The sequence below is a fragment of the uncultured Sphingomonas sp. genome (genome assembly GCF_913062585.1).
In the GTDB taxonomy this organism is placed as follows: domain Bacteria; phylum Pseudomonadota; class Alphaproteobacteria; order Sphingomonadales; family Sphingomonadaceae; genus Sphingomonas.
The window spans coordinates 1-57,671 of sequence record NZ_CAJXWX010000016.1 but is presented as its reverse complement, the minus strand read 5'-3'; the positions used below and the strand labels follow the sequence as shown (position 1 = coordinate 57,671).

Sequence of the window (57,671 nt, the reverse complement as noted above, 5' to 3'; positions counted from 1 at the left end):
GACCAGCCGCTTGATCGTCGCCAAGGGCACCCGCTCGGGCGCGATGGTCAGCATGACCTTGCCCTTGCGCGGGCGGGTCAGGACGGCGACCATCTCGTCGTCCAGGTCGCGGAAGCGCGCCGGATCGTGGATGCCCTTGCGCGCCGGATTGAGCACCGGCCCCTCGACATGGATGCCGACGATACCCGGCACCTTCGCCTCGATCGCCTCGTCGATCGCCTCGAGCGCGCGGGCGATCTTGTCGGGCGTCTCGCTGACGAGCGTCGGCAGCATCGCGGTGGTGCCATAGACGGCATGCGCCGCCGCCATGGTCGCGATGCCGTCCACGTCGAGACGATCGTTGAACAGCACGCCGCCGCCGCCATTGACCTGCGTGTCGATATAGCCGGGGACGACCCAGCCGCCGTTCAGGTCGATCGCATCGCCCGAACCCTCGACCGCGCCGATCGACGCGATGCGATCGCCGTCCACGACGATCTCCGCACCCGGCAGGACGCCGCCGGAGGTCGCGACATGGCCGTTGACGAAACGGAAACGGTTCATAGCGTGCGGGTCACTTTCTGCAGATGCGGCGGCGAGTCGGGGTCCATGCCACGGGCGAGCGCCAGCGCCTCGACCATGCGGTAGAAGCTAGCGAGCATCGAAATCGGCTCCAGCGCGGGGTGCCCGGCGACCATGGGCAGGCTACCGCCCTGCCCCGCGACGAACGGCTTGGCACCGCGCGCCTCGAACTGGTCGGCGACCGCCTTCACATCCTCGCCCGCCACGTCCGACGTGGCGAGGCCCAGCACCGAATAGCCGGGCTCGACGATGCGCATCGGGCCGTGGCGCACCTCGGCGGCGCTGAACGGCTCGGCCTGGATCGAGCAGGTTTCCTTCAGCTTCAGCGCGGCTTCCTGCGCCACGCCGTAGCCGTAACCGCGACCCAGCACGAACATCTGGCTGACCTCGCGCAGCCCCTCGACCGCCGGCGACCAGTCGAGGCCGAGCGCCTGCTCGACCTGTCCGGGCAGATCCGCGAGCGCCGCCTCCAGCGTCTCGTCCCCCGCCCAGGCGGCGGCGAGCTGCGCCAGACCCGCCAGCGCGGTCAGGCAGGACTTGGTCGCGGCGACGGCCTTTTCCGGCCCGGCCGACAGCGGCAGGAAGGTGTCCGCGCCGGTCGCCAGCGGCGACTCCTCGTCATTGACCAGCGCGACGATATGCGCGCCGCCCGCGCGATAGGCCTCGACCGTCGCCAGCAGGTCCGGGCTGCGCCCCGACTGCGAGATGGCGATGACCAGCGCGCCCTGCACCTTCATCGGCGTTTCGAAGATCGACGCGACCGAGGGTGCGGCCGACGACACCGGCACGCCGGTCTTCGTCTCCAGGATATATTTCCCATAGGTCGCGGCGTGGTCCGACGAGCCACGGGCGATGGTGACGATCACCGGCGGCGGGGCGGCACGCAGCCGCTCGGCCAGCGGCCGGACGGTCGGCGCGTTGCGCGCGAGCAGCCGGGCGATCGCCGCCGGCGCCTCCCCCGCTTCCGCTCCCATCAGGGTGCCGGTTCCCGCTTGACCGGCGGTCATCACTTCAGACATCGGTTAACTCCGCGACGAAATCATAGGCATCGCCGCGATAGAAGGACTGGGTATATTCCACCGCCCGTCCATCGCGTAGAAATCCGCGCCGTTCGATCAACAGGCCCGCATGGCCCGGATCGACATCCAGCATCTTGGCATGATCGGGGCCGAACGGCACCGCGCGCAGCCGCTGGAGCGCGCGCACCGGCCGATTGCCCGCACGTTCCAGTGCCGCATAAAGCGACCGGTCGACCGACTCGATCGACGGCAGCGCAAAGCCGGCGATGGTCGACACCTCGACCGCCATCGGCACTTCGTCGGCAAAGCGCACGCGCTGGAACCGATAGACCGGTGCGCCCGGCGACAGCCCCAGCGACATCGCCTCCTCGGGCGTGACGGTGCCCGGCGCGCGGCTGACCCACTGGCTGCTCGGCGTCCGGCCGCGCGCGATCATGTCCTCGGAGAAGGAGGACAGCTTGGAGAAGCTCTTTTCCACGCGCCCCGCGACGAAGGTGCCCGCCCCGCGCCGACGCGTCAGCAGCCCCTCTTCGACCAGGCCACCGATCGCCTTGCGCACGGTGATGCGCGACACGTCATATTCGATCGCCAGGTCGCGTTCGGCCGGGATCGCATCGTCCTCGGCCAGCACATTGTTGGTGATCGCATCGCGCAGCAGCTGCTGGAGCTGGAGGTACAATGGCGCGGGATTCCCCTTTCGGAAGGAACCGACCTGCGCCGAGAATGTCATGGCCGCGCCATCCCCCTTTGCCCGGGCGTCGCTCATGCCACGCCCCGCTTCGCACCAAGGCTTATCGCAGTGCAACCAAGCCGGCAATAGGTATTATATATGGCATACATTGGCTTTTATCCTTCCCCTATCGTCCGGCGGATCGCCGCGATCCGTTCGGCACTGGTGCGCCGCCGGGCGCCCACCGCAAAACCCATCGCGGCGATCCGCGAATCCCCCCAGTCCTCGCGAATGCTGGCCGAAGCGTGGACCGCTTCGACGCCGGTCCGCTCGATCAACTGCGCAACATTGTCCGGCGAAACGCCCGAACCCGCGATGATGGACAGGCGACCGCTGGCCGCGGCGACCATGTCCGCGATCACGTCCGCACCCTGCTCCGCCGTCGCTGCGCCGCCGGATGTCAGGATATGGTCATAGCCCAACGCCGCGACCGCCTCGACCGCCGCGACCGGCTCCGCCACCAGGTCGATCGCCCGGTGCAGCACGATCGCCATCCCCGCTGCCGCATCGCGCCAGCGCGCCAACTGGTCGAGGTCCAGCCGCGTACCATCGGCCATCGCGCCGACGACCACGCCCGCCACGCCCATCGCCGCCATCCGCCGGATCTCGTCGGTGGCCAGCGCGGCTTCGGTCGCATCGTAGCGGAAGTCGCCGTCGCGCGGCCGGACCATGGCATGGACGGGCACGCCGGACTCGACGGCCAAGGCGACCAGCGCCGCAGACGGGGTCAATCCCCCCAGGCCGAGCGCGCCGCACAATTCGATCCGGTCACCGCCACCTGCCACCACGGCTGCGACGCCATCCGCATCATCGACGCAAATCTCCAAAAGCGTCCTAGTACGTACCGGTGCCATGACCATCTTGAACCTCCCAGGCACAGCCGCCTCAAGCCCCGGGACCCATAGCATGACGCACCCCGACAAACGTGGCATTTAAGCACCACGTCGGGCAATGCGCCAGCCCAATGGTCCCATGAACCAATCGTCACATTTTTTCCGTTTACGGACCAATGACGTTTTGGTTACAAGTTGGCATCTCAGCATAAAATATAACGAGATAGCAAAAAGGGAGGACGCCACCATCTTCCCGACAGAAAAACGATCATCGCGCATAGGGTGGCGCGCAAAAGTTTTTTGGGGAATTTGAGTATGGTTAGCTTACGCGGCATGATCCTGACCGCCACCGCGCTGGCAGGCATTCCGGGCACCGCCTTCGCGCAGACGGCTACTCCGTCGACCAGCGCGCCGACGCAGACCGCGCCCGGTGCCGACCAGTCCGATACCAGCGGCGACGTCGTGGTCACCGGCATCCGCCAGAGCCTGCGCAACGCGATCAACGTCAAGCGCGAAGCCAATGCCGTGGTCGACGTCATCACCGCCGAGGACGTGGGCAAGTTCCCCGACCGCAACGTGGCAGAGTCGCTGTCGCACATTCCGGGCGTCAGCATCGACCGCCGCTTCGGCGAGGGTGAAAAGGTCGCCATCCTGGGCACCGACCCGGCGCTGAACCGGATGCTGCTCGACGGCCATGCACTTGCCTCGGCCGATTGGGGCGGCAACGACAACGACCCGTCGAGCCGTACCTTCAACTATTCGCTGCTCGCCCCCGAGCTGGTCGATCGGCTGGAAGTCTACAAGTCGCCCGAACCGCGCATCGAGGAAGGCAGCCTGGGCGGCACGGTGATCGTGCGCACCCGCCGCCCGCTCGACCTAGCGCCCAATTCGGTATTCGCCTCGGGCGGCTATTCGTACAATGACCGGTCGGACAAGGGCAATGTCCGCGCCTCGGGCCTATACAGCTGGCACAACCAGGCCGACAATTTCGGCATCCTGGTCGCCGCCACCTATGACCGCCAGAGTCTGACCCGCGCGGGCGTCGAGTTCTTCGGCTATGACAATGTCGCCCCGACGGCGCCCGGCACCGCCTGTCCGTACAGCAGCCCGTTCGTCAACTGCTCGAACGGCGCGTTGAGCCTGAAGAGCCCTAACGCGACGATCACCGGCGGCACCATCGCCGACCTGTACAAGGCGGTCTCGCCCTTCGGCATCAACTATGCCTATTTCCAGCAGACGCGTGAGCGCGCCAGCGTGTCGGGCACGATGCAATATCGTCCGGCCGACAATCTGACGCTGACCCTCAATGGGCTGCACATCGACGGCAATTACAATAATTACAGCCAGTCGATGTACACCATTCCGGGTGCGTGGACCGGCAATGTCCTGCAGTCGGCGAACATCAGCAACGGCGTGGTCAACTCGGCCAGCTTCGGCGCCGCGACCAACCAGTCGTCGCAGCTCGATACGCTGGTCCGCAAGACCAAGCTGAAGACCGACAATCTGAACTTCTTCGCCGACTGGGAAGGCGATGACGGCGCGAAGATCAGCTTCGCGGGCGGCTGGTCGCGCGCGACCGGCGGGCGCAACCCCGAATATCTGTTCAACGTGCAGACCAAGCTGCCGTTCAGCTATGCCTTCGGGCCGAAGTCGGCGACGGTGAACTATGGCGGCGATCCGACCAATCCGGCCAACTACTTCACCAACCCGAACAACAACCCCGCCACGATCGAGGGCCGTCCGGTCATCGTCAACGGGCAGCAGCTGAACGCCGCGCAGATCGGTGGCCTGGACTATAGCGTCACGACCGACCGCGACATTTTCGGTGGCTATGACGCGACCATCCCGGTCGCCTTCGGTCCCTTCACCCAAATCCTGCTGGGCAGCCGCGTGACCGACCACGTCAACCGGCTCGATGCGCGTGGCATCAACACCTATATGACGACGTCGATGACCGCCAACCAGCTGGGCGTGCCCACGCTGGTGACTCCGGGCGGCGTGTTCGACGGCACCGGTGGTTCGGGCAATGCGACCCAGTATCTGAACCTGCCCGACCAGGCGGTGATCGACATCCTGGGCAAGGCGATCAACAGCGCGCTGGTCAACAAGGTCGGCGCCTCCACTCGCGTGCGCGAGACGGTGATCGCGTCCTATATCCAGGCGAATTTCGACCAGGGCGGCGTGCGCGGCAATATCGGTGGTCGCCTGGTCTATACCCGCGACCAGTCGAACTATGCCGTGACGCAGAGCAATCTGGCCACCCCGGTGCCGGTGCCGACCCAGACGGTCACCGATTACCTGAAGTTCCTGCCCAGCGTGAACATCGCCTATTCGATCAGCCCGAAGGTGATCGTGCGCGGTGCCGTGGCGCGCGTGATCTCGCGCCCGCGCTACGAGGATCTGGCGGCCGGCCTGTCGCTCAACAACGTCACGCTGGATGGCGGCGGCGGCAACCCGAACCTGAAGCCCTACGAGTCGACCAACTATGAACTGACCGCGGAATGGTATCCGCGCGCGGGGACGTTGCTCGCGGTAGAACTGTTCCGTCGCGACATCTCGAACTACATCATCAACACGCGGACCAACGCGGTCTATTTCAACACGCTGCAGAACGCGCTGACGACCTATAACGTCAACCAGCCGATCAACGGCGGCAAGGCGACCGTCAACGGCGCGCTGGTGTCGGGTCAGGCCGAAATCTGGGGCGGCTTCGGTATCCAGGCGAACTACTCCTATCAGGACAGTTCGACCTCGTCGGTCGACACGACCGGTGCAGCACTCAACCTGCCCTATCTGTCGCGTCACACGGTCAACGTGATCCCCTATTTCGAAAAGGGCATCTTCCAGGCGCGCCTGAGCTACAATTACCGTTCGAGCTATTTCCGCACGATCGGTCGCCTGGGTTCGCGCGAGATGGTGGCGCCGTACAGCCAGCTCGATTTCTCGGCCGGTGTGAAGCTGACCGATGCGATCACGCTGAGCGTCAATGCGCAGAACCTGCTCGACGAAACCTATTACCAGTATAACGCGACGCCCGACCGTCCGACGGCCTTCTACAAGAACGGCCGGACCTATGCGGCTTCGGTCGCGGTGCGGTTCTAAGCCTTCTGCATCCCCTCCCGCAGGCGGGAGGGGACCGAGGGGAGGGCAAGGAGCCTCGCAGAGACTATCGCTTGGGGCATTCCCTCCCGCTTGCGGGAGGGGCGTGAATCCCACCAGGCTTTGCGAACGAGAGAGGCCCGTCGGTCCATCGGGATCGGCGGGCTTTTCTCGGCACTGACTTTAACGAGTCATTAAACTGCTGCGCACCTGTCACCGATCTGCGACGCGGGCGTAACAGATGACGGCTATGACATCCCCAACGCCCAAGCGTGGGGGAACGCCGATGCCGATCACCAGCATTCCGATCGATGGTTCGTTGCACGAAGACGCCGCCATCCTCGACTTCATCCCCCGTGCACCCGTGACGCCCGAGCCGGAAGGCAATGAGCGTCGGCGCTATCGCACCATCTGGATCTCGGACGTCCATCTCGGCACACGCGGCTGCAATGCCGAGATGCTGATCGACTTCCTCGACCATGTCGACAGCGAGACCATGTATCTGGTCGGCGACATGATCGACGGCTGGCGGCTGAAGAAGAAATTCTACTGGCCCGCCGCGCATAACGACGTGGTCTGGCGGCTGCTCAAGCGCGCCAAGCGCGGCACCCGTGTCGTCTATATCCCCGGCAATCACGACGAGATCTTCCGCCAGTTCACCGGCATGGATTTCGGCGGCATCGCCATCTGCCGCAAGGCGATCCACGAGACGGCGGATGGCCGCCGTCTGCTGATCCTGCATGGCGACGAGTTCGATGCGATCACCCTGGCGCATCGCTGGCTCGCCCATGTCGGCGACTTCGCCTATACCGCGCTGATGGAGGTCAACCGCTGGGTGAACATCGTTCGCCGCTGGATGAAGCGCCCCTATTGGTCGCTGTCCAAGCACGCCAAGGCCAAGGTCAAGAACGCCGTCGCCTTCATTTCGCATTTCGAGGACGTGGTCGCCCATGCGGCCGGCGCGCGCGGCGTCGACGGGGTCGTGTGCGGCCATATCCACACGGCGGAAATTCGCGAGATCGGTGGCGTTACCTATTATAACGACGGCGACTGGGTGGAGGGCTGCACCGCGCTGGTCGAACATTTCGACGGCACGATGGAAATCCTGCACTGGGCCGAGGAAATGGAAGCGCGGCGCCAGCGTCCGACCCCGGCCGCCCCGGCTCCGGCCACCATCGCCGCCTGACACGGGGAACCACTGGGATGCGGATCGCGATCGTCACCGACGCCTGGAGCCCTCAGGTAAACGGCGTAGTCCGCACACTGCAATCCGTATCGGCCGAGCTGCGCGCGATGGGGCATGAACTGTGCGTCGTGTCGCCGGATCGCTATGCCTCGCTCCCCTGCCCGACCTATCCCGAGATCCGGCTGGCCCTGCCCGGCCCCGGGGTGGTCGGACGCACGCTCGGCCATTTCCTGCCCGATGCAGTCCATATCGCGACCGAAGGGCCGCTGGGCCTGCTCGCACGGCGCTGGTGCATGGTGCAGGACCTGCCCTTCACCACCGCCTATCACACCCAGTTCCCCGAATATGTAGCGGCGCGGATCAAGGCGGTGAGCCCCGAATTCGTATGGCGCTATGTCCGCTGGTTCCATACGCCGTCCTCCGCAATCCTGGCCTCGACGCCCAGCGTCGCCGCGACGCTCGCCGCGCATGACCTGCCGCAAAGCCGCCATTGGGGTCGCGGCGTGGACACCGCGCTCTTCCGCCCCGATGGTCCGCGCGACGCCTTTGTCGACAGCCTGTCCGGCCCGGTGCAGCTTTATGCAGGCCGCGTTGCGGTGGAAAAGAACATCGCCGCCTTCCTGGCGACCGACATGCCCGGCGCCAAGGTGGTGGTCGGCGACGGCCCCGCACGAGCGGCGCTGGCGGCGGAATATCCGCACGTCCATTTCCTGGGCGCGAAGTTCGGCGAGGAACTGGCCGCCATCTACCGCGCGGCGGATGTCTTCGTCTTCCCCAGCCGGACCGACACCTTCGGGCTGGTGATGATCGAGGCGCTGGCCTGCGGCACGCCCGTCGCGGCGTTTCCGGTCACCGGCCCGCGCGATGTGTTGAGCCCCGAGGTCGGGGTGATGGACGAAACGCTGGACCAGGCGATCGCCGGCGCGCTGACCCTCGATCGCGCGACATGCGCCGCCTATGGCCAGGGCTTCACCTGGCGGGCGAGCGCCGAGCAGTTCCTGGCGGCGCTCGCCCCGATCGACCGGACGATGCGCGCGGCGGCATAAGCCATTCCTCCCCTGGAAGGGGAGGTGGCAGGGCGAAGCCGTGACGGAGGGGTGTCGCCCTCCCGATAGCGCCCCCTCCGACGCGCGCGCGCCTCTTCCGGGGGGAATGAGCATAGACGGGTCAACCTATGAAAGCCGTTTAACGGGTTGAACCACCCTTGCCGCGCATGTCATTCAAGGGACCTCGCGCGATTCGGCCTCCGTCTCGCTGATCCTCGGCCATGCCGCCTGACGCCATGGCCGCTCCAACCGCTGCACCCGAAAGGTCCCCGATTGGACATCGTCACGCTTAGCCTGTTCCTCCTGTTCGCCGTCGTGCTGAGCGGGGTCGTCTCGCGCCTGCTGCCCGCCGCCCTGCCCCGCCCGCTGGTCCAGATCGCGCTGGGCGCGGTGATCGGCGGGATCGCGCGGGTCCGGGTCGAGCTGGATCCGGAAATCTTCTTCCTGCTGTTCGTGCCGCCGCTCCTGTTCCTCGATGGCTGGCGCATCCCGAAGGACGAGCTGTTCCGCGATGCGGGCGCGGTACTGGGGCTGGCGCTGGGCCTCGTCTTCCTGACGGTGCTGGGCATGGGGCTGTTCATCCACTGGATGATCCCCGCCATCCCCTATGCGGTGGCCTTTGCGCTCGCCGCCGTCGTCTCGCCAACCGATCCGATCGCGGTGTCCGCCATCGCGCAAAAGGCCCCGATCCCCAAGCGCATGATGCACATATTGGAGGGGGAGTCGCTGCTCAACGACGCCTCGGGCCTGGTGTGCCTGCGCTTCGCCGTCGCCGCCGCGCTGACCGGCACCTTTTCGCTCACCCATGCCGGGCTGACCTTCCTGTGGATGGCGGTATCGGGCGTGGGGCTGGGCGTGGCCATCGCCTGGGGCACGGTGACGGCCAAGAACCGCTTCGCGCGGCAGTTTGGGGACGATAGCGGGTCGAACATCCTGGTCAGCCTGCTGATCCCCTTCGCCGCCTATCTGGTCGCCGAGCATATCGAAAGCTCGGGCGTGCTGGCGGCGGCGGCGGCGGGCATCGCCATGTCCTTCACGAACGTCTCGTCGGGCGTGAAGGCCGCGATCCGCATCCGTCGCCAGGCGGTGTGGGACATGCTGCAATTCACCCTGAACGGCATCATCTTCGTGCTGCTGGGCGAGCAATTGCCGCAGGTCTTTGCTGGCGCGCGCGACACGGTGATGCTGACCGGGCACGCGTCCCTGTGGTGGCTGGGGCTGTATGTGCTGGCCATCGTCGCGGGGCTGGCGGGCTTGCGTTTCGCCTGGACCTGGGTCGCGCTGCGCCTGACCCTGTTCCGCCAGCGGCATCTGCCCAACCCGACCAGCCCGCCGCGCCGCGTCATCACCGCCATGTCGGTTGCGGGGGCGCGCGGCGCGATCACGCTGGCGGGTGCGCTGACCCTGCCGCTGACCCTGGGCGACGGCACACCCTTTCCGGCGCGCGACCTCGTCATCTTCCTGGCCTGCGGCGTCATCCTGTCGTCGCTGGTGATCGCCAGCCTGACCCTGCCGCTCCTGCTGCACGGCCTGGCCCTGCCGACCGAGGACGGGGCAAGCGAACTCGACCGCACCCGCCTCGCGACCGCCAAGGCCGCGATCGCCGAGTTGGAGCGGCTCCAGCATGAAATGGCCGAAGGGCGCGACGATGCCGACCAATATGTCGAGATCGCCGCGCGGCTGATGGACGGCTATCGCAATCGGATCGACACGCTGGAGGGCGATGCCGATTCCGATGCCCGCCGGTTCGAAGAAGTGGAGCGCAAGATGCGCCTCGCCGCGATCCGCGCCGAGCGGCGCGTGGTCTTCGAGTTGCTGAACGCGCGGGCGATCGGGTCGGAAACGGCGCAGAAATTCGGTCGCGAGCTGGACCTGATCGACACCCGCCTGGCCACGCGGAGCTGAGCGCACCGGCATCTTTGAGCTTGCACGGATCGGCACATTATCGTGTCTTGCACACGGGGTTCGCATCATGGGGGTGGAATGCACGTAGAGGCCGGACATCATTGCCTGAATTGCCGGACCGCACTGGTCGGCGAATATTGCCACGCTTGCGGTCAATCGACCCATATCCACCGCACCCTGGGCGCATGGTGGCATGATTTCAGCCACGGCGTCCTGCATGTCGAGGGGCAGGTGTGGCGGACCATGGCGATGCTCGTCACCAGGCCCGGTGAGCTGACCCGCCGCTACATCGCGGGCGAGCGACGGCGTTTCCTTTCACCGCTGGCGCTCTATCTGTTCAGCGTCTTCCTGCTGTACGTCGCCTATTCGGTGTTGGGCGGCTTCGGCACCTTCCATCCCGCCGGCACGAAGGAAACCGCGACCGAGCTACGCGCCGAAATCGCCAAGACCGACCAGCGTATCGCAGTCATCGACCGGGCGCGCGCTGCCGCGGTCGCCGCCCGGCGCGACACCACCACGCTGGATCAAGAGCGGGCGCAACTGGTCGAGCAGAAGCGCGGCATGGACTTGACCGCCATGGCGCTGGGCGGCGGAGAGGAGACGGACGCCGGCCATGGCGAGCATCAGGAACGGGTCATCACCGGCTGGGCATCGCTCGACGCCAAGATCGCCCATGCCATTCGCGACCCCGAATTCCTCCTCTTCAAGATGGAGGCGAACGGTTATAAATTCTCCTGGGCGCTGATCCTGTTGTCGATGCCGTTCATGCGCCTGTTCTTCCTATGGAAGCGCGGACTGGCGATGTTCGACCATGCGGTGTTCGTCACCTATTCGCTCAGCTTCGTCAGCCTGCTGATGGTCGTGATGATCCTGTGGACCAGGCTGGCGCATCTGCCCGGCCTGGGGCTGTTGATGCTCGCCTTTCCGGTGCATCTGTTTCTACAGATACGCGGCGCCTATCGCCTGGGGCTGGTGTCGGGCCTGCTCATGACGCTGGTCGTCTCGGTCATGGCGGCGATGGTTTTGCTGATCTGGATCATCGGCTTGCTGGCGCTCGGCATGGCGCACTGAACCGTCAATCGGTTGCAGGGGCGATACCGGCCCCTTGCCGACCATAAAAGGAGTGGACGCCCCCCGCCTGCCTTGCCATGATACCAAAACATATCATGAGAATACCGGCACACGACAAGCCGGTGATCAGCGGGGTGAAGGATGGCGCAGAACAGCCTGACAAGAAGGGGGGTTTTGCCCATCCTTGCGGCGCGCGCCGCGTGCGTCACCGCCCGTGATACGCTTCCTTCCATCGGCTTCGCCCTGCCCGACCCGGCGTGCGCGGAGACGCAAGCTTCGGGGACATCGTCTTGAAACATCGTCTCGGCCTGATCCTGGCTGCGCTCGCCCTCCCCCTGCCCATGGCGGCCCCCGCGCTGGCCGCACCGAAGACGGTGGCGACGCTCGACCGCTGGCAGGTGCGGATCGACCCGCAGGATGCCGCCGCCGCGCGCGAACATCCGCAGGCGGCGACCTGGCTGGCCGCGACCGTACCGGGCAGCGTGCAGCAGGACCTGATCGCCGCGAAGATCGTCCCCGATCCCTATAAGGGCGCGAACGAGGCCCCGATCCAATGGGCGGGCCTGACCGGCTGGCAATATCGCACGACGCTGGACGTCACGCCGGAGATGCTCCGCCGCGATCATCTGGACCTGGTGTTCGACGGGCTCGACACCTTCGCGACGGTCAGCGTGAACGGCCAGCCGCTCCTGTCCGCCGACAACGCCCATCGCCGCTGGCGGGCCGATGCCAAGCCGCTGTTGAAGGCGGGCGCGAACGAGATCGTCGTGACCTTCGCCTCGCCGATCAAGACGCTCCAGCCAATGGTGCTGGCCGAGAAGCATCCGCTGCCCGGCGAATATGACTCCCCCTATGGCGATGAGCCCAAGGGCGTTCAGACCTCTCCCTATATCCGCAAGCCCAAATACCAATATGGCTGGGACTGGGCACCGCGCATCGTCGATATCGGCATCTGGCGCCCCGCCCGGCTGGAGGCATGGGACGCCGCGCGCATCGACAACCTCCGCATCGAGCAGGAGGCGCTGACCGATGCCGAGGCGCGCATCCTCGCCCGCGCCTCGGTCGTCGCGGACCGGGCGCAGACCGGCCGCATGGACGTGACCGTCACCGGCCCCGACGGCAAGCGCATCCGGGTCCGCCGCGACGTCGCGCTCCAGCCGGGGGAGAATGACGTGGTCGTCCCCGTGTCGATCGCCAAGCCCCAGCGCTGGCAGCCGGTCGGCTTCGGTGCGCATCCGCTCTACACCGTGAACGCGGCGCTGGCGGGTGCCGATACGGTCGAGAAGCGCACCGGCCTGCGCACCGTCGAGCTGGTGCGGAAAGACGGCAGCTTCGGGCTGAAGGTCAACGGCAACATCATCTTCGCCAAGGGCAGCAACGTCATCCCGTTCGACGCCTTCCCCGCACGCGTCGCCGCCACGACCGAGCGTCAGATGCTGGAAAAGGCGGTCGCGGCGAACATGAATATCGTCCGCATCTGGGGCGGCGGCTATTATCCCGAGCACAGCTTCTACGACGCCGCCGACGAACTGGGCCTGATGGTCTGGCAGGACTTCATGTTCGGCGGCGCCGTCACGCCGCCCGATGCGAAATTCCGCGACAATGTCCGTATCGAGGCCGAGGAACAGGTCGCGCGCCTGCAATCGCATCCCTCACTCGTCATCTGGGCGGGCAATAACGAGGTGCTGTCGGGCTGGGAAAACTGGTCGGATCGCAAGGCATTCAAGAAGGCGGTCGGTGCGGACGAGCAGGAACGGATCGGCACCGGCATGGCGGTGCTGTTCGACCGCGTACTGCGCGATGCGGTGGTGAAGAATTCGCCCGGCATCCCCTATTGGCCCGGCTCGCCTTCGACCGATTATGAAGGGCCGACCGACACCGACAAGAATGGCGACCGCCATTTCTGGGATGTCTGGTCGGGCTCCAAGCCGGTCGAGCGCTATACCGACAGCTGCCCGCGCTTCATGTCGGAATATGGCTTCCAGGCCTTCCCCGACCTGTCGACCATCGCGACCTTTGCCGATCCGGCGGATTTCCGCATCGACAGCCCGGTGATGAAGGCACACCAGAAGTTCCTGAGCGGCGAAGGCAATGACCGCATCACCTTCTACCTGAAGCAGAATCTGCGCGATCCGCGCGACTTTGCCGATCTGGTCTATCTGTCCCAGGCGATGCAGGCGCGCGCCATCGGCCTTGCCGCGCGACACCACCGTGCGTGTCGACCGGTGACTTTGGGTTCGCTCTATTGGCAGCTCAACGACAGCTGGCCCGCGATCAGCTGGTCGAGCATCGACTGGACCGGGCATGACAAGATGCTCCAGCACGAGGCGCGCCGCTTCTTCGCGCCCCAGACGATCGTGGCGGAGACTAAGCCCGGCGCGACGCGGATCGCGCTGATCTCCGACGCCACGACGCCGAAACCGCTCGGCTGGCGCGTCACCGGCTATGCCATGGACGGCCGCAAGCTCGGCTCTCAAAGCGGCAGCGTGACCATGGCCGCCGCCTCGGCCAGCGATGTTGCGACCATCCCCGATGCGACGCTGTTCGCGGGCGCCGCGCCTGAGGCGAGCTATGCCGTCGCCGAGCTGTTCGACGGCGACAAGGTCATCGCGCGCCAGATCGTCGAGCGGAAGGTCCCGCGCGACATGACATACCCGGCGCCCGGCATCACCCCGCGCTGGGCGGGCAAGCAGCTGACGCTGACCGCGCGCAACTTGGCGCGGCAGGTGCAGGTCAATTTCGGCACCACCCCCGCCGAGCCCTCCGATGACGGCTTCGACCTGTTGCCCGGCGAGAGCATCACGCTCACCATCCAGAGCGATGCGGATGCCGCTACCCTGGCGCGCGAGCTTAAAATCTACACCCTTGGTCCGAAGGACGCCCAGTGATCCCCTTCCTTCTCCTTGCCGCCGCCGGTCAGGCCGCTGCCCCCGCCCTCCCACCGGAAGCGCAAAAGCTGACCGTCGCGCAAAAGGCGGCGCAGCTGGTCAACGAGGCGCCCGCCGAGCCTGCGCTGAACCTGCCCGCCTATGACTGGTGGAGCGAGGGGCTGCACGGCATCGCGCGCAACGGGCCGTCGACCGTCTTCCCGCAGGCGATGGGCATGGCCGCGACTTGGGATACCGCACTGATCCAGAAGGTCGGCGATGTCGTCGCGACCGAGGCGCGCGCGAAGTTCAACAGCCAGCCGCTGAATGCCGATCGCGGCCTGTATCAGGGGCTGACCATCTGGTCGCCCAACATCAACATCTTCCGCGATCCGCGCTGGGGCCGTGGCCAGGAAACCTATGGCGAGGATCCCTTCCTCACCAGCCGCATCGGCATCGCCTTCGTTCGCGGACTTCAGGGCCCGGACCTGAAGCACCCCAAGGTCATCGCGACCGTCAAGCATCTCGCCGTCCATTCGGGGCCCGAGGGCGGGCGCGACAGCTTCGACGTGATGGTCTCCCCGCGCGATCTGGAGGCGACCTATCTCCCCGCCTTCCGCGCGACCGTGACCGAGGGCAAGGCGCTGTCGCTGATGTGCGCGTACAACGCGATCCACGGCACGCCGGTCTGCGCCAACCCGATGCTGCTGACCCAGCGGCTGCGTACCGACTGGGGCTTTAACGGGCTGGTGGTGTCGGACTGCGATGCAGTCGGCAATATCTGGATGTTCCACCATGCCCAGGCCGACGCGCCGGCCGCCGCCGCGGCGGCGCTGCGCGCGGGCACTGATCTGAATTGCGGCAAGGCCTATCTCTCGCTGCCGCAGGCGGTGGAGCGCGGCCTGATTACCGAGGGCGAGATCGACACCGCGCTGGCCCGTGCGCTGGCGGTGCGGCACATGCTGACCGTGGATTCCCCCTGGAACCGGATCAAGGCGAGCGAGGTCGGCACCCCCGCCCACCGTGCGCTGGCGCTGGAGACGGCGCGCAAGGGCATCGTCCTGCTCGACAATCCGAACGACATGCTGCCGCTCAAGGGCAAGACGCTCGCGGTGTTCGGCGCGGATGCCGATGATCTCGGCGTGCTGGAGGGCAATTATCACGGCACCGCCATCAACCCGGTTACCCCGCTCGACGGTATCCGCGCCAAGTTCGGCCGCGATGTCCGCTATGCGCAAGGGTCGGTGCTGGCCGAGGGAGCCTTTGTCGGCGTGCCCGAAACCGCGCTGTCGGCGAACGGCAAGCCCGGCCTGACGGTCGAGACCATGGGTGCGAACGGCCAGTGGACCGCCGCCGGTCAGGACCGCCGCATCGACTTCAACTATACCAAGACTGCGCCCTTCCAGCGTCGCTGGACCGGCACGCTGACCCCGCCGGGGCCGGGCCAATATAAGCTCCGCCTCGACGGTCCCGCCTGCTGGCACGCCTGCCCCGCGCATGACGCGGTGAAGCTCTATATCGACGACCAGCTGGTCGTGGACGATGTGATCGGCGGCAAGAAACTGGAAACCATGATCGACGGTTCGGCCCCGCGCCGTATCCGGGTCGAGATCGACCATAAAGGCGGCGACGAGGGCCTGCGCCTGCAATGGCTGCCGCCCGCCGAAGCGCTGACCGCCGAGGCGCTGAAGGTCGCCGGGACCGCCGATGTGCTGATCGCGGTCGTCGGCCTATCGCCCGATCTGGAGGGCGAGGCGCTGGGCGTCTCGGTCCCCGGCTTTGCAGGCGGCGACCGGACCGAGGTCGTGCTGCCCGAGCCGCAGCGCAAACTGCTCACCGCGCTCCAGGCGACCGGCAAGCCGGTGGTCGCGGTCGTCATGTCCGGCTCGGCGGTGTCGCTGGGCGACTTCAAGCCCGCGGCGACGCTGGCGGCCTTCTATCCGGGTGCCGAGGGCGGCACGGCACTGGCCGAAATTCTGGCGGGTGACGTGAACCCGTCGGGCCGCCTGCCGGTTACCATCTATCAGTCGACCGCCGACCTGCCCGCCTTTGCCGATTACGGCATGAAGGAGCGCACCTATCGCTACTTCACCGGCAAGCCCGCCTGGGGCTTCGGGCACGGCCTGAGCTATACGAAGTTCGACTATGGCCAGCCGACCGTGACCGCCAGCGTCGCGGTAGGCCAGCCGGTCGAGGTTGCGGTGCAGCTGCGCAATATCGGCCAGCATGCGGGTGAAGAGGTAACGCAGGCCTATCTGGTCCCGCCCGCGACCGACGAGAAGCTGGTGCTGACCGACCCGGTGCTGCAACGCCAGCTGGTCGGCTTCACCCGTGTCGCGCTGAAGCCCGGCCAGGCGGGCACCGCGCGCTTCACGATCGACCCGCGCCTGATGAGCCAGGTCTGGCGCGATGGCACGCGCCGCATCCTGCCGGGCACCTACAAGCTCTATATCGGCGGTGGCCAGCCGGGCGACGGTGCGGGGCATTGGACCCAGTTCACCGTCACGGGCCAGGCGCAGGACCTGCCCAAGTGACGCCCAGCCGCCGTCAGGTGATCGCGGGGGCCGCCGCCCTCGCCGCCACCCCCAGCTTCGCCGCCGCGCCGGGCTTCGTCAGCAAGCGCCCGCCCGTCGCCGATCGCCGCTTCATATCCAAGGCGGTCGAGGCGGAGATCACCCGCGTCTCCAAGATGATCGCCGATCCCGAACTCCGCTGGATGTTCGGCAACTGCTATCCCAACACGCTCGACACCACGGTGCTGGCGCTGGGCGAGATGAACGGCAAGCCGGACGCCTTCGTCATCACCGGCGACATTCCCTGCCTGTGGCTGCGGGACTCGGCGGCGCAGCTGCGGCCCTATCTGCATCTGGTGAAGCGCGATCCGGCGCTGGGGCGGCTGTTCCGGGGGCTGATCGGGCGGCAGGCGCGGTCGATCCTGATCGACCCGTACGCCAATGCCTTCATGCAGGACCCGAATGCCAGGACGAACCTCGGCTGGGCGCTGAAGGACGATACCGAGATGAAGCCCGGCGTCGCCGAGCGGAAGTGGGAGATCGACTCGCTCTGCTACGCGATCCGGCTCGCCTATGGCTATTGGCGCGAGACGGGCGACACCACGCCGTTCGACGTCGAATGGAAAGCCTCCGCCCGCCTGATCGTGAAGACCTTCCGCGAGCAGCAGCGAAAGGACGGCCTCGGCCCTTATCGCTTCCGCCGCTCGGCGCCCGAGCCGACCGAGACGCTCTATCGCGGATACGGCCTGCCGACGCGTCCCAATGGGCTGATCCATTCGGGTTTCCGCCCCTCGGACGATGCGTGCCTGTACGAGCAGTTCATCCCCGCCAACCTGTTCGCGATGACGACCCTGCGCGAGCTGGCCGCGCTATCGAACGCAGTCGGCGAGCCTGCGCTGGCGCAGGACGCGACCGCGCTGGCCGCCGAGGTGGACGCCGCACTCAAGCAGTTCGGCACGATGACGCTGCCGAGCGGCGAACGGGTCTGGGCCTATGAAGTCGACGGGTATGGCAATGCCGTCTTCATGGACGACGCGAATGTGCCCTCGCTGTCGGGCCTCGCCTATCTGGGGAGCGTCGATCCGGCCGATCCGCTGTGGCAGCGCACCGTCGCCGCCTGCTGGAGCCGGAACAACCCCTGGTATTTCGAGGGCCGCGCGATCAGCGGCATCGGCAGCCCGCATACCGGCCCCGGCCAGGTCTGGCCGATGTCGGTCATCACCCGTGCACTGACCTCCACCGATCCGGCTCTGCTGCGCGACAGCCTGGCGATGATCCGGCGGTCGCACGGGCATACCGGCTTCATTCACGAAGGGGTCGATATCGACGATCCCGCCAAGTTCACACGCGACTGGTTCGCCTGGGCCAATGGCCTGTTCGGCGAACTGATCGTCCATGTCGCGGCCACCAGGCCGGAAGTTTTGCGGGAGACGTTCGCATGGTTTTGACCCGCCGATCACTCCTTGCCGGAACCGCGCTCGCCACCCTGCCGCTCGACAGGCTCGCCGCTCGCGTCGACATCCCTCCCGTTCTGCCGAACCTGTTCATCGGCACGGGCGGCGACGGCCACACCTATCCGGGCGCGGTCCTGCCCTTCGGCATGGTGCAGTTGAGCCCCGACACCGATGTCGAACGCTGGGACACTTGCTCGGGCTATCACCATGGCGACGGCTCGATCATGGGGTTCAGCCACACCCACTTGTCGGGCACGGGCATCGGCGACATGCTCGACGTGCTGGTCGTGCCGACGCGCGGGGAGCTGAAGCTGGTGCCGGGGCCGCTGTCGGACCCGGATGCGGGTTATCGCCAGCGTTATTCGGACGAGCACGCCACGACGGGTTATTACCGGGTCAAGCTGGAGTCCGGCGTCCTGGCCGAACTGACCGTGACCGAGCGGACCGGCTGGCATCGCTATACCTATCCCAAGGGGCCGGGGCATGTCCTGGTCGACCTGTCGCATCTGGTCCTCGACAAGAGCGACGCGAAGCCGCTCATCACCGACGCCGAGATCAGCGTGGAGCCCGACGGCACGATCACCGGCACCCGCCGCGTGTTCCGCTGGGCCAAGGGGCGGCGCATCTTCTTTGCGATGCAGCTGTCCAAGAGGCCCAGCCGCATCCAGCTGTTCGGTGACGGCGACGCCCCTGCGAACGGCACGCAGGTCCAGGGCAACCGCCTGAAGGCCGCCCTGTTCTTCGACGAACTGGGCGACGCGCCGCTGCTCATCCGCTGCGGCATCTCGGCAGTCGATGTCGCCGGGGCCAAGGCGAACCTGGCGGCCGAGGCCAATCACTGGGATTTCGAGCGTATCCGCAAGGCCGCCGTGGAGCGCTGGTGGGATAAGAATTTCGGAGTTCACGTGGAAGGCGGCACCATCGACCAGCAGGTGATCATGGCCTCCGCCAATTACCACACGCTGATCGCGCCGACGCTCTTCTCGGACGTCGACGGACGCTATGTCGGGCTGGACGGGCAGGTTCACACCCTCCCTGCCGGGCAGTCGGCCTATAGCACCTATTCCACCTGGGATACGTACCGCGCGCTGCACCCCTGGCTGATCCTGACCCAGCCGGCCCAAGCCAAGAAGCTGATCGAGGACGTCATCCGTCAGACCCAACAGAGCCTGTACGGCCCGCCGGTCTGGACGCTCCAGGGCAAGGAGACGGGCATCATGATCGGCTGGCACGGCACGCCGATCATGGCCGAGGCGATGGTGAAGGGCATTCCCGCCGACTATGCCGCCGCCTGGCCCGGTATCGCCAAGCGCAGCTTCGACTTTTCCGCGCCCGACCTGGACAATAGCAAGGGCCGCGACCTGTATGACGCCAAGGGCTATGTCCCCGCCGACAAATGGTTCGAGAGCGTCAGCCGGACGCAGGAATATGCCTATGACGACTGGGCCGCGTCGCACATCGCGCGCCGGATCGGCAAGACGGCGGAGGCCGACCGGCTGCTCAAGCGGTCGGGCAATTGGCGTAACGTGATCGACCCGTCGATCGGTTTTGCCCGCCCCCGCTTCGACGATGGCAGCTGGTGGAAGGATTACGACCCCATCCAGCTGGGCCATATGCCCAAGCCTTGGTGGCGCGACTATACCGAGGCCAATGGCTGGCAGGCGACCTTCCTGAACCAGCATGACGTCTATGGCCTGATCCGCCACATGGGCGGTGACGCCAAGTTCGAGGCGAAGCTCGATGGCCTGTTCAACGCGCCTTCGACGCTCCCGAAAAACGCGCCGCCGGACATTTCCGGGCTGGTCGGGCAATATGCGCATGGCAACGAGCCGGACCAGCATGTCGCGTACCTCTATGCCTATGTCGGCGCGCCGTGGAAGACCCAGAGGATGGTCCGCCGCCTGCTGACCGAGATGTACAAGAACGCGCCCGACGGCATCATCGGCAATGACGATTGCGGCCAGATGAGCGCGTGGTTCCTGTTCTCCGCGCTCGGCTTCTATCCGGTCGATCCGGTCAGCGGCGCCTATGTCCTGGGCAGTCCTTTGTTCGAGCGGGCACAGGTCTCGCTGGGTGGAACCAAGACGCTGATCGTCGAGGCCAAGGGCAATCGCCCCGACACGCCCTATGTCCAGTCGGTGACGTGGAACGGTCGCCCCTGGACGAAGAGCTGGATCGACCATGCCACGCTGGCAAAGGGCGGCACCCTGTCCTTCACCATGGGGGCCGAGCCCAACCGCGCCTATGGTCGCGATCCCAAGGATCGGCCGCCTTCCTTCGACCATCGCCCCGCCTGATTTCTCCCGGAGCCGACCCGATCATGACCGATTTCTCCCGCCGCGCCGTCCTCGCCTCCGGGCTCGTCGCCTCCGCCGCACCCGCCTTTGCGCAAAAGGGCGCGGGCGCGCCCGCCCCTTATGGCGCGGTACCCTCGGCGCGGCAGTGGCGCTGGCACCAACGCGAGCAATATGCCTTCATCCACTTCGCCATGAACACCTTTACCGACAAGGAATGGGGCTATGGCGACGAAGATCCCAAGACCTTCAATCCGTCCGACTTCAGCGCGGACCAGATCGTCGGAGCGGCCAAGGCGGGGAATCTGAAGGGCATCATCCTTACCGCCAAGCACCATGACGGCTTCTGCCTGTGGCCGACCAAGCTGACCGAGCATTGCATCCGCAACTCGCCGTACAAGGACGGCAAGGGCGACATCGTCCGCGAAATGTCGGACGCGTGCAAGCGCGCGGGGCTCGCCTTCGGCATCTATCTCTCGCCCTGGGACCGCAACCGCGCCGATTACGCGCACCCGTCCTATGTGGAGTATTTCCGCAAGCAGGTGGTCGAGCTGTGCACCGGCTATGGCGAGCTGTTCGAATTCTGGTTCGACGGGGCCAATGGCGGCGACGGCTATTATGGCGGCGCGCGCGAGACGCGGCAGATCGACGCGCCCAAATATTATAACTGGCCCTCGATCATCGCGCTGGTCCACCAGTATCAGCCCATGGCCTGCACCTTCGATCCGCTGGGTGCGGACATTCGCTGGGTCGGCAATGAGGACGGTATCGCGGGCGATCCCTGCTGGCCGACCATGCCGAACCACCCTTACGTCCAGTCGGAGGGCAACTCCGGCGTGCGCGGGGCTCCGCTGTGGTGGCCCGCCGAGACCAACACCTCGATCCGGCCCGGCTGGTTCTATCATGCGGACGAGGATTCCAAGGTCCGCTCGCCGGAGAATTTGGTCGGCTATTTCGACACCTCGGTCGCGCGCGGCACCAACATGAACCTGAACCTGCCGCCCGACCGGCGTGGTCGCATCCCCGATCAGGACGTGAAGATCCTGAAGAGCTTCGGCGACGCGATCCGTGCCAGCTTCGCGACCGACCTTGCGCAAGGCGCGGTCGCACGCGCCAGCCATGTACGCGGCAAGGGGTATGAGGCGGCGAAGGTGTTGGACGGCCAGCGCGATACCTATTGGTCCGCGCCGGACGGCGTGACGACGCCCAGCCTGACGCTCGACCTGCCGCCGGGCCGCAGCTTCGACCTGATCCGCATCCGCGAATATCTGCCGCTCGGCGTCCGCGTCACGCGCTTCGCGGTCGATGCCGACGTCAACGGCCGGTGGCAGCAGCTCGCCGAGCATGAGTGTATCAGCGCGCAGCGGATCATCCGCCTGCCCGCCCCCATCACCACCCGCCGCGTCCGCCTGCGTATCGTCGACGCGCCGGTCTGTCCGGCGATCAGCGAGGTCTCGCTGTTCAGGAGCGTCGCGCCTGTTCCCGTGCCCGCCATCGTCTCAAGCGACCCGACCGTCCTCGACACGCGTGGCTGGACGATTGTTTCGGCCAGCGCGCCAGGCGCGGAAAAGCTGCTCGACAACGACGCCAAGACCATCTGGACGCAGCCCGCGCCGACGCCCGGCAAGCCCGCTAGCGTCACGGTCGACATGGGCCAGGTCCGTGACGTGGCCGGGTTCAGCCTGACCCCCTCGCGCCAGGTCATGGTCGATGCCGCCCCGCCGCGCGGTTACGTTGCGGAGACGAGCACCGACGGAAAGACCTGGGTCTCGGCGGGTTCGGGCGAGTTCTCCAACATCGCCTATGCCCTTTCCACCCAGCGCCTGCCCTTCACCAGCGTGCGTCCGGTCCGCTATCTGCGGCTGACCTTCGCGGACATGTCCAAGCCCGCCCAGAAGCTGGCGATTGCGGGGATTGGCGGCTTCACCAAACGCTGACCCCCGCTCCCCGTCGCGACGATTTTTCTCGCCGCGACGGGATGGCATTTGCCTCTTGTGCGTTGCAACATGGCACGACGCAGAAGGAGGTACGCCATGACCGACCGTCTCGATCCCAAACGGAAAGCCAGACCGCGCGTCGCCCTCGCCCTGCAAGGCGGCGGCGCGCACGGCGCCTATGGCTGGGGCGTGATCGAACGGCTGCTCGATGAGGATATCGAGCTGGTCGGCGTCAGCGGCGCCAGCGCCGGGGCGGTCAATGGCGCGGCCCTGGTGTCGGGCTATGTCGCGGACGGACATGCCGGGGCACGCGCCGCGCTGGAGCGATTGTGGCGGGCCGTCGCCGATGCATCGCCGCTCGCCCCGCTCGACGTCGGCGCGCTGGGCGGCCCGTTCTACGAATCGCTGCTACGGCGATCGCTGGACATCGCCAAGCTCTCCAGCCGCTATGTCGCGCCCTTCCTGCCCGGTGTGCGCGACATGAGTGCGCTGCGCCGCGCGGTCGAGGCGAGCGTCGACCTGGACCTGCTCGCGCGGCAGACCGACGTGCCGTTCCATGTCGCGGCGACGCATATCGCCAGCGGATCGGCGCGCCTGTTCACCGGCGAGCACGTCACGCTCGACGCGCTGATGGCCTCGGCCTGCCTGCCCGAGCTGTTCGCGGCGGTGGAGATCGATGGCGAGCAATATTGGGACGGCGGCTTCACCGCCAACCCCGCGCTGGAGCCGCTGCTGACCGATGCGATCGGCGCGACCGACATGATCGTGGTGCAGATCACGCCCTTCACCGTCGAGGATGTCGGTGGATCGGTGGGTGACGTCATGCGACGGGTCAGCGACATCAGCTTCAACGCCTGCCTGCGCCGCGATCTGCGCGCGCTGTCCGAAATCCAGGATATCGCGCGAAGCGAGCGGTCGCGCGACGTGCGGATGCGCGCCATCGCACGGGTCAACCTGCATCTCCTGTCGCCGCCGCCCGAACTGGCGGGCCGCTCGGGCACCAGCAAGGTCGATACGCGCTGGTCGGTGCTTCAGGATTTGCGCCAGTTGGGCCATGCCCAGGCCGAAACATGGCTGGCCGATCATCGCGATGCCCTGGGCCATGCGTCCTCCTTCGACGGCCTGCCGGAGGAAGCGATACGCGATTGACCCGATCGCCCAAATATTGATGCGCATCAAGATCAGAGGCAAAGCGTTCCGATCGCCGATCTTTTGGGCACCCGTCGGGACACAATCAATATAACCGACGTTATCGCTCCATAACGAAAGGGGCGAGATTGTTTATCCTTCATCTGGCGCTTGGCGGCTGCCTGAAATCACCACCCGTTCACTATGGCATCACCGCCGACACGGGCGGCCATATCGCCTATATCCTTGACGCCGCCCATGCCCAGGCTATGAATATTGACGTGGATCAAGTATCCATCGTCACCCGCCTGTTCGAGGGCGCCGGTCTGGGCCTCGATCATGCCCGCGCCAGCGAGCGTCTGACGGACAACCTGACGATCGACCGCATCGCCACCGAGGATCGGCGCTATCTGGAAAAGGAGGCGCTGGCGGAGGAACTGGACGCCTTTGCCGAAGCGTTCTGCGCGCATCTCGCCCGCCTGCCCCGGCTTCCCGACGTGATCCACGCCCATTTCTCCGACGCCGCCGCCGTGGCGGCCGAGGCACGGCGCCGCTTCGCCATCCCCTTCGTCTACACGCCCCATGCGCTGGGCATCGACAAGGCGCGGCATCACGGCGCCTCCCCCACGCTGGACGGCCGGATCGCCGCCGAGCGCGAGTCCATTGCCAAGGCCGATGCCCTGATCGTCTCGACCCATGACGAGGCCGAGCGACAGGTGCACGGCTATGGCGTGCCGGTCGATGGGCGCATCCACCGCATCGCACCGGGCGTGCCCCGCCGCGATACCAGCCCGCCGCGTCAGCCCCATCTCGTCGAGCGGCTGGGCGATCACCTCACCGATCCGGCCAAGCCCATTCTGCTCGCCATCGCGCGCCCCGTGCCCAAGAAGAACCTGGCCGCGCTGGCCCGCGCCTATGCCGCCTCGCCCGCGCTGCGGGATGCCGCCAATCTGGTCATCCTGGCGGGTCAGCATGACGGTCCCGGCTCGCCGGAGGAACGCGCGGTGCTGGGGGAATTGCAGGCGCTGGCCAGCCACCCCGACCTTCAGGGCCGCTTCGCGCTGCCGCCCGCCCATGACGGGCATGACGTCGCTGCCCTTTATGACCGGGCGGCGCAGGGTGGCGTCTTCGTCAATGCGGCCCTTCACGAGCCCTTCGGCCTGACGCTGATCGAAGCGGCGGCGGCGGGGGCGCCGGTGGTCGCGACACGGCATGGCGGGCCCAGCGAGATCGTCGGCGCGCTCGGCCATGGCTTGCTCGTCGAGCCGCGCGACGAAGCGGCGATCGCGGCGGCCTGCCTAGCCATATTGTCCGATCCCGAACGCCATGCCCGCATGAGTGCAGCGGGGCGCGAAGGGGCAGGCCGTTACGACTGGACGCGCTATGCGGCCGAGTCCGTCGCGCTCTATGCCCGGCTGCCCCGCGCGCCCGGCCTGCTGGCCAGCGATATCGACCATACGCTGACCGGCTGCCGGGTCGGCGCCCACGCCTTTACCCAATGGCGCCAGGGCAGCGACCTGCCCTTCGTCGTCGCGACCGGGCGCTGCTTCTCGATGGCGCGTGCCATCCTGTCGCAATGGGGACTGCCCGAACCCGACGCCTTCATCACCGATGTCGGCACCCGCATCATGCTGAAGAGCCAGCGCGGGTGGCAGGAATGCCCGGACTTTTCCGCGCGCCTGAACCAGGGCTGGGATCGCAAGGCGGTGGTCGCCGCGCTGAAGCCGCTCCGCCTGCGCCCCCAGCCGCGCGATACGGCGGGCCCGCACAAGGTCAGCTATTTCGGCACTGCGGAGGACGCCGCACGGGTACGCGAAACGCTGGCCGAACAGGGACTGGCGGCGAAGACCGTGTTCTCGCACGGCAAGCTGATCGACGTGCTGGCCCCGCTGGGCGGCAAGGCGGCGGCGGTGGCGGCCTATGCCCGGCGCCTGGGCCTGCCGCTCGGCGCCTGTATCGCGGCGGGCGACAGCGGCAACGATGTCGACATGCTGGAGGACTGCGGCCATGCCATCGTCGTCGGCAATGCCAGCGACGAGCTGGACGGGCTGGTGCCACGCGATGGCCTGATCCGCACCGATGGCCATCATGCGAACGGCGTATTGGAGGGGCTCGACCGGCTAGGCCTGACCGCCCCCGCCGCGACGCGGGCCAGCGCGGCATGAGCCGTCCCTTCGGCTATTTCGTCCATCACCAGGGGCGCGGCCATGCCGAGCGCTGCGCCGCCATCCTCAACGCCCTGCCACCCGAGCGCCCGGTCACGATCTTCTGCGCGCGCGACGATATTTTCCCCGCTTTGCCACCCCATGTGGAGCGGATCGTCATCCCCTCGCTGTTCGAGCCGACCGGGATGGAGGCGACCGGCATGGACATGGTGCCGACCCCCGACACGCTGCACTGCGCGCCGCTCGGCTGGCCCGGTATCCGCCATGCGATGGCGGTGATCGCCCGCTGGTTCGACACCGCGAACCCCGCGCTGATGATCTGCGACGTATCAGCCGAGATCGCGCAGCTCGCGCGCATCTGTTCGGTTCCGCATGTGAAGATCCTGCAGCATGGCGATCGCGGCGATCCGGGGCACCGCGCAGCCTATGACGGCGCAGCGGGGCTGCTGGCCGCGTTCGACGAAGCGCTGGCCCAGCCCGAATGGGACGCCGCGATGCGCGCGAAGACCTGTTTCGCCGGCGGCCTGGGCGTCGATACCCGCGTGCCGGAGCGCGAGCTGGCGCGCCAGCGGATCGGCGTGGGCGCGGACGAGGAGATGATCCTGGTCCTGTCGGGCGGCGGCGGCGGCGGCTTCGCCCAGGCGCCGCTCGGCGTCGGCGCGCGCAGTCGCCCGGGTGCCCGCTGGATCACCATCGGCCCGATCGTCCGCGACTGGCACGCGACCGAGCCCGGCAATATCGAGCATCGCGGCTGGGTCGACAACGCCGCCGATCATGTCGCCGCCGCCGATCTGGTCATCGCCTCGACCGGCAACACCACCTGCCAGCAGGTCCTGGCCGCCGCCCGTCCTTGGCTCGCCATCCCCGAATGGCGCTATTTCGACGAGCAGCACCGCAAGGCCGAGGCGCTTGTGGCCGCCGGGGTCGCCTGTGTCCGCCCGCACCTGCCCTCCTCCGCCCAGGCCTGGACCGCCGCACTCGCCGAAACCCTTGGCCAGCACCGCCCCGCCATCCAGCGCGCGATGATCGCCGACAGCCCGGCACAGATGGCCGCCGACTGGCTGGAGGCGCTCGCCCACCGGCTGTGGCCCATCGAACCCGCCCCGCTTTCCCCATCCATCGGAGCCCATTCATGATCTCGGTCGTCACGCTCGCCGGGGGCCGCCCCGATCATCTGCGCAATGTCGTCCTTGGCCTCAGCCGCCAGACGATGCTGCCTGCCGAGCTGATCGTCGCGGTTATTCAGGACACGCCCTATGACCTTCCGGAGGCGCCCTTTCCCGTCCGCCAGATGATGTTGACCGGTCCGCGCCTGCCACTGGCTGCCGCGCGCAATGCGGCGGCGAAAGCCGCGGTCGGCGACAATCTGGTCTTCCTCGACATGGATTGCATCCCGACGCCCGATCTGCTCGCCGATTACGACCGCTGTCTGGATGAGATGGACGGACTGCTGATGGGCGAGGTGATGTACCTGCCCGGCGGCGCGACGCAGGGCGACTGGCGTTACGAACAATTCGCCGAGGTCGCGGTCCGCCATTCCGACCGACGCGGTCCGCCGCCGCAAGGGGTCGAGCGATGCACGGATTATCGCTGCTTCTGGTCGCTCAACTTCGCGATGCGCCGCGCGACCTTCCTCGCGACCGGCGGTTTCGACGAGCGCTATGCGGGTTATGGCGGCGAGGATACCGATTTCGGCAAAGTCGTCGATAAGGCGGGCGTGCCGATCGCCTGGATCAAGGGCGGACTGGCCTATCACCAATATCACCCCCATCACATGCCGCCGGTCCATCACATCGACAGCGTCGTCCGCAATGCCGAGCTGTTTGAGGCGAAATGGGGCTATCGCACCATGGGCCACTGGCTGCACGCCTTTCGCCTGATGGGCCTGATCGACGACACGCCGGGTCGTCCCATCCGCATCCTGCGCCGACCGGACGCGGACGATCTGGCACTGACCGGCCAGCAAAGTCACCAACCCTATGCCAATACCGCCAGCGTCATCCGCCTGTTGGAGGAACGCGCGGGCAAGCCCCGCGTCGCGGCATGAGAATCGCGCTGCTGGCGCATGTCCGCCAGCCGATCCGCCAACCCTTTCTGGGCGGCATGGAGGCGCATGGCTGGTATCTGGCCGAGGGGTTGGTGGCGCGCGGGCATGAGGTGGTGCTGTTCGCCAGCGGCGACAGCGACCCGCGCTTCACAATCGACCCGGTCCTGCCCGTCCATTACGAGGCCGTCTTCCCTTGGGCCGAGCATCACGGCAAGCCGGAGCTAATCGCGCATGTCGATGCCGGTTACGCCGCCGCCTGCGACCGGATCGCGCGTGGCGGCTTCGACGTGGTGCATAACAACAGCCTGCACCGCTTTCCCCTGGAGCCGCGCCGGACCGCGCAGGTGCCGACCGTCACCTCGCTCCATGTGCCACCCTATGACGCACTTCATCACTTCGTGCGGACGAGCCCATCGCCGACCCACCGTCTGACCGTGACGTCCGCCAGCCAGATGAAGGCCTGGTGGCCCAACGGCGCGCCACCGGAAGCCTCGGTGTTGCACAACGCTATCGACCCCGCCGCCTGGCCATTTGTCGCAAAGGGCAATGGCGAGGCGGTGTGGTGCGGACGGATCACCCCCAATAAGGGGCCGCATCTGGCAATACAGGCGGCACGGGCGGCGGGCATTCCCTTGACCCTGTTCGGTGCGATCGAAGATCCGGATTATCATGCGGCGGCGGTCGCCCCGCTGCTTGATGGTACGATCCGCTATGGCGGGCATCTGGATGGCACGACGCTCGCGCAGGAACTCGGTAAGGCCTCGGTGTTCCTCTTCACCCCTTGCTGGGATGAGCCGTTCGGGCTGGTCGCGATCGAGGCGATGGCCTGCGGTCTGCCCGTCGCCGCCTTCGACCAGGGCGCCGCCCGTGAAGTCGTGGGCGAGGCGGGCATCGTCGCTCCGCCAGGGGACGTCGTCGCCCTCGCCCAGGCCATCGGGCAGGCGATGGCGATTCCGCGCGCCGTTCCCCGCCGACGCGTCGAGGCGCATTTTGCCCGCGACCTGTGGCTCGACCGGTGCGAGGCGCTCTATGCCCAGGTTCGCGCGGCCCGGCCGGACGCCATGGCGGCGTGAGCGGGACCGTCATCGCCCGACAGTGCGACGCGCTGCTCGCCCTTTATCGCCGTCACGTCCGCGCTGGCGAGCCCTATGCGCTGGTCGACTTTCCCGATCATGCCAATGTTGGCGACAGCGCCATCTGGCTGGGCGAGATCGCCCTCCTCCACGCGGTCAGCGCGGGTGCCCCGGCCTATGTCTCCCGCTGGGACGATTTCGACGAGGCAGCCTTCCGCGCCGCCTGTCCCGAGGGCCCGATCCTGATCCATGGGGGCGGCAATCTGGGCGATATATGGCCGCATCATCAGCGGTTTCGCGAATATCTGCTGGAGCGTTTTCCCGATCGCCCGATCGTTCAACTGCCCCAGTCGATCCATTTCCGCGATCCCGCCCATCGCACGCGCTTCGCGGCGCAGGCCGGGCGCCATCCCGACTTTCACCTCTATGTCCGCGACCAGCCCAGCCAGATGCTGGCGGAGCGCCATGTTGATTGCCCCGTCACGCTGGCACCGGACTCCGCCTTCGGCCTTGGCCCCCTGCCCCGCCCCGGCGCGGCCGAGTGTGGCCACCTCCTGCTGCTGCGAACCGACACCGAACGCGCAGAGCGCGACGATACGCCGCTCCTTGCCCTGCCTGGTGCCGTGGTACGCGACTGGCTGGAGGAAGCTCCGGTGACGGCGCGTGATCCCACCGAGCGGGCCCAGCAACGGGTCGCACGCGGCCTGAACCTGCTGGCCCTGGGCGAAACGGTCGTGACCGACCGGCTCCACGGCCATATCCTGTCGCTGCTCCTCGGCATCGACCATGTCGTGCTGGACAATGATTATGGAAAGGTCGGCGCCTATATCGCCGCCTGGACCCGCGACAGCCCCACCGTCCGACAGGCCGCGTCCCCGGCCGAGGCGGCGGCGATGGTGGCCGGATGATCGAGATCAGCCTGCTGATCTGTACCCGCAATCGCATTCGCAGCCTGGGCGCGACGCTCGCCTCGATCGCCGAGGCGGCGGAACGGGCCGCCCCCCACCGGATCGAGCTGATCGTGGTGGACAATGGCTCGACCGACGGGACGGCGGCGATGGTACGGCGATGGGCGACCGATCGCCCCTTCGCCGTACGCCTTCTGGCCGAGCCCAGGCCCGGCCTCGCCCGCGCCCGCAACCGCGCCCTGGACGCCGTGCGCGGGCGGATCGTCGCGATGACCGATGACGACTGTATCCTGCACCCCGATTATTTCGACCGTCTCGCCCGCGCCTTCGCCGCACACCCGGCGCCGGTGATTATCGGCGGACGCATCCTGCCGGGCGACCCCGCGGACCTGCCCGTGACGATCAAGCTGGAGGATCATCCCATGCGCTGCCCGGCGGACGCCTTTCCTGGCGGCTTCGTCATGGGCGCGAACCTGGCCTTCCATGCCGAGGTCCAGAAGAGGGTCGGGCCCTTCGACCCGCGTTTCGGGGCGGGCGCGCCCTTTCGGTCGGCGGAGGATACCGACTTCCTGCTGCGAGCCCAGGCGATGGGCATTCCCCTGCTCTACGACCCCGGCTTCGTCGTCGACCATCATCATGGCCGCCGCCAGCCAGCCGAGGGGATCGCCTTGCTCGCCGGGTACGGGTTTGGCGACGGGGCGCTCTATGCCAAATATATCGGGCAGGACCGCCGGGCCCCCCGCTGGCTCGCGCGCGATGTGCGCCATCTTACCAAGCGCTTTGCCGGGCCGGTGGCGGGCATCCCGCATTTCCACGCCTTTCGCCTGCGCCATGTGCTGGCGGGCTTCATCGCCTATGCCGGTCGCGCGCTTACAGGTCGACGCCGAACCGCAGGCCCAGCGTCCGCGGCCTGAGCGGCGTCGACACGTTGTGCCGCCCCAGCAGGAACGGGTTGCCATAGGCGAAGCGATTGCCCCGCTCGTCCAGCACATTGTCGAGTGTCGCCGCCAGCGAATAGCGGCCATGGCGCGCGGTCAGGCCCAGATTGCCGAAGCCATAGCCCCCCTGGCGCACATCGAACATATCGCCGACGCCCAGAACAGAGGGGCCGACAAAGGCCGCCTCGACCTTGGCGGACAGCGTCCAGACGGGACCCAGGCGAAAGTCACGGACCAGCCCCAGGCGGCCCGACGCGGTCGGCGTCTCGGGCAGGCGACGGTTGCGCGCCCGGCTGAGCGCCGCGGTCGACCCTGTCACCTCATTGTCGGTCAGGAACAAGGCGCCGGTCAGGTGCCAGTCGCGCTGCGGCACCCACTCCACCCAGCCTTCCAGTGCGTCGATATAGGCGTCACCGATATTGCTGGTGATGGGCTGTCCGCTCCGATTGAGCAGGTCGGCCTGGATCGCGGTCCAGGCGGCGCGCGACAGGCTGAACGAGGCCGAGAGTCCGGTCTGCCCGCGACGCACGCGCCGGACGCCCAGCTCGGCCATGTGGATCGAGTCGGATTCGAAGTTCGCGACCCGCCCGACCCCGGCCGCCACCGCCAGACCGCCGGTCCGGAACCCCGACTGGTAGCGGCCGAACAACGTCCAGTTGTCGCCCAGCAGCCAGGAGAAACCGAAGGTCGGGTCGACGCGGGTGGTCGAGCGGCCCCGGACGAAATTGTTCGAGCGCGGCGTGATCGACGGTTCGCCGTCCACCCGCGCCGCCGTGACACGCCCGCCCATCGTCACCGACAGGGCATGGGTGATGGGATAGGTCGCCTCACCGAAGATCGCCCCGCTGCGCGTCAGGTTCGTTACGCCGATGACCGGTCGGACGCCCTGTCGCACGGTCAGCGACCGCCCCATCACAGACTGGTCCGACACCATGTTGATGCCGACCACCCAAGACCCACCGCCCGGCCACCGTCGCGATAGGCGGCTCTCGTGCGAGAACAGCGTCTTGCTACCCGTCAGCTGATAGGATGCGAGCGGCCCCAGGACACTGGCGTCGAACTGCTCGAACGACGCGCCACCCACAATGCCCGTCGCCGAGACGAATTGCAAGCCGTTCGACCAGCTTTTGGACAGGACCAGCCGCCCGAAATTCATATCGCTCCAGGACGGCTGGCGGATGGCGGCGCGGCTGACCAGCTCGTCCTCGCTCATCACATATTGCGCGTCGCGCGACACGATCGACTGGGTGCCGCCCCCCAGTTCCGCGCGCCAGCCATCGCCGACGTCCCAGCGCAGCGTACCGCGCAGGCCGCTGGTCAGCACGCGATTGATCGCGCGCTCGCCGGTCCGGCTGTTGTCGATATAGCCGCCGTCGACGGCGTGATAGCCGACCAGCCGGATGCCCAGCGTGCCCGGCAGCAGCACCTTGTTGGCCACTGCCGCGACATCGTTGCCCGGCGCCCCATCCTGGGTCAGCGCGCCGCCCCATTCCAGTCGTCCGCCGTCGCGGACCAGCGACACCGGGTTCGAGGTGACACGGATGATGCCGCCGATCGCCCCCGATCCGTGGAGCGCCCCCTGCGGCCCCTCGGCGATCTCGATTTCGCCGACATCATAGAGTTTCAGCCCCGGATCGGGCCCCGCAAAAGCGATCTGCACCTCGTCCAGATACAGGCTGGCAGTCGCTTCGGTCGCGCCGTTGAAGCTGCTGTCGGCGATGCCGCGAATGAACAGCTTGTTGCGGCCGGGCCCCAGCGCGGTGGTCTGCAAGATGGGGGTCTGGCCCGCCACGTCGCTGAGGTCCATCGACCCGCCGGGCAGCGTGACGCCGCGCCCGATAACCGAGACGCTGCCCGGATAGCGGGCGAGTTCGGTGCCCTGTTTGCTGGCGGTGACGATGATGTCCTGCGCATTGCCCGCCGGAGACGGTGGCGGCGGCGGACGCGGACGGGCACGCAGCGGCTTCGGCTGCGCGGCGCGCGGACTGCCGACGATCCGGAAGCTGCTGGCGTCGATCACGATGGAGCGATAGCCGGTGCCGCGCAATAATTGCGTCAAGGCACGCGCCGGATTGGCCGTCGTGGTCAGCGCGCGGGACCGCAGCTGTCGCAGGCGGTCATCGGTGGTGACGATGGTGATCCCGCCTTGCCGCGCCAGTTCGCGAAGCGCCGCGTCGAGCGGCATGGACGGCAGGATGATGCGATGGGCGGCCCCTGCTACCGGCCCCTGGGCCTGGCCTGCGACCGGCGCGACGAGAAGGGCCACGGCCAAAAGGCCGCGATCAACGCTCCCCGTCCAACGCCCGCAAAATCCACTTCCCACCGCTTTGGTGCCACCCCGCCCCGATCAGCTTCGCAAGACGCGGGACATCCTTGTCGGCCTCACCCGTCATCCGAACCAGGCCCGTGACGCTGCGATCGACCAGTGGTCCCTCCACCGCGATGGGGAAGCCATAAGCGGAATGCAATCGCTCGGCAATCGCCCCGACGGTCTCTCCGTCCAGATCCAAGATACCGCCGCGCCAGCTGCCGACCGTCGCCGGATCGACCGCCACCCGGCGCATCATGCGGCTCGTCTCGTCCAGCCGGACCCCCTGCCCGGCCGCCAGCGCGACCCGCTGCCCCATGGGTGCAAGCGCGACCGAACCCTCGGCCACCGACACGTCCAGACGCCCGTCCTGCCGCCGCACGTCGAACACGGTGCCCATGTCACGGATGGTGACGTCCCCCGAGCGCAGTTCGAAGGGGGCGGAGGGATCGTGGCGGACATGGAACAGCGCCTGGCCGGACTCCAGCGTCGCGGTGCGGGTGTCGTTCCGATCGAAGCGCAGCCGCGAGCCCCCCGCCAGCTCGATCCGCGTTCCGTCGTTGAGCGCGATCTGCCGGGTTTCGCCGGGCGCCGTCTGCTCGATCCGGATATCGGGACGCGAGCGCAACACGACCGGCCCCGCGACCAGCGCCACGGCCGCCGCGACGCCGCCCATCAACCACCAGCGCCCCCAGCCTGCATTGTCGTTCGCCGCCACCGGCACCGCCGGAATCGTGTCGACAGGAGCGGCATCGGCGGGCGGCGCGACCAGCTGGGCATCGGCCATGGCGACCCTGTCATAGGCGCACGCATGGGCCGGGCTTTCCTCCAGCCACGTCGCAAAGGCTTCCCATTCGGCCGCGCTCATGTCGCGCTGCCGGATGTGCCAATCGATCGCCTGTTCCTCCAGCGTCACGCGTTTCCGATCCCTTCACTGTCAGGACGACGCCGACCGATCCGATCCGCACCCTGTGCGTCACGATTTTCCTGCAAAAATTGATAGGCGCGTCGCAGCAGCTTCTCGACCGCGCTGACCGTGATGCCCATCCGCTCGGCGATGACGCGCTGCGGCTGCTCCTCGAAGCGGAACAGCGTAAACGCCTCGCGCATCCGATCGGGCATCCGGGCGATCAGCGCCTGTGCCTCCGCCAATTCGCTCCGCCCCAGCGCGATGCGTTCGGGATCGGCATATTCGCCCGATTGCGGCTGTACCTCTTCCCAGGCGCCGTCGCGCGCACCGCGCCGGGCAGCGGCGATGCGGCGGTCGGTCGCCAGGTTCGTCGCCATCCGGCAGAGAAAGGGAATGGGCTGCTCGATCTGGGTCGCGTCCAGGTCGGCGACGCGCATCCACAGATCCTGGAGCGCGTCCTCGGCATCGTCCGCCGAGCCCAGCCGGGCGGCCAGCAGGCGGCGCAGCAGCGGCCGCGCCTCCATGAACCGGCCCTCCAGACCCTGACTACCCAATCGGCCGTCCCCGTATCAGGCGGCGAAGGCCAACCCGCATTGCGCCGCCATGTCAGACACCGAAACGGCGCGCAAGACATCGGCCTCGTCCCGTCGCGCCGCCGCGATGGCATCGCCCGCGCGCGTCCCCGCGCCGGGATGACACATCACCAGATGATGGAGACCGGCATGATCCAGAAAACGCGGCAAGGCCTGGGCGAAACGGCCGTCAAAGCCGTAATGGCCCGCAAATCCGCGGTTGCAGCGCAGCCCCGCCGCCTCGGCCGCACGGGCAAAGCCGCGCGAATGATAGGCACTGCCGATCGCCTTGCCGCGCCAGGGGCGGCCGAGCAGCGCGCCCAGACGGTCCTCGCAGGTGCGAAGCCAGGCCTGGGGGGCGCGAAGCCGGGTGATCTCCAGCACGATCGGCCGGATGCCGGGCAGTGCGTGCGAATGCTGGTGCCCGTCGACAAACGCCGGAGGACGTCCCATCGCGTCCTCGAACCGGTCGAACTGCGCCTCGACCTCGCGACGGATCTCGTTCGCGTCGAGCTGGCCGCGCGACGCCATTCGGGTCAGCGGGTCGATCCCCGGCATCACCCCATCTTGCGTAAAGCCATTGGGGTGGACCGGCGCTTCCTCGGTCAGGGTCAGGTGCAGGCCGATCTGCGCGGTGTCGGGCACGTCGCGCAGCATCGCGCTGTCCTCCGCCCAATTGGGACGAAGGGTCATGCAGCTGGTGGCGTTCAATTTTCCCGCGCCAAGCAGCTCGGCGATGACGCGACTATCGTCGGTGGAAAAGGCGAAATCGTCAGCGCAAAGAATAAGCCGGTTCACCCACGACCCCCGCCAGATGCTGATAGGCCTTTTCGCGCATCCGCTCGGTGGTCAGACGCCGCGCCTTCAGCCGCCGCGCCAGGAAATCGTAGAAGAACCAGTCCCCCGCGAACGGCGCCGCAATGCTGTAGACCAGCCGCTCGGTCAGCGTCCAGCGGATCGAGTCCCTGTCCCGCTCGCGGTCGGAGGGGACGCACCAGAAGCCGTCGGCATAGCCCATCGTGCCGTGGCGCATCACGCGGTGGATCACCTCGTGATCCTCCAGCACATAGTTCCAGCGGCGCGGGTCGAACCCACCCGCCGCCTTCAGCGCCTCGGTCTGGAAGGCCTGGCCGGCGCCGCCCGCATGGCACTGGCGCGGCAGGACGCGCGCGGCCAGGCGGATCGCGGTGGACTCGCGACGGCGCTCCGCCTCGCCATCCCCCGGCGCGATGAAATAGGCACCCGCCACGACGCAGCCCGGCTTTTCCAGCAGCGCCTGGGCCTGCGCCAGATAGGTCGCCGGATAATGGGTGTCGGCATCGCAGGTCGCAACGAAACGGGTATGGACATGGTCCAGACCGAGGTGCAACGCGTTGATCTTGCCCGGCAAACCCTGATGCAGCAGGATGTGGTCGAGGCCTAGCCGCTCGCACGTCTCGGTCGCGACGCGCAGGCTGGCGTCCAGCGAACCATTGTCGACCAGGACCAGCCGGAACCGGACGGTCTGTGCCGCCAGGCTCTCCAACGTTGCGGCCAGATGTGCCTCTTCGTTGAAGAAGGGCACGATCACGGTCCAGCACGGTGCGACATAGGCACCCACCTGATCCGATCGTCCCGCATCGGCATAGGCCTTGGCATTCCGCCAGGCTGCGCCTTCCGCATCGAGCAGCATTAATCCCACCCCGCCGACTAAACCCACAACACCCCTGTTGCCGAAGCCCCCCGGCCCGGGGCGCGAGCGCGCCGATCGGGGTGTTTCATGGCTAGGACGCCGCGCGCTCGGCCCAACCGGACATCGTGAACGAATTATTTTTTACGTGCCGGGAACAACGCCGATTTTCTTTGCGAAACGACCGCCTGGGGTGACATGGGCGTGACCGGACCACTGGATTGCTCGGAACGTGCCGCGATGACGGAAATCACCCAAAGCCGCACGACACCGCGCTACATCGCGAATCTCGACGAAACATGGGGCGCGGCGCTGGCCCTGCTGCTGTTCGCCGTGCTGACGCGGATGCGGGATTTCGGCAATCCGGTCGCGCATGTGGACGAGCAATATTATCTGCTGGTCGGCGACCGCATCCTGCATGGCGCGCGGCTCTATATCGACCTGTGGGACCGCAAGCCGCCGGGGCTGTTCCTGTTGTTCGCTGGGTTCCGGCTGCTGCCGGGCGACGGCTTCCTGGCCTATCAGCTGGTCGGCACGGCATGTGCGGCGGCGACGGGCTGGCTGATCTGGCTGGCGGCACGGCGCATGGCCCTGGCACCACCCGCCGGACTGGCGGCGGGGGCGGCCTATATCCTGTGGCTGCCGCTGCTCAGCGGCGGCAGCGGACAGTCGCCGGTCTTCTACAATCTGGCGATGACGGCGGCGGCGGTGCTGACGCTGGAACTGCCCCGCCTGGCCGAGCGGCGGGCGGTCGGCTTGATCGTCGCCAGCGGCGCGGTCGCGTGCCTGCTGGCGGGTATCGCGATCCAGATCAAATATACGCCGCTGGTCGAGGGTGCGTTTTTCGGCCTGGCGCATCTCTGGTATCTCCGGCGCGCGCGGGCCAACCTGCTCGTCATAGCGGTCGCCGCGCTGGCCTGGATGGCGCTGGGCGTTTTGCCGACCGCGCTCGTCGTGCTGCACTTCTGGGCGAGCGACACCACCACCTTCGACGCCTTCTGGTTCGCCAACTTCACCTCGATCACGCTCCGGCGCGGCTATCCGGCCGCCAAGATCGTCGGGCGGCTGGCGGGCATCGGCGGTCAGTTGCTGCCGCTGATCGCCTGTGCGGTCTTCGCCTGGGTCAGGGGGCCGCGGCGCGAGGGGCTGACGCTGACCCGTATCTGGCTGGCCTTCGCCTTCGTCGCCTTTGCGATGATCGGCGCGTTTTTCGACCATTATGCCCTGCCGCTGGTCGCGCCACTCTGTATCGCCGCGGCGCCCGCCTTCGCGATGCGCCGCCGGGCGATCGCGGCGGTGTTCGCGATCGGGGCCGGGCTGTTCGTCTTCCATGCGCTTACCAACGATCCGAGCGAGGGGGACGGCATCCGTCGTATGGCGCGCGTGATGGCGGCGGTGGACGGGCGCGAATGCCCCTATGTCTTTGCCGGGGATTCCAGCCTCTACCACCTGTCGGGCGGGTGCGTGCCGACCGCCTATGCCTTCCCCTCATCGCTCGCCTATGAGGCGGAACGGGGCGCGATTGGCATCGACGAGGCTAGCGAGGTCGCCCGCATCCTGGCCCGTCGGCCGCCCGCCATCGTGACGCTGGACGAGCCCTTCTCGCCCTGGAACGAAGCGACGCAGGCACAGATGCGCCGCGCGCTTGCCCGCGACTATCGCCCCGTCCTGTCGATCCCGCGCGAGGAGCGTCACGAGATCCTGTATGTCCGCCGCGACCTGCCCGTTCCGCCTTCGAAATAAAGACACGGGCGAGGTTGTTTTAGGGAATACCCCGCCCCATCTGCCGCGCCGAACCCTGATGGAGCGATAAGCCTATGAGCGACGACGCCTACACCCCACCCGCCATCTGGACCTGGGACAAGCAGAATGGCGGCCAGTTCGCCTCCATCAACCGTCCGGTCGCCGGCCCGACCCATGACAAGGACCTGCCCGTCGGCCAGCATCCGCTCCAGCTCTATTCGATGGGCACGCCCAATGGCGTGAAGGTCACGATCCTGCTCGAGGAGCTGCTCGCCGCCGGGCACAAGGACGCCGAATATGACGCCTGGCTGATCCGCATTTCCGAGGGCGATCAGTTCGGCAGCGGCTTCGTCGCGATCAACCCCAACTCGAAGATCCCCGCCCTGGTCGACCGGCGCAAGGCCGAGCCGCTGGCCATCTTCGAGTCCGGCGCGATCATGACCCATCTGGCCGAGAGCTTCGGCGCCTTCCTGCCGACCGATCCCGCCGCCAAGGCGCGCGTCCTGTCCTGGCTGTTCTGGCAGATGGGCAGCGCGCCCTTCCTGGGCGGCGGCTTCGGCCATTTCTATGCCTATGCGCCGGTAAAGATCGAATATGCGATCGACCGCTATGCCATGGAGGCCAAGCGCCAGCTCGACGTGCTCAACCGCCAGCTGGAGCACAACGCCTATGTGGCGGGCGACGAATATAGCATCGCCGACATGGCAATCTGGTCCTGGTACGGTCAGCTGGTGCTGGGCAGGCTCTATAACGCGGCCGAGTTCCTGCAGGTGCAGGAGTATACCCATGTCCTGCGCTGGGCCCGGGAGTTGGACGAGCGTCCGGCGGTGAAGCGGGGGCGGATGGTGAACCGAACCTTCGGCGAGCCGTCCGAACAACTCCCCGAGCGGCATGACGCCAACGATTTCGACCTGCGCACGGCCGACAAGCTGGCCTGACCCTCCCAAATCCTCCCCGTCTTCGATGGGGAGGCGGACCAGCCGCAGGCTGGTGGAGGGGCCGCCAAAGGCGGAACCGTTGGCGGGCTCGCCCCTCCACCACCGCTTCGCGGCGGTCCCCCTCCCCAAGCAAGCTTGGGGAGGATTGAAAATGACGCTTGTATGTCATTTGCCGCGCGTGGGTTGATCCTCCGGGCGGACTGGGCATTAAGTCCCCTATGCTCCCCCGCCACCGCCTCCCCCGCCCGCTGATGGCGCTTGCACTGGCCGCCGCCGCGCTGGTCGAAAGCCCGCTCTGTGCCGCCGATCCGGCCCCCTTCGACCTGCCGGGGCCAGCTTTGCGCATCTCGGTCACGCGCGGCGACCGGACGCTGCCCATCGGCGCGGTTCCCAATCTCGCCACCGGCGACACGCTGACGATCGAAGCAGACCTGCCCAAGGACCAGCGCACGCGCTACATCCTGTTCTCGGCGTTTCTCAGCGGCGCGACCAATCCGCCGCCCAAGGACTGGGTCCAGTCGGCCGAGACCTGGAAGCCCAAGGACAAGGATCGCCGCCTGACCCTGACTGTGCCCAAGGGCGCGCGGCAGATGGCGCTGTTCCTGGTGCCCGAGACGGGCGGCGCGTCGGGCACCATCGTCGATGCGGTGCGCGACCGGCCCGGCGAATTCGTTCGCGCGGTGCAGGACCTGAACCAGGCATCGCTCGACCGGTCGCGGCTCAATGCCTTCGTCGCGGCGATCCGCGCGCAGGAAAACAGTCATCCGGAGTTCCTGCGCACCCTGGCCCCCGCCTTGTCGAACAGCCTGGCGATCAAGCTGAACCCTGACTGCCTGGCGCGCGTCATCGAGTTGCAGGCGGCCTGCCTGCTCGAAAATCGCGATGCCTTGGTGCTGGCCGACATTCACAGCAGTTCGATGACCGACACGCTGGTCGGCGCGCCGACCGACCTGGCCTTGCAGGTCAGCTATACGCGCGAGGCGGGACTGGGCTATTACAGCCCCTATATCGGCGTCATCCGCGATATCGCGCGCGTGTTCGGTGCGTTCGGCAATCCGCAATTCGGCTATCTGCCGACGCTGGCCACCCGCGATGGCGAGCGGATGTCACTGCTGCTCAATGCCGCGCCGTCCTTTGCCAAGCCCAAATCGGTGCTGGTCGCCGCGATGCCCGCTATCGACGCCCCCAGTCCGCCGCGCCTGCGCGTGACTGGCGATGCCCCCCTGTGCGGGGCCAAGCCCGGCTTGGTCCTGCCGGTGGAGGGTGCGCCGCTGATCTATTCGACCGGTTTTGCGCGCGACATGACGGTGTCGATCACCGGTCCTGACGGCAAGACCATCGACCTGCCCGTCCGCGCCCGCGCCGATCGGGGCGGCTATGTCCTGGACCAGCCGCTGCCGGCGGGCACGCTGTCGGGCAATGTGCCGGCCAAGCTGCACGGACAATGGGGTTTCGACGGGTTCGAGGGGCCGAGCTTCACGCTGCAATTCCCCGGGAAAGGCGACTGGCGCGCGATCGATGCCGGGCAGAGCCTGGTGGTCGGACGCGACAACAACGTCGCGCTGAACGGTCCGGCGGCGGCCTGCGTCACCGCCGTGACAATGCGGATGGGCAGCGCCGCGCCACAGCAGGTGCCGTTCACGATGCGCGGCGCGGACGGCATTACCGCCACCCTGCCGCTCAAAGGCGCGCGGTCGGGCGAGATCATATTGGACATCCAGCAGGTCGGCGACACCGTGCCCCGCTCCCTGACGCTGCGCGCCTATTCCCCTGCCAGCCGGATCGACACGGTGACGCTGGCCAAGGGCGACCGCTTCGTCACCCTGACCGGCCAGCGGCTGGACGAAATCGCCGGGGTCGAGATCGGCGACATACGCCTCTCTCCGGGCGAACTGACCCGCGATGGCGACACCGACCGGCTGGTCGCGACCGCCGCCGACAATCGCGTGCCGGATGGGACGAGCGCCAAAATCCGGCTGACCGATGGACGCAGCCTGTCGGTGCCGATCACCGCCGCCCCGCCGCGCCCCGCCGCGACGCTGATCGCGCGAAGCCTGTCGCCCAAGGACGGCGCGTCCGCCGTCGCGCTTGCGACCCGCGACGAGACGGTGTTGCCCGACAGTGCCCGGCTGACCTTCTCGGTCCGGGCCAATGCAGGAACGAAGCTCTCGCCAGCCGATGCGATCGAGATCGCGACCGCCGATGACAGTGCCTCGGTCACGCTGGAGGGCGGGCGCGACGTGCGGCTGTCTTCGCCGGATGTCGCGGTCGCCACGCTCGACTCAGCCCGGCTGGGCCCGGCGGCGGCGGGCGCGCTACGCTACCGCGTCGTTCGCGGCGGCATCAAGGGCGACTGGACGCCGCTCGCCACGCTGGTCCGCCTGCCGCGCATCGACGGTGGCGGGTGCGAAGCCGCCGGATGCTGGATCGAGGGCCGCGACCTGTTCCTGATCGACCGCGTCGCCGCCACGCCCGACATGGCGGGCGCGGTCAGCGTTCCGGCGGGCTTTACGGCCGCGCGCCTGACGGTGCCGGAGCCCAAGGACGGGGCGCTCTATCTGGCGCTACGCGATGCCCCGGGCGTGGTGTTTACGATGGCGGAGAAGCGGTAAGCCTTTCCCGCCAGCAAAGCTTCGCGTGTCGGGGACGGTCGAGCAGGATCACGCCCCCTCGCCCCGCTCCAGCAGCTGGCGGAGCAGCTGTACGTCGTCGCGCAGACCGCCTAGGCGATCGAGGCTCATGCCCGTTCGCGCAAGCACCTCTTCGCCCAGGCATCCGCACTGGTCGCGCAGCGCCTGTCCCGCCGGGGTCAGCCGCACACGGACCTGGCGCTCGTCATGGGGATCGCGCTCGCGTGCCAGCATTCCGCCGGCCTCCAGCCGCTTGACGAGCGGCGTCACCGTGCTCGACTCCAGCCCCAGCCGCTGGGCGATCGCACCGATCGTCCGCCCGTCCTCCTCCCACAGGACCAAGAGCGCCAGATATTGCGGATAGGTCAGGCCCAGCCGGTCGAGCATGGGCTTGTAGGTGCGCTGCATCGCCATGTTCGCCGAATACAGGGCAAAGCACAGCTGTTCGTCGAGCGGCCAGGGGGCCGTCATCCGCCATCTCCCGTTAGAATGAAATTCATATCGCGATAAAAGAAGCGCTGGACAAGGGCGATCGCACGACACATATATGTATCGCGATAAACATTATCGGAGAAACAGTGTGACGATCGACGTGAAGTACGAGACCCAGGCACGCGCCACCGGCGGCCGTGACGGCCATGCCAGCACTGCGGACGGCGCGCTCGACGTCAAGCTTTCCACGCCGCGCGAACTGGGCGGTGCGGGCGGCGATGGCACCAATCCCGAACAGCTGTTCGCGGCCGGTTACTCGGCCTGCTTCATCGGCGCGCTGAAGGTCGCGGGCCAGCAGTTGAAGGTGAAGATCCCCGACGATGTCGCGGTTTCGGCCAGGATCGGCATCGGTCCGCGCGCGGCGGGTGGTTTCGGCATCACCGCCGACCTGACCGTCGATCTGCCGGGTATCGATCGAGCCGAGGCCGAGAAGCTGGTCGAAGCCGCGCACCAGATCTGCCCCTATTCGAACGCCACGCGTGGCAATGTGAACGTCGGCCTGACGCTGGCCTGACGCTCGATACCGCCCCCCTAAACCTGATGGTGCGGCCAACGCTTACCCGAGGCCGCACCGTTTTTCGGGGTCAGGCGGAATCGCGCACGATCAGGCGCGGGGGCATTTCCAGTCCTGGCGCCGCGCGCCCGTCCAGCCGCGCGAACAGCGCTGCGATCATCGCCGCTGCCCCTGCTTCCAGATCCTGCCGGATGGTGGTCAGCCGGGGAATGGCCCGCTCGGCGAGCGGCAAATCGTCGAACCCCGTCACCGCGACATCGCCGGGCACCGACCGGCCGCCCGCGATCAACGCCGTCATCGTCGCCAGCGCAATCATGTCCGACGCCGCGACGATCCCGTCGATCGTCACGCCGTCGTCGCGGAGCCGCGCCAGATTGGCCTGAATCTGATCGGGCATCAGTTCGGGCGCCAGCGCGACGTCGAGTTGATGGGGCGGCGGCAGGCCCGCCTCCGACATGGTATCGCACAGTCCCGCATGGCGTTGTGTCAGTTCCAGGGTACGGATCTCCCCCATGAAGGCGATACGGCGTCGCCCGCCCGCGATCAGATGCTCGCCCGCCAACCGTCCGCCCAGCCGGTTATCAACGCCGACCGCGCAGTGGCGCTGGCCCGGCATGGTGCTGCCCCAGACGACCAGCGGCAGATAGGTTTCGGCCACCGCCTCGATCACCGGCAGCTGGTCCGACTGGCCGATCAGGACGACGCCGTCGACCATGCCCGACCGGGTGATCCGGGACAGCCAGTCGTCATCGTCGGGAATGATGCGCGACAGCATCACGTCATGGTCGCGCGCCGCCAGTTCGTCGGCAAGATGGCCGAGCAGCGTCATGAAAAAGGGGTCGGACAGCCGCTGGCGCCGTTCATGGCCCAGCGGGATGGCGATGCCGATCACGCCCGTCCGCTGTGCGCGCAGGCGGCGCGCCATCTGGTTGATCTGGAAATTATGCTCGGCGGCCAGCGCCTCGATCCGTTGGCGCGTCTCGGCATTGACGACGCTCTTGCCGGCCAGCGCACGGCTGACGGTGCCGGGCGATACGCCCGCGAGCCGGGCGATATCCTTCAGGGTGCGGGCAGGTGGGGACGCGTCGGCCATCATGGCCCCCTGAACGAAAAATGGGGCGGATGCCAAGTGACATCCGCCCCGGGGGACAAAGGCTTAGAAGCGGTAACGGATCGAGGCCGTCACCGTGCGCCCGTAGAGCGCGGTATTGTTGAACACCGCCTGGGTCGAGGACAGGACCGGGAACAGCCCGCCGCCGCCACGGAAACCCAGCTTGTTGAAGAGGTTGTTGGCGTTCAGGCCGATCTCCAGCTTGTCCATCGGCCGCACGGTCACGAAGCCGTTGAAGAAGGTCGATCCCTTGATCGTGTAGAGGTTGAAGTCGTCCGACTTGGTGCTGGTCTGGCCGTTCATGCTGACGCCGAAGGCGACCGGGCCGGCATCATAGGAGGGCGACACGACAAACAGGAAGTCGGGCAGACCGCCGGGCTTGTTGCCGACCAGTGCCGAGGTCGCGCTGCTCGTGATCTTCGACGCGGCATAGGTGGCATCGACCGACAGGTGGAAGTTGCCATAGGTCACGCGGCTGCTGAACTCGACACCCCAGGAGCGATAGCCGTTGGAAATGTTCGGGTTGTTGTTCGGCGCCGGGTTGTTGATGCGGGTGAAGTCGTAATTGTTCTCGGTCAGCGTCGAGTGGAAGCCGGTGATTTCGACCGAGTAGGACGCACCACCCAGGCCGCCGCGCTGCTTCAGGCCGACTTCCTGCTGGTTCAGGTAATTGACCGAGGTCGCCTGACCCTGGCTGTTCAGCGAACCGTCGGCGTTGAAGTTGCCCGACAGGACACGGCGATCGGCGTTGAAGCGACCGCCACGGCTGGCGCGGACGAACACGCTGGTGTTGCTGTCGAAGGCATAAAGCGCGCCGACCGACCAGCTGACATAGCCATCGGTATAGTTGACCTTCTCGACGCTCGGGCTGAGCACCAGCGACGGGATCAGCGCGGAGCCCAGCGCATCCGACACGCGGGTGTTCGGACCGGCTACGCCGCCCTGCGCGGTGCCTTCGCCGTGCACGCTGTCATAGCGGATCGACGCATCGAGGTTCAGGCCGCCGACTTCATAGCCCGCCTGCAGGAAGGGCGCGACGTCGGTATAGGTCAGGTCGACGCGGCGGGCGCAGCAGCTGCCCCAATTGTCGTTGAACCCGGCCTGGCCCGCGGCAGTCAGCTGCGTGCCGGTGGTCGAGAACAGGTCGAGCGGCGCAGCATTCTCGCCGTTCAGCTCGCTATACTGACGGTTGACGTGCCAGTCCTGGACGATGTTCTGGCGCATGACGAACAGGCCCGCGGTGACCCGCGCCTTGCCCGGCCCGACCTGGAACTTGCCGTTCAGGGTCAGGTTGTTGGCGAAATTGTCCATGTTCTTCATGAACACGTTGATGTTCGGATTGTTGTTGATGTACGGCCCGGTGAACAGCTGGCCGGCGTTCGGCCCCGCTGCATAGCGGATCGAGCCGACCGTCTGGCCGTTGACGCACGAACCAATCAGACCATTGGCACTGGGCGAATTCGCGGCGCACGAAACACCCGCCACGGTATTCTGCCGGGTCTGGACGTTGATGAACTGGGTCGTGAAATTCCCGCTGATCCACTGATAGCGCATCGTGTCGTCGAGCGAGATATTGTCGTTGAAGTCGTAATGGACCTGGCCGCTGATGCCCGTGACGCGCGGGTGGATGCCCTGCACCTCGGCCGACTTCACGCCGCCATTGTCATAGTCCAGATACTGGAAGTTGCGGTTGTAGATCGTATAGGCCGACCCCGAACGCCCGTCGAAATTGGGCAGCGGGGTGAAGCCGGTCACGCGGTTGCCGTCCAGCGTCGCCAGCGTCGGCGTGGTGGTGTTGGTCGGCGCCTGCTCGTCCAGCCGCTTGAAATACAGCCGCACGAAACCGCGATTGTCGGGCAGATCCTTGGTGATGTTCGCCTTGATCTGATACCCGCGCAGGATGTTGAAATTCTCGTTGGTGTAGCCGCCGCCGTTGCGGACATAGCCGCCGACATGGAAGCGCGTCGTGTCGTCGATCGGACCGCCATAGTCGAAGTCGAGGCGATGCTCGCGGAAGCCCAGGCCGTTGGAATAGGCGATCTGGCCGCCCTTCACGTCACCGGTCTTGCTGATGAAGTTGATGACCGCACCCGGCGCCTGGCTGGCGAAGGTCGAGGCCGAACCGCCGCGAACCGCTTCCACGGTGCGGATATTCTGGTCGAAGCGGATCCAATAGTCGTTGTTGCCGAAGTTGATGTCGCCGAACAGCACGTCGGGCAGGCCGTCTTCCTGCAGCGAGACATATTCGGAACCGCCGGTCGACACCGGAATGCCGCGCACGCCGATATTGGCGTTACCGCCCGGGCCCGCGGTATCGCTGGGCTGAAGGCCGGGGATGTTGCGCAGGATTTCCGCGGTCGAACGCGGCGTGAAATTCTGGATCGCCTCCTGGCTGACCTGGGACACCGAGATCGAGCTGCGGAAACGCGAACGCTCGCCGCTGGTCGCGGTGACGACGATATCCTCGCTGGATGCACCGGCATCGGGGATCGCACCCGCTTGCGGCGCGGCGGCCGGTGCCGCGGCGGTCTGTGCGAAAGCCGGGGCGCTCACCAGCGCCATCGCCAAAGCTGCCATGGATCCACAGGACCGCAGAACGCTCGTCGTCATACACCCTCTCCTGATTCGTCCCGATGTCCGGGATTTCGTGCAGCCTCGCTATTCCTATGAGCAATCGTTTGCAATGGTCCATTGCAAACCTTTGCAAAGAAATTTAGCTATCTGTGATCGAGAAAGCACAGCGGCGCCCGGCTGGCGAGCACGATAAGGTGCGTGCGGCCGGAAACGCCCAAGGAGAGAGATGCCGATGATGCCCCCTGCCCCCGATGCCATTCGCTCGGTCGCGATCGTCGGCGGCGGCACCGCCGGATGGATGACGGCCGCCGCGCTCGCCCATGCGATGCCCAGAGGCCTGTCGATCACGCTGGTGGAGTCGGACGCCATCGGCACGGTCGGCGTCGGCGAAGCGACCATTCCCCCGATCCGGCTGTTCAACCAGACGCTCGGCATCGACGAGGCCGAATTCCTGCGCAAGACGAAGGGCAGCTTCAAGCTGGGCATCGAATTCGTCGGTTGGGGTCGCGAGGGGCATCGGTATTTCCACCCCTTCGGCACGCACGGCAAATCCTTCGATCTGGTCGCGGTGCATCAGCATTGGCTGGCGGCCGGCGGGCCGGAGAGCGGCGTGGCGCTCGACGACCTCTCCATGGCCTGGGGCGCGGGCCAGCGCGGGCGGTTCGCGGCACCGATGGCCGATCCGCGCAGCGTCGCCTCGACCTTCGACTATGCCTATCATTTCGATGCCGGGCTCTATGCCGGGTTCCTCCGTCGCTATGCCGAGGCGCGGGGCGTGGTGCGGGTCGAGGGCAAGATCGCGGGCCATACGCTGGAGCCGTCGCGCGGTCATGTCGCCTCGGTCACGCTGGAGGGCGGACGGGTGCTGGAGGCCGATCTGTTCGTCGACTGTTCGGGCTTTCGCGGATTGCTGATCGAGGAGGCGCTGGGCACCGGCTATGAGGATTGGACGCACTGGCTGCCCTGCGACCGCGCAGTTGCGGCGCCGTGCGTGACCGGCGGTGACGGCCTGACGCCCTATACCCGGTCAACCGCGCGGGAAGCCGGTTGGCAATGGCGCATCCCGCTCCAGCACCGCACCGGCAATGGCTATGTCTATTGCAGCCGCCATATCTCCGACGACGCGGCCGCCGCGACTCTCATGGCGAACCTCGACGGAGAGGCGCTGGGCGATCCGCGTTTCCTGCGCTTCACGACGGGGCGGCGCAAGCTGCTATGGAACCGCAACGTCGTCGCCATCGGCCTGTCGAGCGGGTTCATGGAGCCGCTGGAGTCGACCAGCATCCACCTGATCCAGGCGGGCATCGCCAAGCTGCTCGCCTATTTCCCGACGCGAACGTTCGAGCCAGAGGGGATCCGGGAGTATAACCGCGTCGCGATCACCGAATATGAGCGGATCCGCGACTTCCTGATCTTGCATTACAAGCTGACCGAGCGGACGGACGCGCCGCTCTGGCGCGAATGCGCGGCGATGGCGATCCCCGACACGCTGGCGATGAAGATCGCGCATTTCCGCACCGCCGGACGGCTGGTCGCGCGCGACATGGACCTGTTCGGCCCGGCCAGCTGGGCGGCGGTGCATCTCGGCCAGTTCAACCTGCCCGAGGGGCTGGACCCGCTGCTCGCCTATGGCGACCCCGCACAGAGCCGGGCGTTCGTTGGCAAGCTGGCTGGCGCGATCGGACAGATGGCGGAGTCGATGCCGAGCCATGGGGACTGGCTGAAGAAGATCGGGGCGACACCGTAATTCCTCCCCTGTAAGGGGAGGTGGCAGGCCGAAGGCCAGGCGGAGGGGTGTCGCCCTATCGAGAGCGGGACACCCCTCCACCATGCTGCGCATGGTCCCCCTCCCCTTCCAGGGGAGGAATTTGTTAAAGCCCTTCGCCACCGACCCATTGCGCATGGGCCAGCCGCCGCGCCAATTCCCAATTCTGCTGCCGCAGGTCGGGCACCGCCACGACCTCCCACAGTCCGCCGCGCGTCATCGGGCCGATGCAGTAGAGCCGGTCGTCCACGCCGCCATCGGCCGCGACGACATGGCTCTGGGCATCCACCTCCAGCCCGATACGCAGGGCGTCAGGCCGGATCATGCTCTCGGCCAGCAGCTGTCGGATCAGCGGCTCGCGCGAGCGCAGCAGGTCGCCCTGCGGCCCGGTGCAGTTGACGATCCGCGCGACGTGCAGCGTCTCCACCGCCGCCTGCCCGCGCGGTCGCCAGTGGACCATGGCGCCCTGCCCGTCCGGCTCGACCCTGACCAGCTTGCCGCCCGCGATCGACAGGCGGCCCGCCTCGACCAGCGCCTCCACCCGGTCCGCGACCGAGGGGGCGAGCCGGTGGCGATGGACATCCCAATAGGGGCGCAAATGCCGCAGGAACCGCGCGCGCGTCGCACCGTCCGCCGCCCCCCACATCATCTGGGTCACGGGCCGCAACGCGTCGACCGCGCCGCGCCAGCCCTGCTCGGTGGCGGCGCAGCGCACATGCCGGACCAGCGCCGACAGGCTGGCGGCAGGCCGTTCGCGCAAGGGGGTTAAGGGCGGCGCATCGGCATGGCGGCGCGGCGCGAGCCCCCGGCGCGAGATGGCGATCGTCCGCCCGCCAAAACCGCTGGCGTCCAGCAGCAGGGCTGCGTCGATCGCGGTCAGTCCGCTGCCGACCAGCAAGACCCGGTCATCATCGCCAAGCCCCTCGGCAATATCGCCCGCCCAGGGGTCTTCGCGATAGCATCCCTCCGCCAGCGCGGCCGGGTCGATTCCGGGCGGCGTGTGCGGCGGCAGATTGCCCAGCGCCAGCACGACCGCATCGGCCGCGACAGCCTGCCCCTCCGCCATGGCCAGGCGATAACCGACGCCGTCCCGCTCCAGCCCAACGACCTCGCCGCTGGCCAGCGTCAACCGGGCGGGGTCCGCCGCGATCGTTTCCATGAGCAGGTCGCGCAGATAGTCGCCATACACACGGCGCGGCACGAAGGTCCTGGCGTCCCCCGCCCCACGCGCGACCAGCCAGCGGACGAAATGATCCGGATCGTCGCGCAGCGCACTCATATTGCCCGCCCGTACGTTCAACAGATGCTCGGCATGGGCCGCGCTATAGGCGACGCCGCGCGCCAGCTGGTTGGCGCGCCGCTCGATCAGGGTTGCACGCGGCCCGCCATGGCGGACCAGATTGATGGCCAGCAGCGTCCCCGCAAAGCCGCCGCCGATGATCGCGACATGGTCGATCCCCGCCGTCATGAAGCCAGTCCATCCCTTCCCGATCGCGAACCATTTCCCTCTAAACGGAATGGTGCGCCGCTTCACGCTTATTTCAGTATACGATTATCCAGGCAGCCGTTAGGCTCCGCGACATACACAGTGGAGTGAATGGGTCGATGCGGTCGTGCTGGCGGATGTCCGGATTTTTGGTTTCCCTGTCCTCGATCGCGCTGGCGGTACCGCTCGCCGCGCAGGTGACGACGCCCGCGCCATTGTCGGTCGAGGGGATTTTCGGGCCCGGCGCGGTGCGCACGGAATCGGTCCGCGAAAGCCGCTGGAGCAAGGACGGCGAAAGCTATCTCGCGCTCGAAGCCGCACCCAAGGGCGGGCAGGACATCGTCCGCTATCGCATCGCCGATGGCCGCCGCGAGGTGGTGATCGCCGCCGCCGACCTGATCCCGCCGGGCGCGACCGCGCCGCTCGACATCGACAGCTATGAATGGTCGCCGGACGACAAATGGCTGCTGATCCAGACCAATGGCAAGCGCTTCCGCCGGACCCATGCGCTGTCCGATTACTGGCTCTACGACGTCGCCAATCGCCGCCTGCACAAGGTCGGGCCGGACGCCGCCCCCTCGACTTTGCTCTATGCGACCATCTCGCCCGACAATAGCCGGATCGCCTATGTCCGCGCGAACAACATCTATGTGGAGCCGATCGCGGGCGGCGCACCGGTCGCGCTGACCCGGGACGGCGACGATTATGTCGTCAATGGCCTGGCCGACTGGGTCTATGAAGAGGAATTCTCGGTCCACCGCGCGTTCGAATGGAGCCCGGACTCGCGCCGCATCGCCTTTCTGCGCTTCGATACGAAGGGCGTCGGCACCTTCGACATGATAAAGAACACCGGCGGCCAATATTCGCAGGTGATCCCGCTGCAATATCCCAAGGCGGGCACGACCAATTCGGCGGTGACGGTCGGGGCGATCGACGTGGCCGACGGTGCGACCCGCTGGTTCAAGCTGGCCGGCGATCCGCGCCAGAATTACGTGCCGCAGATCAGCTGGGCGGGCGGATCGGAGGCGCTGTTCATCCAGCAGTCCAACCGGCTCCAGAACACGTACAATGTCCTGCTCGGCGATCCCGCGACCGGCGCGGTCAAACCGATCATGGTCGAAAAGGACGCCGCCTGGGTCGAGGCCAATGTCGCGCCCGAATGGCTGAACGGCGGGCGCAGCTTCACCTGGCTGTCCGAGCGCGACGGCTGGCGCCACCTCTACACCATCGACCGGGCGAGCGGCCGCGCGACGCTACGCACGCCGGGCCAGTTCGACGTGGTCGAGCTGCTGAACGTCGACGAGAAGGCGGGCTATGCCTGGTTCATCGCCTCGCCCGACAATCCGACCCAGCGTTACCTGTACCGTACCACCCTGTCGGGCGCGCCCAAGGTCGAGCGACTGACCCCGGCGGGCCAGCCGGGCACGCACAGCTATGACATCGCGCCGGGCGAGCATTGGGCGCTGCATACCGTGTCGCGCTTCGATGCGCCGCCAATGACGGACATGCTCGACATGACCCGCCAGCAGCCGCTGCGCACGCTGGCCGCCAATGCGCCGCTGACCAAGGTCGTGGCGGACACCGGCCTGCCCGCCACCGAGTTCTTCCGCGTCGATATCGGCGGCGGCACGCAGCTCGACGGCTGGCTGATCAAGCCGCCCCACTTCGATCCGGCCAAGCGCTATCCGATCCTCTATTTCGTCTATGGCGAGCCCTGGGGCCAGACGGTCGCGGATCGCTGGGCGGGGTCGCAGGGGCTGTGGCATCGGATGCTGGCGCAGAAGGGCTATCTGGTCGCCAGCCTCGACCCGCGTGGCACCGCCACCCCGCGCGGCCATGACTGGCGCAAGATCATCTATCGCCAGGTCGGCATCCTCGCCTCGGCCGATTATGCGGCGGGCGTGCAGAAGATGCTCGCCACCCGGCCCTATATCGATCCCGCGCGGATCGGCATCTGGGGCTGGAGCGGCGGCGGCGCGATGACCCAGAATGCGATGTTCCGCTATCCGGACCTCTACAAGACCGGCATCGCGGTGGCAGGCCCCACCGACATGAAGCTCTACGACACCATCTATCAGGAACGCTATATGGGCCTGCCGCAGGACAATGCGGAAGGCTATAAGAACGGCTCGCCGATCACCTTCGCCGACCGGTTGAAGGGCAATCTGCTGCTGATCCACGGCACGCTGGACGACAATGTCCATTACCAGAACCAGGATCAGCTGGTCGACCGGCTGATCCACTTCAACAAGCCGTTCACGATGATGGCCTATCCCGACCGCAGCCACGGCATCTATGAGGGCGAGAATACCAGCATCCACCTCTATTCGCTGATGACCCGCTATCTGGAGACGAACCTGCCGCCCGGCGGACGGTGAGCAGTCGCTGTCTCCGCCGCCCGGCGCAAGCCTTCGCGCGGAGACAGCATCGCCGGTTCTTTCAGGTCGCGGACCAGCCCAAGGCGGCGCAAGCCCAGCAGCACCCACCAACCCGGATCATGCTGACCCGGCTCGATGCCCAGCCGTGCCGAATCTGGCCAGGCGTGGTGATTGCCGTGCCACGCCTCGCCAAAGGTGATCAGCGCAGCGGCGGGCAGGTCGTAACCCTGTACCGCGACATCGTCGACGCTCCATCCCTGGGGTCCGCGCCGGTGGGTGATATGGCCGACCAACCAGTGCCCGGTCACGCCCACCGCCACCCGCATCGGCACGCCCCAGACCAGCCAGGGCAAGCCACCCGCCCATAGGAACAGCAGCGCCCAAGGAATTTGCTGGGCCATCCAGCTCCGCTCCAGCCAGGCCAGAAAGCGGTCGTCCCTCAGCCGCGCCTCGGGCACGAAGCGGGGCGGATGGGCCAGGTCGAGGCGGCAATGCATCTGCCACCAGGCGTCGCGGAAAAACGGCGCCCGGTGGGCGTGGAGGTCGTGGCACTCCACCTGCCGTTGCGCCCAGTCGCGCATGTCATGTTGCCGGACCATAGCCATTGGCCCCGCCATGCCGACAAGCGTCCCTAGATAGACCAGCACCCGCTCGAACCAGAGCGGTGCCGTGAAGCTGCGATGGATGAGCAAGCGGTGCATACCGATCGAATGCCCCAGACAGAGCGTCACCGCCGAGGTCGCCAGCCAGAGCAGCACCGCGCCGGGCGTGACGGTAAGGGGCGCCAGCACCAGCGCCGATCCGGTCATGCCGATCATCCATAGCGAGCGTATCGGCGCCCATCGCACCCGGCCCTCACATGCGTCACTGTCGGGCAAGGCGATCATCCGCATCGTCGAACGGCAAGTCATCCAGCGCTCCCTATATATTTAGGTATATTCCTAAATGCCGAACGACGTTTGTCAACGCTTAGCGAATTGCCTAAATGACGACATATGCAACGTGTGTTCGAGGCGCTCGCCAATCCGGCCCGCCGCCGCATCCTGGCCTATCTGGCCCATGCCGAGTTGAGCGCGGGCGACATCGCCTCGCGCTTCGACATGGCCAAGCCGTCGATTTCCCAGCATCTGTCCATTCTGGAAGCCGCGGGACTGGTCGCCAGCGACAAGCGCGGACAATTCGTCTTCTATCGTCTGGTGCCAGAGAGCCTGACCAACACACTGAACGGATTTGTGCAGGAAGTCTGCCCGGTCGCCCGCCCGTTGAAGCGCGAAAGCGCCGCGCTGGCCCGCAAGGGCGAGGAGACGCCTTAAGCTCTTCAGAAATCCTGATTGCACCATCTGTCGATTTCCATTGCAATCGTTTGTTGCAATCCGCATCCGACCGCGCCATGATGGGCCCGACGCGGCAAGCCAGCGATAGACCATGGCCCATCCCCCCGCGTGCGAGAGGACCCGCATGACCCCGTCCCCCCCCGCCGCCGGAACCATGGCACCGTTCAAGCCAAGGCTGTCGCTGACCCGCATCCTGGAGATGAACCTGGGATTCCTGGGTCTGCAGTTCAGTTTCGGGCTGCAACAGGGGAATATGGCGCCGATCTACAGCTATCTCGGCGCGTCCGAGGCGCAGATTCCGCTGCTGCAAATGGCCGGGCCGATGACGGGATTGCTGATCCAGCCGCTGATCGGCGCCATGAGCGACCGGACGGACAGCCGCTGGGGACGCCGCACGCCCTATTTCCTGATCGGCGCGGTGCTCTGCGCGCTGGGGCTGTTCTTCATGCCGCTCAGTTCGTCCTTGCTGATGGCGGTATCGCTGCTGTGGATCCTGGACGCTGGCAACAACATCACCATGGAGCCGTACCGCGCCTATGTTTCCGACCGGCTGGACGGGTCGCAGCATAATATCGGCTTTCTGACGCAGAGCGCCTTTACCGGCCTGGCGCAGATGCTCGCCTTTCTGACGCCCTCGATCCTGGTCTGGGCGGGAATGAACCCCGACTGGGTCGACGGGCACAATATCCCCTATACGGCGCGCGTGGTGTTCATGATCGGCGCGGCGCTGTCCTTCATCACCATCATCTGGTCGATCCGGCGGGTGCCCGAGCTGCCGCTGACCCCGGAGGATCGCGCCCGTATCGCCGCCGCGCCCAAGGGGATCGGCGCCACGTTGAAGGAAATCGGCGACGCGATCCGCGCCATGCCGCTGCCGATGCGCAAGCTGGCGCTGATGAGCCTGTTTCAATGGTATGCCATGATGGCCTATTGGAATTACGTCATCTACGCGATCGGCCGTTCGGTCTATGGCACCGCCGACGCGACCTCGTCGGGCTTCCACGCTGCGGTGCTGACCAATGGCGAAGTCGCGGCCTTCTATAACGGCGTCGCCTTCGTCGCGGCCTTCGCCATGGTGCCGCTCGCCAAGCGGATCGGCGCGGCGCCGCTCCACGCCGCCTGTCTGGTCATCACCGGCATCGGCATGATGGTGATGCCGCACATGACCAGCAAGGCGATGCTGTTCCTGCCCGCCATCGGCATCGGGCTGGGCTGGGCCAGCATGATGGGCAATCCGTACGTCATCCTGGCGGGCTCGATCCCGCCGGAGCGGACAGGTGTCTATATGGGCATCTTCAACATGATGATCGTCATCCCGATGCTGATCTTCGGCGTGACCCTGCCGCTCTTCTACCAAAGCTGGCTGGCCGGCGATCCGCGTAACGTCCTGACGCTGTGCGGCGTGCTGATGCTGCTGGCGGCCATCTCCGTCTATTCGGTCCGCACTCGCAACGCGCAGGGCCTGCCGCTCGGCGCGGCACCGCAAGTCTGATCTTCCCCCTCCCCTCCGTTTTTTTCGAGGTTCCATGACGATCACCCCCGCCCATTGGTCGGCCGAGGCGTTGACCGGGATCGCCGCCCAGGACGATGCCCGCCTGCCCGTCTTCACCGCCGCCGACGTCGTGCCGATCCTGCCCGACCATGACCTGTGGGACATGTGGCAGATCGCCTATGCCGATGGGCGCACGGCCTTTTTCGGGGGGCGCAGCTGGTGGTTCTTCCTCGCCACGCCGCGTTTCGAGGATCCCGAGATGCGCCATGACGAAGCGCGCATCCGCCTGACCAGCTTCGGGCCCGACGGCTGGCGCGACCATGGCGAGACCTTTGCCGATGGCTTCACGCCGGGCAGCCGCGAATGGTCGGGCTCTGCGGTGCTGGGCGAGGACGACACCACGCTCACCATGTATTTCACCGCCTCGGGACGGCGGGGCCAGCCTCGTACCTTCGAGCAGCGCCTGTTCGAGACGGTCGGCCGCTTCCTGCCCGACGAAGGCCGGACCGAGGGCTGGAGCGAACCGGTCGAGAGCGTCGCGGCGGACGGCCATCACTATATCGTCGCCAATCAGGCAGAGCCCGAAAATGGCGGCATCAAGGGCTTTCGCGATCCCGGTTATTTCCGCGATCCGGCGGACGGCGCGGAATATCTGCTGTTCGTCGGCTCGGCGGGCTGGGTCAAACAGGACATTGACGGTGTCGTCGGCGTCGCCAAGCGCGAAGGCGACGGCTGGACGATCCAGCCGCCGCTGATCGAATCGCTGGGCGTCAACAGCGAACTGGAGCGCCCGCACATCATCCTGCGCGATGGCCACTATTATTGCTTCTGGTCGACGCAAGGAAAGCGCTTCGCCCCCGGCCTCGGCGCGCCGACCGGGCTCTATGCGATGGTCGCCGACCGTTTCGCCGGGCCCTGGCGGCCGGTCAACGGCACCGGACTGGTCGCGGGCAATCCGGTCGCCGAGCCGACCCAGGCCTATTGCTGGTGGGTGACGGGCGAAGGCGATGTCATCAGCTTCGTCGATTATTGGGGCATGGAAGGCCGCGACGCGAGCGAAGACCCCGCCCTGCGCCGCGCCCGCTTCGGCGGCACCGCCGCGCCCTGGTTCCGCCTGGCCTTTGACGGGGACCGGGTGACGATCGCCTAGAGCCTGGTCCAGCTTGGCTGGATCAGACCCTAAGCCGTCTCGCGCAGCACCAGTTCGGGGTCGAGAATCACCGACCCCGCCTCTCGCCCGCCGATCCTGGCGAACAGGGCATCGACCATCGCCTGCGCGCCCGCGGCGATGTCCTGGCGGATGGTGGTGATGCGCGGGACCGCCTGCGCGGCAAGCGGCAGGTCGTCATAGCCGATCACCGCCAGCGTGTCGGGCACCGCGATCGCACGATCGGCCAGTACGCGTACCGCCGTCATCGCAATCATATCGGAGGCGGCGACGATCCCGTCGAGCGGCATGGCCCCACCGCCCTGCTCCAGCAGCGCGTCGATATGCGCGGCGATCTCCTGCTCCATGTCGTCGGATGCGAGATGGGTGGGCAGTTGCACCGGTCCGTCCTGCCATCCCGCTTCGGCCATCGCCCGCGCGACGCCGTCATGTCGCTGCCGGATTTCGGGCGCGCCGATATCGCCCAAAAAGGCGATGCGGCGGCACCCACGCTCGATCAGCCGCCGCCCCGCCAGATAGCCGCCCGCCGCATTGTCCGTACCGATCGCCGCATGAACCTGATCGGGCAACGTCACGCCCCAGGCGACCAGCGGGCGGTAGCGCCGGGCGACCCGTTCGATCGCATCATATTGGTTCGACTGGCCGATCAGCAGGACGCCGTCGACCATGCCGCTGTCGACCACCCGGTCCAGCCAGTCGGCCGCGTCCGGGATCACGCGCGACAGCATCACGTCATAGCCATTCTCGGTCAGCGCATCGGCCAGATAGCCGAGCATGGTCATGAAGAAGGGGTCGGACAAATGCTGGCGCCGATCATGGCCCAGCGGCACCACGATACCGATCACCCCGGTTCGCCGGGTACGCAGTCGGCTGGCCATCTGGTTGGGTCGAAAGCCATGCTGATCCGCCAAGGCCTGGATGCGCGAGCGGGTTTCCGCGTTGACCAGCGACTTGCCCGCCAGCGCCCGCGAAACGGTACCCGGGGATACCCCCGCCATCCGCGCCAAATCCGCGATCGTCCGAACGCGACGATCGCCTCCTCCCGTAATATTGTCGGTCATGTCCGAAAGCTAACCGGACCTTCCGCTCCCAAACAAGCAGGCAACGGTAATTCCCGCATTTTCCTCACATGGATCAACTATATTCCGCAGTCACGTCGATTTTCCATCCACGTAGCGCCACCACCCGCTGATCCCGACAGAGGGGCGCGCCGATCACGCGCATCCAGCGCTCGCCGTCCGACGTATGGATTTGCGCGTCAATGGTGAAACCGCGTCGGTGGCGGATCGCATAGCCACGCAACCGTTCGACGGCCGACAGGGATTCGCTGCGATAACAGGGCAGGACTTGCGTCCGTTCCAGCGGCCGGTCGCGCGCCCAGCCGAACAGCGTATAGACGCCCAGCGACCAATCCAGTCGCTGGGACGCCAGATCGCAATGCCACCGGCCGATGCCATGGTTTGCGAGCCAGTCGTCGCTCGCCGGAAAGGCATCGACATCCGGCGCATCGGCCAAGCCCAGATCGAACCGCAGCCCGCGTTCGAACAGGGGCCAACTATGGTTCAGGGCAAGCGGCTCGGCCGGTTTCACAGGACACTCCTCGAAGCGCGCTTAAGCTAACCTCGAGGCGTTAATCCTCATTTAAATCGACAAACCGCCGTCAGACCTTGTCGGTCAGCTCCGGCACGACGGTGAAGAGGTCGCCAACCAGCCCAATATCGGCCACCTGGAAGATCGGCGCATCCTCGTCCTTGTTGATCGCGACGATGGTCTTGGAGTCCTTCATCCCCGCCAGATGCTGGATCGCACCCGA

General features: G+C 67.1%; 42 protein-coding genes and 1 pseudogene (1 of these 43 running past the window's edge). 26 read left to right on the top strand and 17 right to left on the bottom strand.

Annotated features, from left to right (window positions below):
• From nagA to QZ546_RS11740, 4 genes are all read right to left on the bottom strand, one after another.
• Nucleotides 1-543 carry the 5' portion of an N-acetylglucosamine-6-phosphate deacetylase gene (nagA, locus tag QZ546_RS11755; protein WP_294237587.1) on the bottom strand. The gene continues 597 nt to the left of window position 1, outside the view, so only the first 543 of its 1,140 coding nucleotides appear in the window; its start codon is at nt 541-543; its stop codon lies beyond the left edge, outside the window.
• Nucleotides 540-1,568 (bottom strand): SIS domain-containing protein, encoded by a 1,029-nt coding sequence (locus QZ546_RS11750; protein WP_294237585.1) that lies wholly within the window; start codon nt 1,566-1,568, stop codon nt 540-542. Before QZ546_RS11750 ends, nagA begins: the two co-directional genes overlap by 4 nt.
• Nucleotides 1,569-1,572: 4 nt before the next feature.
• On the bottom strand, nt 1,573-2,310 hold the full coding sequence (locus QZ546_RS11745) for a GntR family transcriptional regulator (RefSeq protein WP_294237583.1): 738 nt from the start codon (nt 2,308-2,310) through the stop codon (nt 1,573-1,575).
• A 116-nt stretch (nt 2,311-2,426) separates the two neighbouring features.
• The gene (locus QZ546_RS11740; RefSeq protein WP_294237578.1) at nt 2,427-3,164 is read right to left on the bottom strand and encodes a copper homeostasis protein CutC; all 738 of its coding nucleotides are present in this window, start codon (nt 3,162-3,164) and stop codon (nt 2,427-2,429) included.
• A 294-nt stretch (nt 3,165-3,458) separates the two neighbouring features.
• Here QZ546_RS11740 and QZ546_RS11735 point away from each other — a divergent pair, with 294 nt between their 5' ends.
• The 17 genes from QZ546_RS11735 to QZ546_RS11655 all read left to right on the top strand — a co-directional run bounded on the left by QZ546_RS11735 (nt 3,459) and on the right by QZ546_RS11655 (nt 30,750).
• A complete protein-coding gene (locus tag QZ546_RS11735) occupies nt 3,459-6,245 on the top strand; it encodes a TonB-dependent receptor (protein WP_294237575.1) in 2,787 nt (928 codons plus the stop codon).
• Between the two features lie 283 nt (nt 6,246-6,528).
• Nucleotides 6,529-7,428: a UDP-2,3-diacylglucosamine diphosphatase gene (locus QZ546_RS11730; protein ID WP_294237572.1), complete on the top strand. Its 900-nt coding sequence runs from the start codon at nt 6,529-6,531 to the stop codon at nt 7,426-7,428.
• Between the two features lie 17 nt (nt 7,429-7,445).
• Nucleotides 7,446-8,474, top strand: coding sequence for a glycosyltransferase family 1 protein (locus tag QZ546_RS11725; RefSeq protein ID WP_294237567.1), 1,029 nt, complete (start codon nt 7,446-7,448; stop codon nt 8,472-8,474).
• A 273-nt stretch (nt 8,475-8,747) separates the two neighbouring features.
• Entirely contained in the window at nt 8,748-10,379 is a 1,632-nt protein-coding gene (locus tag QZ546_RS11720; RefSeq protein ID WP_294237563.1) for a Na+/H+ antiporter, read from the top strand.
• Nucleotides 10,380-10,457: 78 nt separating this feature from the next.
• Nucleotides 10,458-11,450 carry a DUF3667 domain-containing protein gene (locus QZ546_RS11715; protein WP_294237559.1) on the top strand — a complete coding sequence of 331 codons (993 nt, stop codon included), beginning with the start codon at nt 10,458-10,460 and terminating at the stop codon, nt 11,448-11,450.
• Between the two features lie 290 nt (nt 11,451-11,740).
• On the top strand, nt 11,741-14,338 hold the full coding sequence (locus QZ546_RS11710) for a glycoside hydrolase family 2 protein (protein WP_294237557.1): 2,598 nt from the start codon (nt 11,741-11,743) through the stop codon (nt 14,336-14,338).
• Entirely contained in the window at nt 14,335-16,851 is a 2,517-nt protein-coding gene (locus QZ546_RS11705) for a glycoside hydrolase family 3 N-terminal domain-containing protein (RefSeq protein ID WP_294237555.1), read from the top strand. The genes QZ546_RS11710 and QZ546_RS11705 overlap by 4 nt, the downstream gene beginning before the upstream one ends.
• Nucleotides 16,848-18,278, top strand: coding sequence for a glycoside hydrolase family 125 protein (locus QZ546_RS11700; RefSeq protein WP_294237552.1), 1,431 nt, complete (start codon nt 16,848-16,850; stop codon nt 18,276-18,278). The genes QZ546_RS11705 and QZ546_RS11700 overlap by 4 nt, the downstream gene beginning before the upstream one ends.
• Entirely contained in the window at nt 18,269-20,581 is a 2,313-nt protein-coding gene (locus QZ546_RS11695) for a GH92 family glycosyl hydrolase (protein ID WP_294237549.1), read from the top strand. The genes QZ546_RS11700 and QZ546_RS11695 overlap by 10 nt, the downstream gene beginning before the upstream one ends.
• Before the next feature lie 23 nt (nt 20,582-20,604).
• Complete coding sequence (locus QZ546_RS11690) at nt 20,605-22,515, top strand: alpha-L-fucosidase (protein WP_294237546.1); 1,911 nt, start codon at nt 20,605-20,607, stop codon at nt 22,513-22,515.
• Nucleotides 22,516-22,611: 96 nt separating this feature from the next.
• On the top strand, nt 22,612-23,664 hold the full coding sequence (locus tag QZ546_RS11685) for a patatin-like phospholipase family protein (protein ID WP_294237544.1): 1,053 nt from the start codon (nt 22,612-22,614) through the stop codon (nt 23,662-23,664).
• A 128-nt stretch (nt 23,665-23,792) separates the two neighbouring features.
• A complete protein-coding gene (locus QZ546_RS11680; protein WP_294237542.1) occupies nt 23,793-25,808 on the top strand; it encodes an HAD-IIB family hydrolase in 2,016 nt (671 codons plus the stop codon).
• Nucleotides 25,805-26,944 (top strand): glycosyltransferase, encoded by a 1,140-nt coding sequence (locus tag QZ546_RS11675; RefSeq protein WP_294237538.1) that lies wholly within the window; start codon nt 25,805-25,807, stop codon nt 26,942-26,944. Before QZ546_RS11680 ends, QZ546_RS11675 begins: the two co-directional genes overlap by 4 nt.
• Entirely contained in the window at nt 26,941-27,855 is a 915-nt protein-coding gene (locus QZ546_RS11670) for a galactosyltransferase-related protein (protein WP_294237535.1), read from the top strand. The genes QZ546_RS11675 and QZ546_RS11670 overlap by 4 nt, the downstream gene beginning before the upstream one ends.
• Nucleotides 27,852-28,928, top strand: coding sequence for a glycosyltransferase (locus QZ546_RS11665; RefSeq protein WP_294237532.1), 1,077 nt, complete (start codon nt 27,852-27,854; stop codon nt 28,926-28,928). The genes QZ546_RS11670 and QZ546_RS11665 overlap by 4 nt, the downstream gene beginning before the upstream one ends.
• The gene (locus tag QZ546_RS11660) at nt 28,925-29,836 is read left to right on the top strand and encodes a polysaccharide pyruvyl transferase family protein (protein WP_294237529.1); all 912 of its coding nucleotides are present in this window, start codon (nt 28,925-28,927) and stop codon (nt 29,834-29,836) included. The genes QZ546_RS11665 and QZ546_RS11660 overlap by 4 nt, the downstream gene beginning before the upstream one ends.
• Nucleotides 29,833-30,750, top strand: coding sequence for a glycosyltransferase family 2 protein (locus QZ546_RS11655; RefSeq protein ID WP_294237526.1), 918 nt, complete (start codon nt 29,833-29,835; stop codon nt 30,748-30,750). Before QZ546_RS11660 ends, QZ546_RS11655 begins: the two co-directional genes overlap by 4 nt.
• On the opposite strand, the gene QZ546_RS11650 is transcribed toward QZ546_RS11655, so the two are convergent.
• The 5 genes from QZ546_RS11650 to QZ546_RS11630 are packed head-to-tail and all read right to left on the bottom strand — an operon-like array spanning nt 30,707 to nt 36,236.
• On the bottom strand, nt 30,707-33,040 hold the full coding sequence (locus QZ546_RS11650) for a TonB-dependent receptor (protein WP_294237523.1): 2,334 nt from the start codon (nt 33,038-33,040) through the stop codon (nt 30,707-30,709). The two genes, QZ546_RS11655 and QZ546_RS11650, sit on opposite strands and share 44 nt — an antisense overlap.
• Before the next feature lie 16 nt (nt 33,041-33,056).
• Nucleotides 33,057-33,998 (bottom strand): FecR domain-containing protein, encoded by a 942-nt coding sequence (locus tag QZ546_RS11645; RefSeq protein ID WP_294237519.1) that lies wholly within the window; start codon nt 33,996-33,998, stop codon nt 33,057-33,059.
• Nucleotides 33,995-34,546 (bottom strand): sigma-70 family RNA polymerase sigma factor, encoded by a 552-nt coding sequence (locus QZ546_RS11640; RefSeq protein ID WP_294237517.1) that lies wholly within the window; start codon nt 34,544-34,546, stop codon nt 33,995-33,997. Before QZ546_RS11640 ends, QZ546_RS11645 begins: the two co-directional genes overlap by 4 nt.
• Before the next feature lie 15 nt (nt 34,547-34,561).
• Nucleotides 34,562-35,362 carry a ChbG/HpnK family deacetylase gene (locus QZ546_RS11635; protein WP_294237515.1) on the bottom strand — a complete coding sequence of 267 codons (801 nt, stop codon included), beginning with the start codon at nt 35,360-35,362 and terminating at the stop codon, nt 34,562-34,564.
• The gene (locus tag QZ546_RS11630; protein ID WP_294237512.1) at nt 35,337-36,236 is read right to left on the bottom strand and encodes a glycosyltransferase family 2 protein; all 900 of its coding nucleotides are present in this window, start codon (nt 36,234-36,236) and stop codon (nt 35,337-35,339) included. Before QZ546_RS11630 ends, QZ546_RS11635 begins: the two co-directional genes overlap by 26 nt.
• Before the next feature lie 201 nt (nt 36,237-36,437).
• Here QZ546_RS11630 and QZ546_RS11625 point away from each other — a divergent pair, with 201 nt between their 5' ends.
• From QZ546_RS11625 to QZ546_RS11615, 3 genes are all read left to right on the top strand, one after another.
• A complete protein-coding gene (locus QZ546_RS11625) occupies nt 36,438-37,976 on the top strand; it encodes a glycosyltransferase family 39 protein (RefSeq protein WP_294237509.1) in 1,539 nt (512 codons plus the stop codon).
• Nucleotides 37,977-38,050: 74 nt separating this feature from the next.
• Nucleotides 38,051-38,914, top strand: coding sequence for a glutathione-dependent disulfide-bond oxidoreductase (yghU, locus tag QZ546_RS11620; protein WP_294237505.1), 864 nt, complete (start codon nt 38,051-38,053; stop codon nt 38,912-38,914).
• Between the two features lie 218 nt (nt 38,915-39,132).
• On the top strand, nt 39,133-41,526 hold the full coding sequence (locus tag QZ546_RS11615) for a hypothetical protein (RefSeq protein ID WP_294237502.1): 2,394 nt from the start codon (nt 39,133-39,135) through the stop codon (nt 41,524-41,526).
• Between the two features lie 48 nt (nt 41,527-41,574).
• On the opposite strand, the gene QZ546_RS11610 is transcribed toward QZ546_RS11615, so the two are convergent.
• The gene (locus QZ546_RS11610) at nt 41,575-42,015 is read right to left on the bottom strand and encodes a MarR family winged helix-turn-helix transcriptional regulator (RefSeq protein ID WP_294237499.1); all 441 of its coding nucleotides are present in this window, start codon (nt 42,013-42,015) and stop codon (nt 41,575-41,577) included.
• Nucleotides 42,016-42,124: 109 nt separating this feature from the next.
• Here QZ546_RS11610 and QZ546_RS11605 point away from each other — a divergent pair, with 109 nt between their 5' ends.
• The gene (locus QZ546_RS11605; protein ID WP_294237496.1) at nt 42,125-42,550 is read left to right on the top strand and encodes an organic hydroperoxide resistance protein; all 426 of its coding nucleotides are present in this window, start codon (nt 42,125-42,127) and stop codon (nt 42,548-42,550) included.
• A gap of 70 nt (nt 42,551-42,620) precedes the next feature.
• Here QZ546_RS11605 and QZ546_RS11600 read toward each other — a convergent pair whose 3' ends face one another.
• Both QZ546_RS11600 and QZ546_RS11595 read right to left on the bottom strand, forming a co-directional pair.
• On the bottom strand, nt 42,621-43,643 hold the full coding sequence (locus QZ546_RS11600; RefSeq protein WP_294237494.1) for a LacI family DNA-binding transcriptional regulator: 1,023 nt from the start codon (nt 43,641-43,643) through the stop codon (nt 42,621-42,623).
• A gap of 63 nt (nt 43,644-43,706) precedes the next feature.
• A complete protein-coding gene (locus QZ546_RS11595; protein WP_294237490.1) occupies nt 43,707-46,271 on the bottom strand; it encodes a TonB-dependent receptor in 2,565 nt (854 codons plus the stop codon).
• Between the two features lie 199 nt (nt 46,272-46,470).
• Between QZ546_RS11595 and QZ546_RS11590 the strand changes: the two genes are divergently transcribed.
• Nucleotides 46,471-47,982, top strand: coding sequence for a tryptophan halogenase family protein (locus QZ546_RS11590; RefSeq protein ID WP_294237640.1), 1,512 nt, complete (start codon nt 46,471-46,473; stop codon nt 47,980-47,982).
• 124 nt (nt 47,983-48,106) lie between these two features.
• Here the strand turns inward: QZ546_RS11590 and QZ546_RS11585 are convergent, their stop codons facing one another.
• Nucleotides 48,107-49,468, bottom strand: a complete 1,362-nt coding sequence (locus QZ546_RS11585) for an FAD/NAD(P)-binding protein (RefSeq protein ID WP_294237487.1) — start codon at nt 49,466-49,468, stop codon at nt 48,107-48,109.
• A gap of 155 nt (nt 49,469-49,623) precedes the next feature.
• Here QZ546_RS11585 and QZ546_RS11580 point away from each other — a divergent pair, with 155 nt between their 5' ends.
• The gene (locus QZ546_RS11580; RefSeq protein ID WP_294237484.1) at nt 49,624-51,864 is read left to right on the top strand and encodes a S9 family peptidase; all 2,241 of its coding nucleotides are present in this window, start codon (nt 49,624-49,626) and stop codon (nt 51,862-51,864) included.
• Here the strand turns inward: QZ546_RS11580 and QZ546_RS11575 are convergent.
• Entirely contained in the window at nt 51,828-52,775 is a 948-nt protein-coding gene (locus QZ546_RS11575; protein ID WP_294237481.1) for an acyl-CoA desaturase, read from the bottom strand. The genes QZ546_RS11580 and QZ546_RS11575 overlap by 37 nt on opposite strands.
• 84 nt (nt 52,776-52,859) lie before the next feature.
• Here QZ546_RS11575 and QZ546_RS11570 point away from each other — a divergent pair, with 84 nt between their 5' ends.
• The 3 genes from QZ546_RS11570 (at nt 52,860) to QZ546_RS11560 (ending at nt 55,840) form a co-directional block, all read left to right on the top strand.
• Nucleotides 52,860-53,177, top strand: coding sequence for a metalloregulator ArsR/SmtB family transcription factor (locus tag QZ546_RS11570; RefSeq protein ID WP_294237478.1), 318 nt, complete (start codon nt 52,860-52,862; stop codon nt 53,175-53,177).
• 145 nt (nt 53,178-53,322) lie between these two features.
• Nucleotides 53,323-54,690 (top strand): MFS transporter, encoded by a 1,368-nt coding sequence (locus tag QZ546_RS11565; RefSeq protein WP_294237475.1) that lies wholly within the window; start codon nt 53,323-53,325, stop codon nt 54,688-54,690.
• A gap of 34 nt (nt 54,691-54,724) precedes the next feature.
• Nucleotides 54,725-55,840: a glycoside hydrolase family 68 protein gene (locus QZ546_RS11560; protein ID WP_294237470.1), complete on the top strand. Its 1,116-nt coding sequence runs from the start codon at nt 54,725-54,727 to the stop codon at nt 55,838-55,840.
• A 29-nt stretch (nt 55,841-55,869) separates the two neighbouring features.
• On the opposite strand, the gene QZ546_RS11555 is transcribed toward QZ546_RS11560, so the two are convergent.
• From QZ546_RS11555 to QZ546_RS11545, 3 genes and pseudogenes are all read right to left on the bottom strand, one after another.
• Entirely contained in the window at nt 55,870-56,919 is a 1,050-nt protein-coding gene (locus QZ546_RS11555; RefSeq protein ID WP_294237468.1) for a LacI family DNA-binding transcriptional regulator, read from the bottom strand.
• Between the two features lie 73 nt (nt 56,920-56,992).
• Nucleotides 56,993-57,448: a hypothetical protein gene (locus QZ546_RS11550; protein ID WP_294237466.1), complete on the bottom strand. Its 456-nt coding sequence runs from the start codon at nt 57,446-57,448 to the stop codon at nt 56,993-56,995.
• A 70-nt stretch (nt 57,449-57,518) separates the two neighbouring features.
• Nucleotides 57,519-57,671 (bottom strand): annotated as a pseudogene (locus QZ546_RS11545) (electron transfer flavoprotein subunit alpha/FixB family protein); the annotation flags it as partial.

Bases quoted from the DNA above. Each gene is read 5' to 3' on its own strand.
- QZ546_RS11750 (WP_294237585.1), bottom strand. From the start codon at position 1,568: ATGACCGCCGGTCAAGCGGGAACCGGCACCCTGATGGGAGCGGAAGCG.
- QZ546_RS11745 (WP_294237583.1), bottom strand. From the start codon at position 2,310: ATGACATTCTCGGCGCAGGTCGGTTCCTTCCGAAAGGGGAATCCCGCG.
- QZ546_RS11740 (WP_294237578.1), bottom strand. From the start codon at position 3,164: ATGGCACCGGTACGTACTAGGACGCTTTTGGAGATTTGCGTCGATGAT.
- QZ546_RS11735 (WP_294237575.1), top strand. From the start codon at position 3,459: ATGGTTAGCTTACGCGGCATGATCCTGACCGCCACCGCGCTGGCAGGC.
- QZ546_RS11730 (WP_294237572.1), top strand. From the start codon at position 6,529: ATGCCGATCACCAGCATTCCGATCGATGGTTCGTTGCACGAAGACGCC.
- QZ546_RS11725 (WP_294237567.1), top strand. From the start codon at position 7,446: ATGCGGATCGCGATCGTCACCGACGCCTGGAGCCCTCAGGTAAACGGC.
- QZ546_RS11715 (WP_294237559.1), top strand. From the start codon at position 10,458: ATGCACGTAGAGGCCGGACATCATTGCCTGAATTGCCGGACCGCACTG.
- QZ546_RS11695 (WP_294237549.1), top strand. From the start codon at position 18,269: ATGGTTTTGACCCGCCGATCACTCCTTGCCGGAACCGCGCTCGCCACC.
- QZ546_RS11690 (WP_294237546.1), top strand. From the start codon at position 20,605: ATGACCGATTTCTCCCGCCGCGCCGTCCTCGCCTCCGGGCTCGTCGCC.
- QZ546_RS11685 (WP_294237544.1), top strand. From the start codon at position 22,612: ATGACCGACCGTCTCGATCCCAAACGGAAAGCCAGACCGCGCGTCGCC.
- QZ546_RS11675 (WP_294237538.1), top strand. From the start codon at position 25,805: ATGAGCCGTCCCTTCGGCTATTTCGTCCATCACCAGGGGCGCGGCCAT.
- QZ546_RS11670 (WP_294237535.1), top strand. From the start codon at position 26,941: ATGATCTCGGTCGTCACGCTCGCCGGGGGCCGCCCCGATCATCTGCGC.
- QZ546_RS11665 (WP_294237532.1), top strand. From the start codon at position 27,852: ATGAGAATCGCGCTGCTGGCGCATGTCCGCCAGCCGATCCGCCAACCC.
- QZ546_RS11655 (WP_294237526.1), top strand. From the start codon at position 29,833: ATGATCGAGATCAGCCTGCTGATCTGTACCCGCAATCGCATTCGCAGC.
- QZ546_RS11630 (WP_294237512.1), bottom strand. From the start codon at position 36,236: ATGCTGCTCGATGCGGAAGGCGCAGCCTGGCGGAATGCCAAGGCCTAT.
- yghU (WP_294237505.1), top strand. From the start codon at position 38,051: ATGAGCGACGACGCCTACACCCCACCCGCCATCTGGACCTGGGACAAG.
- QZ546_RS11615 (WP_294237502.1), top strand. From the start codon at position 39,133: ATGCTCCCCCGCCACCGCCTCCCCCGCCCGCTGATGGCGCTTGCACTG.
- QZ546_RS11610 (WP_294237499.1), bottom strand. From the start codon at position 42,015: ATGACGGCCCCCTGGCCGCTCGACGAACAGCTGTGCTTTGCCCTGTAT.
- QZ546_RS11600 (WP_294237494.1), bottom strand. From the start codon at position 43,643: ATGGCCGACGCGTCCCCACCTGCCCGCACCCTGAAGGATATCGCCCGG.
- QZ546_RS11595 (WP_294237490.1), bottom strand. From the start codon at position 46,271: ATGACGACGAGCGTTCTGCGGTCCTGTGGATCCATGGCAGCTTTGGCG.
- QZ546_RS11590 (WP_294237640.1), top strand. From the start codon at position 46,471: ATGCCCCCTGCCCCCGATGCCATTCGCTCGGTCGCGATCGTCGGCGGC.
- QZ546_RS11585 (WP_294237487.1), bottom strand. From the start codon at position 49,468: ATGACGGCGGGGATCGACCATGTCGCGATCATCGGCGGCGGCTTTGCG.
- QZ546_RS11580 (WP_294237484.1), top strand. From the start codon at position 49,624: ATGTCCGGATTTTTGGTTTCCCTGTCCTCGATCGCGCTGGCGGTACCG.
- QZ546_RS11575 (WP_294237481.1), bottom strand. From the start codon at position 52,775: ATGACTTGCCGTTCGACGATGCGGATGATCGCCTTGCCCGACAGTGAC.
- QZ546_RS11570 (WP_294237478.1), top strand. From the start codon at position 52,860: ATGCAACGTGTGTTCGAGGCGCTCGCCAATCCGGCCCGCCGCCGCATC.
- QZ546_RS11565 (WP_294237475.1), top strand. From the start codon at position 53,323: ATGACCCCGTCCCCCCCCGCCGCCGGAACCATGGCACCGTTCAAGCCA.
- QZ546_RS11560 (WP_294237470.1), top strand. From the start codon at position 54,725: ATGACGATCACCCCCGCCCATTGGTCGGCCGAGGCGTTGACCGGGATC.
- QZ546_RS11555 (WP_294237468.1), bottom strand. From the start codon at position 56,919: ATGACCGACAATATTACGGGAGGAGGCGATCGTCGCGTTCGGACGATC.